Origin of the sequence: Paraburkholderia sp. USG1 (assembly GCF_031570135.1) — a bacterium.
GTDB classification, from domain to species: Bacteria; Pseudomonadota; Gammaproteobacteria; order Burkholderiales; family Burkholderiaceae; genus Paraburkholderia; species Paraburkholderia dioscoreae.
The window spans coordinates 1-55177 of record NZ_JAMWXW010000014.1 but is presented as its reverse complement, the minus strand read 5'-3'; the positions used below and the strand labels follow the sequence as shown (position 1 = coordinate 55177).

At 64.0% G+C, this 55177-nt stretch carries 56 protein-coding genes and 2 pseudogenes (1 of these 58 cut by a window edge); 31 read left to right on the top strand and 27 right to left on the bottom strand.

The window, feature by feature from the left end; all coding sequences use genetic code 11:
• The 4 genes from NE850_RS19585 to NE850_RS19570 form a co-directional block, all read right to left on the bottom strand.
• Window positions 1-521 carry the 5' portion of a nitroreductase family protein gene (locus NE850_RS19585; protein WP_007181513.1) on the bottom strand. Its footprint begins 166 nt before the window's first position, so 521 of the gene's 687 nt are visible here — the first part of the coding sequence; the start codon lies at window positions 519-521; the stop codon falls past the left edge of the window.
• A 39-nt stretch (window positions 522-560) separates the two neighbouring features.
• Window positions 561-1592 carry an Acg family FMN-binding oxidoreductase gene (locus NE850_RS19580; protein WP_007181514.1) on the bottom strand — a complete coding sequence of 344 codons (1032 nt, stop codon included), beginning with the start codon at window positions 1590-1592 and terminating at the stop codon, window positions 561-563.
• 100 nt (window positions 1593-1692) lie between these two features.
• Window positions 1693-3156 carry an MBL fold metallo-hydrolase RNA specificity domain-containing protein gene (locus NE850_RS19575; RefSeq protein ID WP_165186201.1) on the bottom strand — a complete coding sequence of 488 codons (1464 nt, stop codon included), beginning with the start codon at window positions 3154-3156 and terminating at the stop codon, window positions 1693-1695.
• A 45-nt stretch (window positions 3157-3201) separates the two neighbouring features.
• Window positions 3202-3441, bottom strand: coding sequence for a hypothetical protein (locus NE850_RS19570; protein WP_007181516.1), 240 nt, complete (start codon window positions 3439-3441; stop codon window positions 3202-3204).
• Between the two features lie 377 nt (window positions 3442-3818).
• Between NE850_RS19570 and NE850_RS19565 the strand changes: the two genes are divergently transcribed.
• The gene (locus tag NE850_RS19565) at window positions 3819-4253 is read left to right on the top strand and encodes a hypothetical protein (protein WP_232064180.1); all 435 of its coding nucleotides are present in this window, start codon (window positions 3819-3821) and stop codon (window positions 4251-4253) included.
• Between the two features lie 13 nt (window positions 4254-4266).
• Window positions 4267-5109 (top strand): potassium channel family protein, encoded by an 843-nt coding sequence (locus tag NE850_RS19560; RefSeq protein WP_007181518.1) that lies wholly within the window; start codon window positions 4267-4269, stop codon window positions 5107-5109.
• Here NE850_RS19560 and NE850_RS19555 read toward each other — a convergent pair.
• A complete protein-coding gene (locus tag NE850_RS19555) occupies window positions 5072-6193 on the bottom strand; it encodes a PAS domain S-box protein (RefSeq protein ID WP_405044865.1) in 1122 nt (373 codons plus the stop codon). The two genes, NE850_RS19560 and NE850_RS19555, sit on opposite strands and share 38 nt — an antisense overlap.
• A 279-nt stretch (window positions 6194-6472) precedes the next feature.
• On the opposite strand from NE850_RS19555, the gene NE850_RS19550 reads away from it, so the two are divergent.
• The gene (locus tag NE850_RS19550; protein WP_310699286.1) at window positions 6473-7018 is read left to right on the top strand and encodes a hypothetical protein; all 546 of its coding nucleotides are present in this window, start codon (window positions 6473-6475) and stop codon (window positions 7016-7018) included.
• Between the two features lie 80 nt (window positions 7019-7098).
• Here NE850_RS19550 and NE850_RS19545 read toward each other — a convergent pair whose 3' ends face one another.
• Window positions 7099-8748 carry an AAA family ATPase gene (locus NE850_RS19545; protein ID WP_310699285.1) on the bottom strand — a complete coding sequence of 550 codons (1650 nt, stop codon included), beginning with the start codon at window positions 8746-8748 and terminating at the stop codon, window positions 7099-7101.
• A 308-nt stretch (window positions 8749-9056) separates the two neighbouring features.
• Between NE850_RS19545 and NE850_RS19540 the strand changes: the two genes are divergently transcribed.
• The 3 genes from NE850_RS19540 (at window position 9057) to NE850_RS19530 (ending at window position 10595) form a co-directional block, all read left to right on the top strand.
• Window positions 9057-9485, top strand: coding sequence for an Hsp20/alpha crystallin family protein (locus NE850_RS19540; protein ID WP_007181522.1), 429 nt, complete (start codon window positions 9057-9059; stop codon window positions 9483-9485).
• 76 nt (window positions 9486-9561) lie between these two features.
• On the top strand, window positions 9562-10212 hold the full coding sequence (locus NE850_RS19535) for a BON domain-containing protein (RefSeq protein WP_310699284.1): 651 nt from the start codon (window positions 9562-9564) through the stop codon (window positions 10210-10212).
• A gap of 137 nt (window positions 10213-10349) precedes the next feature.
• Window positions 10350-10595: a UDP-glucose 4-epimerase gene (locus NE850_RS19530; protein ID WP_165186193.1), complete on the top strand. Its 246-nt coding sequence runs from the start codon at window positions 10350-10352 to the stop codon at window positions 10593-10595.
• Between the two features lie 281 nt (window positions 10596-10876).
• Here NE850_RS19530 and adhP read toward each other — a convergent pair whose 3' ends face one another.
• From adhP to NE850_RS19515, 3 genes are all read right to left on the bottom strand, one after another.
• Window positions 10877-11902 (bottom strand): alcohol dehydrogenase AdhP, encoded by a 1026-nt coding sequence (gene adhP / locus NE850_RS19525; protein WP_165186191.1) that lies wholly within the window; start codon window positions 11900-11902, stop codon window positions 10877-10879.
• Window positions 11903-12070: 168 nt separating this feature from the next.
• On the bottom strand, window positions 12071-12661 hold the full coding sequence (locus NE850_RS19520; protein ID WP_007181526.1) for a rhomboid family intramembrane serine protease: 591 nt from the start codon (window positions 12659-12661) through the stop codon (window positions 12071-12073).
• Window positions 12658-15537 (bottom strand): AMP-binding protein, encoded by a 2880-nt coding sequence (locus NE850_RS19515; RefSeq protein ID WP_310699283.1) that lies wholly within the window; start codon window positions 15535-15537, stop codon window positions 12658-12660. Before NE850_RS19515 ends, NE850_RS19520 begins: the two co-directional genes overlap by 4 nt.
• A 265-nt stretch (window positions 15538-15802) precedes the next feature.
• Here NE850_RS19515 and NE850_RS19510 point away from each other — a divergent pair, with 265 nt between their 5' ends.
• On the top strand, window positions 15803-16492 hold the full coding sequence (locus tag NE850_RS19510) for a CBS domain-containing protein (RefSeq protein WP_007181528.1): 690 nt from the start codon (window positions 15803-15805) through the stop codon (window positions 16490-16492).
• Window positions 16493-16537: 45 nt separating this feature from the next.
• Entirely contained in the window at window positions 16538-17029 is a 492-nt protein-coding gene (gene phaP / locus NE850_RS19505) for a TIGR01841 family phasin (protein ID WP_165186188.1), read from the top strand.
• 123 nt (window positions 17030-17152) lie between these two features.
• On the opposite strand, the gene arcC is transcribed toward phaP, so the two are convergent.
• The 4 genes from arcC to arcD are packed head-to-tail and all read right to left on the bottom strand — an operon-like array spanning window position 17153 to window position 21834.
• Window positions 17153-18064, bottom strand: coding sequence for a carbamate kinase (arcC, locus tag NE850_RS19500; RefSeq protein WP_007181530.1), 912 nt, complete (start codon window positions 18062-18064; stop codon window positions 17153-17155).
• A gap of 10 nt (window positions 18065-18074) precedes the next feature.
• Window positions 18075-19073, bottom strand: a complete 999-nt coding sequence (gene argF, locus NE850_RS19495; RefSeq protein WP_007181531.1) for an ornithine carbamoyltransferase — start codon at window positions 19071-19073, stop codon at window positions 18075-18077.
• A gap of 36 nt (window positions 19074-19109) precedes the next feature.
• Window positions 19110-20327: an arginine deiminase gene (locus NE850_RS19490; RefSeq protein WP_007181532.1), complete on the bottom strand. Its 1218-nt coding sequence runs from the start codon at window positions 20325-20327 to the stop codon at window positions 19110-19112.
• A 25-nt stretch (window positions 20328-20352) separates the two neighbouring features.
• Window positions 20353-21834 (bottom strand): arginine-ornithine antiporter, encoded by a 1482-nt coding sequence (gene arcD, locus NE850_RS19485; RefSeq protein ID WP_007181533.1) that lies wholly within the window; start codon window positions 21832-21834, stop codon window positions 20353-20355.
• Between the two features lie 246 nt (window positions 21835-22080).
• Here arcD and atpD point away from each other — a divergent pair, with 246 nt between their 5' ends.
• The 9 genes from atpD to NE850_RS19440 are packed head-to-tail and all read left to right on the top strand — an operon-like array spanning window position 22081 to window position 28707.
• On the top strand, window positions 22081-23571 hold the full coding sequence (atpD, locus tag NE850_RS19480) for a F0F1 ATP synthase subunit beta (protein ID WP_007181534.1): 1491 nt from the start codon (window positions 22081-22083) through the stop codon (window positions 23569-23571).
• Entirely contained in the window at window positions 23568-24023 is a 456-nt protein-coding gene (locus NE850_RS19475; protein WP_165186182.1) for a F0F1 ATP synthase subunit epsilon, read from the top strand. The genes atpD and NE850_RS19475 overlap by 4 nt, the downstream gene beginning before the upstream one ends.
• Window positions 24023-24340 carry an AtpZ/AtpI family protein gene (locus NE850_RS19470; protein WP_007181536.1) on the top strand — a complete coding sequence of 106 codons (318 nt, stop codon included), beginning with the start codon at window positions 24023-24025 and terminating at the stop codon, window positions 24338-24340. Before NE850_RS19475 ends, NE850_RS19470 begins: the two co-directional genes overlap by 1 nt.
• The gene (locus NE850_RS19465) at window positions 24333-24626 is read left to right on the top strand and encodes an ATP synthase subunit I (RefSeq protein ID WP_007181537.1); all 294 of its coding nucleotides are present in this window, start codon (window positions 24333-24335) and stop codon (window positions 24624-24626) included. The genes NE850_RS19470 and NE850_RS19465 overlap by 8 nt, the downstream gene beginning before the upstream one ends.
• Complete coding sequence (locus tag NE850_RS19460) at window positions 24623-25318, top strand: F0F1 ATP synthase subunit A (protein ID WP_007181538.1); 696 nt, start codon at window positions 24623-24625, stop codon at window positions 25316-25318. The genes NE850_RS19465 and NE850_RS19460 overlap by 4 nt, the downstream gene beginning before the upstream one ends.
• A complete protein-coding gene (locus tag NE850_RS19455) occupies window positions 25315-25563 on the top strand; it encodes a F0F1 ATP synthase subunit C (protein ID WP_007181539.1) in 249 nt (82 codons plus the stop codon). Before NE850_RS19460 ends, NE850_RS19455 begins: the two co-directional genes overlap by 4 nt.
• Window positions 25564-25572: 9 nt before the next feature.
• On the top strand, window positions 25573-26322 hold the full coding sequence (locus NE850_RS19450; protein ID WP_007181540.1) for an ATP synthase F0 subunit B: 750 nt from the start codon (window positions 25573-25575) through the stop codon (window positions 26320-26322).
• Window positions 26300-27856 (top strand): F0F1 ATP synthase subunit alpha, encoded by a 1557-nt coding sequence (locus NE850_RS19445; protein WP_007181541.1) that lies wholly within the window; start codon window positions 26300-26302, stop codon window positions 27854-27856. The genes NE850_RS19450 and NE850_RS19445 overlap by 23 nt, the downstream gene beginning before the upstream one ends.
• Window positions 27853-28707 carry a F0F1 ATP synthase subunit gamma gene (locus NE850_RS19440; protein ID WP_007181542.1) on the top strand — a complete coding sequence of 285 codons (855 nt, stop codon included), beginning with the start codon at window positions 27853-27855 and terminating at the stop codon, window positions 28705-28707. Before NE850_RS19445 ends, NE850_RS19440 begins: the two co-directional genes overlap by 4 nt.
• 36 nt (window positions 28708-28743) lie before the next feature.
• On the opposite strand, the gene NE850_RS19435 is transcribed toward NE850_RS19440, so the two are convergent.
• Window positions 28744-31629 carry an ATP-dependent Clp protease ATP-binding subunit gene (locus NE850_RS19435; protein WP_165186180.1) on the bottom strand — a complete coding sequence of 962 codons (2886 nt, stop codon included), beginning with the start codon at window positions 31627-31629 and terminating at the stop codon, window positions 28744-28746.
• Between the two features lie 367 nt (window positions 31630-31996).
• Here NE850_RS19435 and NE850_RS19430 point away from each other — a divergent pair, with 367 nt between their 5' ends.
• Window positions 31997-32473, top strand: a complete 477-nt coding sequence (locus tag NE850_RS19430; RefSeq protein ID WP_007181544.1) for a universal stress protein — start codon at window positions 31997-31999, stop codon at window positions 32471-32473.
• 37 nt (window positions 32474-32510) lie between these two features.
• Here NE850_RS19430 and NE850_RS19425 read toward each other — a convergent pair whose 3' ends face one another.
• The 4 genes from NE850_RS19425 to NE850_RS19410 form a co-directional block, all read right to left on the bottom strand.
• Window positions 32511-33158 (bottom strand): nitroreductase family protein, encoded by a 648-nt coding sequence (locus NE850_RS19425; RefSeq protein ID WP_007181545.1) that lies wholly within the window; start codon window positions 33156-33158, stop codon window positions 32511-32513.
• A gap of 161 nt (window positions 33159-33319) precedes the next feature.
• Window positions 33320-35695, bottom strand: a complete 2376-nt coding sequence (locus NE850_RS19420) for an exo-beta-N-acetylmuramidase NamZ domain-containing protein (protein ID WP_310699282.1) — start codon at window positions 35693-35695, stop codon at window positions 33320-33322.
• A complete protein-coding gene (locus tag NE850_RS19415; RefSeq protein ID WP_007181547.1) occupies window positions 35692-36948 on the bottom strand; it encodes a putative glycoside hydrolase in 1257 nt (418 codons plus the stop codon). Before NE850_RS19415 ends, NE850_RS19420 begins: the two co-directional genes overlap by 4 nt.
• Before the next feature lie 34 nt (window positions 36949-36982).
• A complete protein-coding gene (locus NE850_RS19410) occupies window positions 36983-37735 on the bottom strand; it encodes a polysaccharide deacetylase family protein (protein ID WP_310699281.1) in 753 nt (250 codons plus the stop codon).
• Between the two features lie 387 nt (window positions 37736-38122).
• Here NE850_RS19410 and NE850_RS19405 point away from each other — a divergent pair, with 387 nt between their 5' ends.
• The 3 genes from NE850_RS19405 (at window position 38123) to NE850_RS19395 (ending at window position 40536) form a co-directional block, all read left to right on the top strand.
• On the top strand, window positions 38123-39076 hold the full coding sequence (locus NE850_RS19405) for a universal stress protein (protein ID WP_310699280.1): 954 nt from the start codon (window positions 38123-38125) through the stop codon (window positions 39074-39076).
• A gap of 133 nt (window positions 39077-39209) precedes the next feature.
• Window positions 39210-39698: a carboxypeptidase-like regulatory domain-containing protein gene (locus NE850_RS19400; protein WP_007181550.1), complete on the top strand. Its 489-nt coding sequence runs from the start codon at window positions 39210-39212 to the stop codon at window positions 39696-39698.
• A 187-nt stretch (window positions 39699-39885) separates the two neighbouring features.
• Window positions 39886-40536, top strand: a complete 651-nt coding sequence (locus tag NE850_RS19395; protein ID WP_165186172.1) for a BON domain-containing protein — start codon at window positions 39886-39888, stop codon at window positions 40534-40536.
• A 145-nt stretch (window positions 40537-40681) separates the two neighbouring features.
• Here NE850_RS19395 and NE850_RS19390 read toward each other — a convergent pair whose 3' ends face one another.
• Both NE850_RS19390 and NE850_RS19385 read right to left on the bottom strand, forming a co-directional pair.
• The gene (locus tag NE850_RS19390; protein WP_007181552.1) at window positions 40682-41701 is read right to left on the bottom strand and encodes an LOG family protein; all 1020 of its coding nucleotides are present in this window, start codon (window positions 41699-41701) and stop codon (window positions 40682-40684) included.
• 35 nt (window positions 41702-41736) lie between these two features.
• Window positions 41737-42318 carry a lipocalin family protein gene (locus NE850_RS19385; RefSeq protein ID WP_007181553.1) on the bottom strand — a complete coding sequence of 194 codons (582 nt, stop codon included), beginning with the start codon at window positions 42316-42318 and terminating at the stop codon, window positions 41737-41739.
• A 686-nt stretch (window positions 42319-43004) separates the two neighbouring features.
• Here NE850_RS19385 and NE850_RS19380 point away from each other — a divergent pair.
• Together NE850_RS19380 and NE850_RS19375 are read left to right on the top strand one after the other, a co-directional pair.
• Entirely contained in the window at window positions 43005-44015 is a 1011-nt protein-coding gene (locus NE850_RS19380; protein ID WP_007181555.1) for a hypothetical protein, read from the top strand.
• Window positions 44016-44084: 69 nt separating this feature from the next.
• A complete protein-coding gene (locus NE850_RS19375; RefSeq protein ID WP_007181556.1) occupies window positions 44085-44294 on the top strand; it encodes a ChaB family protein in 210 nt (69 codons plus the stop codon).
• 97 nt (window positions 44295-44391) lie between these two features.
• On the opposite strand, the gene NE850_RS19370 is transcribed toward NE850_RS19375, so the two are convergent.
• Window positions 44392-45087, bottom strand: coding sequence for a phosphoribosyltransferase (locus NE850_RS19370; protein ID WP_310699279.1), 696 nt, complete (start codon window positions 45085-45087; stop codon window positions 44392-44394).
• 75 nt (window positions 45088-45162) lie between these two features.
• Window positions 45163-46095, bottom strand: a complete 933-nt coding sequence (locus tag NE850_RS19365) for a 1-phosphofructokinase family hexose kinase (RefSeq protein ID WP_007181558.1) — start codon at window positions 46093-46095, stop codon at window positions 45163-45165.
• A gap of 404 nt (window positions 46096-46499) precedes the next feature.
• Here NE850_RS19365 and NE850_RS19360 point away from each other — a divergent pair, with 404 nt between their 5' ends.
• The 4 genes from NE850_RS19360 to NE850_RS19345 all read left to right on the top strand — a co-directional run bounded on the left by NE850_RS19360 (window position 46500) and on the right by NE850_RS19345 (window position 50038).
• A complete protein-coding gene (locus tag NE850_RS19360) occupies window positions 46500-47150 on the top strand; it encodes a BON domain-containing protein (RefSeq protein WP_007181559.1) in 651 nt (216 codons plus the stop codon).
• A gap of 66 nt (window positions 47151-47216) precedes the next feature.
• A complete protein-coding gene (locus NE850_RS19355; protein WP_007181560.1) occupies window positions 47217-47729 on the top strand; it encodes a BCAM0308 family protein in 513 nt (170 codons plus the stop codon).
• A 60-nt stretch (window positions 47730-47789) separates the two neighbouring features.
• Window positions 47790-49757 carry an ATP-dependent zinc metalloprotease FtsH gene (gene ftsH / locus NE850_RS19350; protein ID WP_165186169.1) on the top strand — a complete coding sequence of 656 codons (1968 nt, stop codon included), beginning with the start codon at window positions 47790-47792 and terminating at the stop codon, window positions 49755-49757.
• A gap of 5 nt (window positions 49758-49762) precedes the next feature.
• Window positions 49763-50038 carry a hypothetical protein gene (locus NE850_RS19345; protein ID WP_310699278.1) on the top strand — a complete coding sequence of 92 codons (276 nt, stop codon included), beginning with the start codon at window positions 49763-49765 and terminating at the stop codon, window positions 50036-50038.
• Between the two features lie 56 nt (window positions 50039-50094).
• Here the strand turns inward: NE850_RS19345 and NE850_RS19340 are convergent.
• Both NE850_RS19340 and NE850_RS19335 read right to left on the bottom strand, forming a co-directional pair.
• A pseudogene (locus tag NE850_RS19340) lies at window positions 50095-50421 on the bottom strand (polyhydroxyalkanoate depolymerase); the annotation flags it as partial.
• Window positions 50415-50717 (bottom strand): hypothetical protein, encoded by a 303-nt coding sequence (locus NE850_RS19335; protein WP_035518065.1) that lies wholly within the window; start codon window positions 50715-50717, stop codon window positions 50415-50417. The pseudogene NE850_RS19340 and the gene NE850_RS19335, both read right to left, overlap by 7 nt.
• 210 nt (window positions 50718-50927) lie before the next feature.
• Here NE850_RS19335 and NE850_RS19330 point away from each other — a divergent pair, with 210 nt between their 5' ends.
• The 4 genes from NE850_RS19330 (at window position 50928) to NE850_RS19315 (ending at window position 53614) form a co-directional block, all read left to right on the top strand.
• Window positions 50928-51548, top strand: coding sequence for a LemA family protein (locus NE850_RS19330; RefSeq protein WP_007181563.1), 621 nt, complete (start codon window positions 50928-50930; stop codon window positions 51546-51548).
• The gene (locus tag NE850_RS19325; protein ID WP_310699277.1) at window positions 51545-52402 is read left to right on the top strand and encodes a YgcG family protein; all 858 of its coding nucleotides are present in this window, start codon (window positions 51545-51547) and stop codon (window positions 52400-52402) included. The genes NE850_RS19330 and NE850_RS19325 overlap by 4 nt, the downstream gene beginning before the upstream one ends.
• A 2-nt stretch (window positions 52403-52404) precedes the next feature.
• Window positions 52405-52902 carry a TPM domain-containing protein gene (locus NE850_RS19320; protein WP_007181565.1) on the top strand — a complete coding sequence of 166 codons (498 nt, stop codon included), beginning with the start codon at window positions 52405-52407 and terminating at the stop codon, window positions 52900-52902.
• 130 nt (window positions 52903-53032) lie between these two features.
• Window positions 53033-53614 carry a hypothetical protein gene (locus NE850_RS19315; RefSeq protein WP_007181566.1) on the top strand — a complete coding sequence of 194 codons (582 nt, stop codon included), beginning with the start codon at window positions 53033-53035 and terminating at the stop codon, window positions 53612-53614.
• A 165-nt stretch (window positions 53615-53779) separates the two neighbouring features.
• On the opposite strand, the gene NE850_RS19310 is transcribed toward NE850_RS19315, so the two are convergent.
• The 3 genes and pseudogenes from NE850_RS19310 to NE850_RS19300 form a co-directional block, all read right to left on the bottom strand.
• Complete coding sequence (locus NE850_RS19310) at window positions 53780-54802, bottom strand: transporter (protein WP_007181567.1); 1023 nt, start codon at window positions 54800-54802, stop codon at window positions 53780-53782.
• A 45-nt stretch (window positions 54803-54847) separates the two neighbouring features.
• The gene (cydX, locus tag NE850_RS19305; RefSeq protein ID WP_007181568.1) at window positions 54848-54973 is read right to left on the bottom strand and encodes a cytochrome bd-I oxidase subunit CydX; all 126 of its coding nucleotides are present in this window, start codon (window positions 54971-54973) and stop codon (window positions 54848-54850) included.
• Window positions 54974-55028: 55 nt separating this feature from the next.
• A pseudogene (locus tag NE850_RS19300) lies at window positions 55029-55177 on the bottom strand (cytochrome d ubiquinol oxidase subunit 2); the annotation flags it as partial.

The following is a 55177-nucleotide window of genomic DNA, read 5'->3' as shown; positions in this document are numbered from 1 at the left end:
TACACGTTCTGCACGATCGCGCCGGCGCTGGCATACGCAAACGGCTCGCGTTGCGACTCGGCAATGTCATGCATGCGTGCAAGGTCGGCCACGTAAACCAGCTCGACCGGCGCCTCGCCGACGAAGTCCTGGTAGCCCGTCAGTCCGCGCAGATCAGCAGCGCTCACCAGTTCGAGGCAATGTTGCAACGGGTCGTAGCGGTACATGCCGCAGGCGAGCGCCGCATAAACGTCGATTTCGTGCAAGGCGAGCACCGACGGCGCCGTGCGTCCGCCGCTATCGTCGGACCCGCTGCGGTTGACGCCGTTGGCGGCCCAGAGCAACTGGCCGAGGGTTGCTTCGTCGAGATCGGTCGCGGCGAAGCGGCGTGTGGTTCGCCGCTTCGAGAGGGCGTCCAGGAGGGGCAGGCCGCCGCTCGACAGGGGCGCGGGCAGCCTGATATGCGATACCGACTCGCCGGTGGCCGGGCGCGCGCGGGCCTGATCGCGCGTCGCAGTACCGAGTCTGAAAAAGTGTTTCATCGCGGCCTCGTCGAACAGGCGTTGAGCAGGCGTCGCGCCTCAGGAAACAACCTCGGCAAGCGGCCGGCGCGGCGAATGAGGCGCCGGCTTGCCACGGCCGACGCGTAACAGTAGTTGCGGCGTCGCGTCTATCGCCAGCACGCTGCCTAGCCGCTCACGCAGCCCGCTCAACTCGATCGGCTGATTCAGATAGGACGCCGTGATCCCGGCATTCGCGGCGACCAGCAGCAGCCGCTCCAGTGCCTGGCCGGTTGCCAGCCATGCGGCGGCGTCGTCCGTCGGCGTCGCGAGGCAAATGAGCAGCGGCGAGCCCGCAGCCAGTGCATGATGCGCCGCGGCCAGTCCACCGCCCAGGTCGAAGGTTCGAATGACGGAGGTGAGTAACGGCGCGGCCAGATCGAGCAGCACGCTCATTCCTGCGGACAGCGCGGGCATACCGTCTGCATGGCGTCGCGGATGAATCCAGCTGGCCAGTTCACGGCGAAAACGCGGATCCTTGAACTGCACGCGATCGGCCTCCGCGACCAGTTCGGCAAGACTCTCGCGCATCGGCGCGCTCGAAATGCAGACCACATCCGCACCTTCCGCTTCGGCGGCCTCTTCGAGTTGTTGCTGGATGAGCGAAGGCAACGGCTCGTCCACGAAGATTTCGCGGGTGGTGACGCGGTGTGGAATCGCCGCGAAGAGCGGTGTGAGACTGGTGTCGCAATGACCGTCGTGGACGATTCGCACATGCGCCAGCACGTCGGGATCGGCGGAGGAGGGAAAGGGCGTGATCGCGTAGGCAAGCCCGAAGTGGCTCAGCGCCACGCGCAGATTGAGCAGCGCCGCACCGCAACTCATGATCAGCTCGCGATCGAATGGATCGACCACAGGCAGCGCGCGCAACCGGTCGGCGCATAACGTCACGCTGTCGCCATCCAGAATGAAATGCCAAGGCTGCGTATTATGGTTCGACGGTGCGAGCACGGCGTAACGCAGCGCGAATTTCAGTTTCTCTTCAACGCCGGCGGTGCGGTCAAGCTGATATTCGTCGACGGCCCAGGCGGCCGTCTGCGGCAGTGCGCTCATGTGATGGTCCCCTGCACGATTTCATATCGGCACTGTGTCAGGCATGCGCTGTACGCGGATTGATCTGGATCATTCCGGATTGAACGGAGCGCAGCGACTTTTATCCGGTGGCCCGGTCGCTTGCAACCACGCGCGCCAGCACGCTGCGTGAGGTCGTTGCATTCGCGACGGCGACACACGGATCCACGCCTACATTGCCCACCGACCCCGGCAATTCGACGGTCTCGAGATAGAGCGGCACTTCGCAGCGCCAGTGATACGTTTCCTCGATGTGACGGCGCATCGCATCGGCGGCGGCCGGCTCGCCGTGCGTGACGAACGTGCGCTGCGGCGGTTGCGGAATGGAGCGCAGCCACGACAGTATCTCGGCGTAATCCGCATGAGCCGACAAGGACGACAGGCTCACCACCGAAGCGCGCACGCGCACATAGTCGCCGTGAATCTTGATCGTCGGTGCGCCGGCGGCGAGCGCGGCGCCGCGCGTGCCGGCCGCCTGGTAGCCGACCAGTGCGATCGTGTTGCGAGGATCCGGAGCGAAGGCCTTCAGGTGATGCAAGACCCGGCCGCCGGTAGCCATGCCGCTGCCCGCGATGATCACCCTCGGGCCGTTCAGGCTCAGAATCGCCTTGGATTCGTCGACGGTGTGCACCATCTGCGCGGCGTTGCTGATCGCGTTGGCTTCGGTCGAGCTCAGCCGGTGTTCGCTGACGTGATGCCGGTAGAGTTGCGTGACGCTCGTCGCCATCGGGCTGTCGAGAAAGACCGGCACGTTCGCCATCCGGCCGGTGGCTTTCAGTTGGGCAATGTAATGAAGAATCGATTGCGCGCGCCCCACCGCGAAACAGGGAATCACGACTACGCCGCCGCGCCGGAAAGTGGTCGCGAAGAGTTCAGCCAGTTCGGCGGCGGGATCGGTTTTGTCGTGCAACCGGTCGCCGTAGGTGGATTCGACGATCAGGTAGTCGGCATGGGCGAGCGGCATGGGCGCGCGCATGATCGGGTCGTCCGGCCGCCCGAGGTCGCCCGAAAAGGCGATGACCTTGCCTTCCACGCACAGCACCACGCCCGCGGCGCCGAGAATGTGCCCGGCCGGCAGCAGGCGGAAACACGCATGGTCGTTCAATTGTTTCGGCACGTCGAAATCGCGCGGTTCGAGCAGTTCAAGGGCTTTTTCCGCATCTTCCAGGGTGTAGAGCGGCAGCGCCGGATGATGTTTCGACAAGCCGTGGCGGTTCGCGTACGCGGCTTCTTCTTCCTGCAGTCTGGCGCTATCGCGCAGCATGACCTGGCACAGGTCACGGGTGCCGCGAGTGCAATAGACAGGTCCGCGATAGCCCATGCGTACGAGTACCGGCAGGTAGCCACTGTGATCCAGATGTGCGTGGGTCAGGATCACGGCATCCAGCGTGCCGACGTCGATGGGCAACGGATTCCAGTTACGCAGGCGCTGGTTCTTGGTGCCCTGAAACAGACCACAGTCGATCAGAATCCTCAGCCCCGCGCCGTCCAGTAGATACCGCGAGCCGGTGACGGTTTCGGCCGCGCCGAGAAAGGTCAGCTTCATTTCGCACCTTCTGTCAGAAGTGGCCGCCTGGGGCCGGGAGTTTCCTCAACGCGCCGAGGTTTGCATGGCGCCGTTGCAGAGCGCTTGAGCGAAGCGCCGGAAAGCGGCGAGTGAACCAGCAACGCTCTGGTACTTTTCGCGGCCGATCTGGCCGTCCAGCGTAACCAGCATGCCTGCCTCGCGGGCCAGCGTGAGAATCCGGTTGATCTCGTCGGCGGCCTCGGGTGCGTCGCGCAACTGGCTGTCAGCCGGCATCGTGTGAGCGTGGAAAGCGGCGTTTGACATGATGGTCTCCTGATGACACGGGCAGGTATGAGTCGGGTGCTTGTCGTCCCCTGCGAATGTTTCGATTTCTATTTCGGATGAATTCAGTATTGGTCATCAAACAGATGGGACAAATCAGGTGTCGCTGAGACTGGGGTAGGTATTCCTGCGTCAATGTCAGCGTTTCCCTACACGATGGCGCACGATGGATGTTAGGGAAAACTCGGCGTGCCGGCATGCGGCTTACACGTTAGACGATGATCCAGGTCAAATGCCCGGAAGCGTCCTGCCCATACTTTTATAAACAGGCGGGTTTCTAAAAAACAGGCCAATGGTTTGCAACGGTGCATCGTGCCGTTGAACGGGAAAATGGGCAGACTGACATGAACAACGGGCGGATGGCAGTCTTTGCGCTGCTGATGATCATCCTTGCTGGCTGCAGTACAGAAGAATCGCGCACCGCGGCACGCCGCGACACCGAAGTCGCGCTCGAAACAGCGCGCGAACAGGCTCACGTGGACTGTTCCTCTGCCGCCGATTGCGAACGGCTATGGACCCGCACCAGACTGTACGTGGCGCAACGCTCCGCGACCCCGATCAGGCGAGCGGACGACACGGCGATCGAAACGGCCGAGCCGCACACGTTCGGCACCGTCTATGTGTGGGCGACGCGGACAAGCAGCGCCAGTGGCGTATCGACCATCCAGGTCAAAGGTATGTGCCGGGGTATGTATCGCGCGGACGGCAATCCCGGCTGGCTGTACGGCACGTGCGCCAGGCAGATTCGCTCGGTCGAAGCGGAATTCCGCTCGTTTATCGGCGCGGCGTCATGACGGCGGTGCTGACATGAAAGGGAGTTGGCGCGTTGCGGGTCTCGCCGGCGTCGACGTTCGCGACGACGCGCGGGCTGTGCAGGCGTGGCGCTGGATGCAGTGGGTGCTGTTCGCTCTCAGCCTGCTTGCAATTCCCGCGTTCTATTTCGAACTGGCTGCTGCATCCCGGTTTCATCTGGCTGGCCGTGCGCTCTATGCGTCCATGTCCGCCGGATTCCTGGTGATTCTTGGCCGGCTCGCGTTTCTTAGTCGCAAGCCCGAACGGTTCCTCGCGCGCAATGCTTACGATTTCATGATCGCGGCAGGCGCGGCGATCAGTGTGGCTTGGGGTGCGTTGCCGTGGTCGCCGGCCGAATGGGTGTTGCGCATTTTTTTCGTGGGGCTCGTGGCGGCGCGCATCGTAGTGTCGTTACGAGGCTTTTTCTCCCCGAGCCGCCTGGGGCTGCTGCTGGTGATAGCCGTGTTGCTGCTCGCCTCTGCCGGGGCGGGGTTTTACTGGCTCGAACCGGGCGTGCATACGTACGCCGAGGGCGTTTGGCTCGCATTCGAAAGCAGCGCGACAGTCGGCTATGGGGACATGGCGCCGACCACGCCTGCGTCACGCGTCTTCGCTGCCTTCGTGGTGTTGCTTGGCTACGGATTGTTGTCGCTGGTCTTCGCCAGCATCGCTGCGACGTTCGTCGAACAGGAAGAGCGGATCTTGCGGCGGGAAATGCATCGCGACATCAAGGCACTACGCGACGAGATTGCCGCGCTGCGGCAAGACGTGCAGACGGCTGGCGGCGAAGCACGCGCTGTTGCCGCTTCAGTCGGGCCGGTCAACCCGGCGGCGTCTCATCCGGGCGAATCGCACTGAGCGGAATCCGGACGGTGATTCTGAAGCCGCTGCCTGGGGCGCTGTCGATAGTCAGAGTGCCGCGCAACTGACGTACCCGTTCGCGCATGCCGAGCAGGCCGAACGAGCCGCGCTTGCCGGCGTCTTCGAGCACGGTTCCGCGGCCATTGTCCTCGACATGGATCGCGCAGGTTGTCGCATCGCTCGAAATTCCGACCACCACTTCGCTTGCCCGCGCATGCCGCGCCACGTTCGTCAGCGCTTCCTGCACGATACGAAAGAGTGCGGAGGACGCAAAAGGCGTGAAGCCCGCGTCGTCGGTATCGATGCGCAGCCTGGCGGCCACGTTAAAGCGCTGCGTGAAGTCGTCCGTCAACCACTCGAGTGCCGCGGCGAGGCCGAGATCATCCAGCAATGGCGGACGCAGGTCGGCGGCGATGCGGCGCAGAGAAGCCATCATGCTGTCGATCTGGCGTTGCAGTCCGCTCGCGGCAGCGGATCCATCAGGATCGCTAACGTTCTCGCCAACACGCCGTTGCAATGCGACGACGCCCATCTTGAGCGCCGTAAGCTGCTGACCCAGATCGTCATGCAATTCGCGGGCAATCCGTCTTTGCTCGTCTTCACGCGTGCGCTGGATTTGTGCGGCCAGTTCGCTCGCATGTTCGAGTTCGGCAAGACGCACACGTTCGGTCATGTCACGGGTGACCTTGGCAAAGCCGAGCAACGTGCCGGCCGGATCATAAACCGCTGTGATCGTCACGTCTGCCCAGAATCGCGAACCGTCGCGCCGCACGCGCCAGCCCTGATCCGCCACCCGGCCTTGCGCGATCGCGAGCGCCAACTCGTGGCCCGGCTTGCCGGAGGCAATGTCTTCGGGGGTATAGAAGACCGAAAAATGACGGCCGATGATTTCATCGGGCGTGTAGCCCTTGATCTTGTGCGCGCCGTTGTTCCAGCTCGCTACGCGGCCCTGCTGATCGAGCATGAAAATCGCATAATCCTGCACCGCGTCGATCAGCAATTGATAGCGATCCTCCAGTGGTACGTCGGAATCGTTCGCTGTAGCGGATCTGTGCTTTTGATCGTTCCATTTGAGAACCACCGGCATCTCCGAAAGGTTGATGAATTGCGAACGACCGCTCCACTGCAAGAATAGACAAGTCCAGACAGATTACGCCGAATAATTCCTTTCCGCCGACGATAGCCGGCACGTTTGCGTCCGCCATTCGCGCTTGCCGTAAGCCATTCCGTGATTGATGCAGGTCAACCGGCTCCCGGTGGCCAAGCCTACATTGAACTCACCGTCGCCGTGCGCGTGTTTTTTTGTTCGTGCGTTCCGTCGTGCTCGGGCGGACCGCTTCATCACGTCAGGAGATTCATTATGACCGGCAAATCCGTCACGCCCTTCGAACTGTATCGCGCCAATCTGTCGTTCTCGCTACAGGTATGGAGTTTCAGCCACGAGGCCCGGCAGCAGGCCTGCGAGTTCGAGATGCAGCGCATCCGGCGCGATCTGGCGGCGACACATGCCATTGGCCGGGCGGCCTCGACGGCGCGGGACTGGAGCGTCCTTGCGGTGTCCTGCCAGACAGTGTTGCGCGATTACGTGGCGACCACCACCAATCTCTGGCAGCAGGGGCTCGGCTCGGCCACAAGGCTGCAAACCGGATTCTTCGAAGGGCTGCGCGAGGCGTTTGCGACGTGGCAGGCCGCATCGACTGATCAATGGTCCACGCATCCCGCGGTGAATCCTGTCATGTTGCCGTGGCAGGAGTGGCTGCAGCGCATGGGAGGCGCGGCAACCATGCCTGGCGGGCGTGCAGTCCGCAGCTTTCCCGTCAATGAACACAACCCTACAGACTCCGCCACGGCGCCGGCTTCCAGTGGCCCTGCGGATGCGGAGGACGGGGAGCATCACGCCGGCTAACGTGTCGCCTTTTTTCCGGCGGTCACCAGCGGGAGCGGCATTTAACTCGCGTTGCAGCCGGCCGGACAGACACCCGCGCGCTAGCCGTGCGCGACCTCCGGCGGCGCGGTCGCTTCGGGTTCGCAAAGCCGCCGCAACAGTTTTCCCCAGTAGTCCAAACGGCCGAACTCGGCGAGCGGCACTTCCGTATCGAAGCTCACGGTTCGCTGCATTTCCTCTGCGGAAAGCGGCTCCTCGTTGGCCAGTTGCCGGATCAGCACGAGCGGGTCGGCGTCCGATTCCGTATGAGAAGCGGCGGCGCGCGCCTGCACGCGCTGTTCGAGTTGACGTGCCCGCGCATGGAAATCAAGCAGGAAGACGGGCACGCCGTATGAGTGTGCGAGCGCGGCGAAGCGGGCGCGATGCGCGCTCTTGAGAAAAGTCGCGTCGACCAGCGCAGGGTAGCCGGCCAGCAGTATCTGTTGCGTCAATCGCAGCAGCAGATCGTAATGCTGATCGATTGAATCGTGCGTGTAGGCCCCGGCCGGCAGTGGACGGGAATCGATAGGCGCGAAGGGCCGGCCGCGTTTGCGCTCGATATCGCTCGACAGACGCACGGCGCCGACCAGACTCACTAGCGCTTCGCTCGCCACTGATTTGCCCGATCCGGAGTAGCCGTGGCATAGCAGCAAATACGGCCGTTGCGGCGCGATCATGCGCTCGACCAGATTCAGATACGGCGTGGCGCGCGCGAGGCCGTCATCGTGCGGGTGATCGCGTGTTTTCAACAACGCCACGAGGGCACGCACCAGCGCGCGATAGACCATGTAGTAGCGCAGCCCCGGCAACGCGGCGAAATCGCCCGTCCGTTGCAGCCAGCCGTTCAACAGGCGTGCCGCGAGATCCTGTCGGCCGCACGCCCGCAGATCCATCAACGGAAAGCTCAGGTCGCTGGCGACGTCGATCCAGCGCAAGGCGTCGTCGAATTCGATGCAGTCGAACATGAGCACGCGCTTGCCTCGCCGCACGATGTTATCGAGGTGCAGATCGCCGTGGCACTCGCGCACAAAGCCGCCTGCATGACGCGCGTCGAAGTGCGCGGCAAGGCGTTTGCCTTCGCTCTCGCACCAGGCGGAGATTCGGGTGGGCAGAAGTGCTCCGGTTTCACGGCGGAGCGCTTCCACCACGGTCTGCATCTGTTCCTGAACGAACGGTGCGGAGCCGAAGACCACGCGAGGCGGCGTGCGTGAGGAGCGCCGGTGGAACGCCGCAAGTTGCCCGGCCAGGGCGTCTATTTCCGCAAAATCGAGTTCTCCCCGCGCATGCAACGCCTTGAAAATTTCCTGCTCGTCGAAGCGTCGCATCAGGACGGCGTGCTCGGCGACCTCGCCTGTTCCCGCGACGCGGTACGAGCGCCCCCGGCGCGTAATCGGTACGACGCCCCGATATATCTCACGGGCGAGCCGGCGGTTCAGTCTGAATTCGTCGGCGCACGCGCGTTCGCGTGCGCGTGCCTGCGTGAAGTCCACGAAACCCGGATTGACGCGCTTCTTCAGTTTGTACGCATACCGGCCGGCCAGATACACGACCGAAATGTGCGTTTCGATGCGGCGAATGCGGCCCGCCGGGTGGCGATATGTCGACGGCCTCTGCATGGCGCGGTCGAGCGCGCGCCAGTCCCGCCGCGCCACGAGTTCGCGTTGCCGTATATGAGTTGGAAGCTGATGTGCCGGTGAAAAGCGAGCAGGCATGGAACTCTCCGTCGGGCAATCATGGTTCTTTCAGAATAGGTGCGGCCCATCGCGGCGACTTGACCGACATCATGCTTGCGAACGTCTCGGGCTGCGATGTGCGCCACTTGATACACGTCAATTGATGCTTTGGAGGCGAGCCTAAAGTTACCGGTACAGCATGTTCGTTGCGGCAGCGGAAGTCCGTGTGTGTGAACAAGCTGGGGTGCACCGCTCCCGGTCGCTGGTTCAGCGTGAAACGGGCCGGTATGAGGCGGGCGACGCGATCTGGTATCCACGATGTCATTGAATGAATCAGGAGCAGGACGATGAGCAACTTGACCCGATTTGATCCCTTTCCCCTCGAACCCATGTCGGAACTTTTTCAGGGCCTGTTCCGGCCGCTGCGCGGCGCGGGCGGCGAAGCGCCGCTTGCCGACATCAAGGTCGACGTGACGGAGAGCGATAGCGCGTACACGGTGAAGGCCGAACTGCCGGGCGTCGACAAGAAGGATATCGACGTAAAAATCGACGGCAACCTTGTTTCGATCAGCGCGAAAGTCGAACGGAATCAGGAAATGAAGGAAGGCGAGCGGGTGATTCGCCGCGAGCGTTATGCAGGTGCCGTGAGCCGTGCGTTTTCATTGGCGAGCGAAGTCGACGAGAGCGCGGCGGCGGCGGAGTACAAGGACGGCGTACTCTCGCTCACGTTGCCAAAAAAGGCGGCCTCTGAACGCAAGCGCCTGCAGATCAACTGATCCGGGGCGGCGCGGAGCACGAGCGGCTTCGTGGGCCGCGCGCCGTTGCCAGCCGTATGCCAACAAGGAGTACGCAATGAAGTCGGACATGGAATTGAAGCAGCAGGTCGAAGACGAACTGGCTTGGGATCCGGCGGTCAGCGCTACGGACATCGGCGTCGAAGTGCATAACCGTGTCGTTACGTTATCGGGTCATCCAGTCAGCTACGCGGAGAAGCTTGCGGCGGAAAAAGCCGCGCAGCGTGTGGCAGGAGTGAAGGCCGTCGTGGTGGAACTGGACGTACGCCTGCTGCATTCGGATGTGCGAACCGACGAAGAAATCGCCAATGCCGTGCGCTCCATCATGCGCTGGACGGTCGGCTTGAGCGAAGACGCGGTCAAGGTGCAGGTCGAGAAAGGCTGGGTGACGTTGAGCGGCGAAGTCGACTGGGCTTATCAGAGCCATGTCGCCACACGCACGATTTCACACATGCTCGGTGTGACCGGGGTTTCGAACCTCATCCGGATCGGCGGCAACGTGGCCGCGCTGGATATCGGCGAAGAGATCGGCAAGGCGCTGCGACGTCACGCCGAACGCGAAGCGAAGCACATCAGCGTGAAGGTGCACGAAGGCACGGTCACGCTGACGGGCACGGTCGACTCGATGGCGGAGCGCTCGGCCGCGCGTGGCGCGGCATGGTCGACGCCGGGTGTTCATGCGGTGATCGACAATCTGACGGTGGGATAGACACGCTCGCCTGGAACTACCGGATGGGCACCGCGCATGTGGCGCCCGCCGTGCCCGGCACATCGGCGACGCGGGAACGGCGCAGACGCACCGAAGACGTCTCATGGACGGACGGCACATCAACAAAGGAGCGACTCATGACGATCTCGGGTAGCGTGGGCGACGGCGACTGGTCGGTCGCCGCAACCACACATCGCGCAACGGGCGGCTACGACTGCTCGATCAAGCTCAGCCACCACACGCCAGACGGAATTTTCAAACACGAGTTCAGGCACAGCAGCGTGTTTCCGACGGAGCGCGAAGCCGTGTTGGCCGGTTTGCGCGAGGGTATGGAATGGCTGCGCCTCAAGATGTCCAATACGCTGTCGGTTCAGCCACGGTAATGTGCTGCCGGGCCTGAGTGATTTCTGTCGGGCACGCGCTTTCTCTTTCTTTCTCCGCAGTTTCTTTTTCAGTCCCCTCGCAATCCTCGCCTCGCAATCGCTCGCACTTCGCGGCCTGTCCATCGTTTCTTCACGCCCGCCCTGGACAAAGTCCACAAGCGCAGGCATTCACCAAAACGTCATGCGAAGAGGCGTCAAATGAAAAACGAGGAAAAAGGGCGAGCCGGTAAGGCGCTCGCGCCGCTTCCTCTTTCATCAACTCTGCTGCCCGTTCGGCTTGCTCAGTCGAGTTTCAGGACGATGCGTCCATCCACTTTCCCGCTCTTCAATTCGCCGAGAACATGATTGATATTGTCCAGCCGATCGAGATGGATTCGCGCACGGACACGACCTTGTGCGGCGAATTCGAGTGATTCCTGCAAGTCCTGGCGCGTGCCGACAATGGAGCCGCGCACGGTAATGCCGTTGAGCACGGTCGAGAAGATCGGCAGCGGAAAGTCTCCCGGCGGCAGTCCGTTCAGCGCAACGGTGCCGCCGCGGCGCACCATGCCCAGCGCCTGAGCGAAAGCGCTGCGCGATACGGCGGTGACGAGTACGCCGTGCGTTCCGCCGATTTCCTTCTGGATCGCCGCCGCAGGGTCGCACTCCGAAGCGTTGAACGTGAGCGTTGCGCCGAGTTCGCGGGCGAGAGCCAGCTTGTCCTCGGAGATGTCGACGGCCACCACGCGCAGGCCCATCGCAATGGCATATTGGACCGCGACGTGGCCGAGGCCGCCGATCCCTGAAATCGTGATCCATTGACCCGGCCGCGCGTCCGTCATGCGGATGCCTTTGTACACCGTCACGCCCGCGCACAGAATCGGCGCGATATCTTCGAACGAGACGGCCGCCGGCAGATGACCGACGAAGTTCGGATCGGCCACCACGTACTCGGCGTAAGCGCCGTTGACCGAGTAGCCCGTATTCTGCTGTTCCTGGCACAGCGTTTCCCAACCGCCAAGGCAATGCTCGCAGTGACCGCAGGCGGTATAAAGCCACGGCACGCCGACGCGATCGCCTTCCTTGACATGCTTGACACCTTCGCCGACGGCCGCGACATAGCCGACGCCTTCATGACCGGGAATGAAGGGCAGGGTGGGCTTGACCGGCCAGTCGCCGTCAGCCGCGTGCAGATCCGTGTGACAGACGCCGGACGCCTTGATGTTGACCAGAATCTGGCCGCGCCCCACCTGCGGGACGGGCACCTCTTCGATACGCAGCGGAGCGCCGAATTCGTGAACGACAGCAGCTTTCATAAGTTGGGCCATAACTTTTCTCCGGACGATGATTACGTGGCGACCAGTATCTCCTTCACCGATGCGGGGCGATTGACTTGGGTCATCCAACACCCATGCGCCTTTTATGCAGACCAGGCTGGCGAAGGCCGTTGCCCGCGTGACGAAAACCGTGCCATGCTCTTCCGCCCCTGGACTGTCTCAGCCGAGCCGCCGCTCGCGTGGCGTATGCATCCAATGCAGTAACAGCGTCACGGCGCCGAGCATGCCGCCGACATGCGCGAAGTGGGCGACGCCGCTTTGCGCGCCTGCAATGCCGAGCAGGAGTTCGAGCACGCCGTAGCCGGTGGCGAACAGCCACGCGGGCATCGGCACGGGCGGAAAAAGAAGGATCACGCGGCGGCGCGGGAACAGCAGCGCGTAGCCGACCAGCAGGCCGAACACGCCGGCCGAAGCGCCGATAGCCGGTACACGCACGGTCGTATCGGCAAGGCCCACCAGCAGTTGCAGCAGCGCGCCGCTGATTACGCTCGTGCCGTACAGCACGACGAGATGCGCGCGGCCGATGGTGGCTTCCACATCGCGGCCGAACATATACAGCGCGAACATGTTGACCGCGAGGTGCATGAAATTCGCGTGCAGAAGGCTGTAGGTCAACAACTGCCACACGTGAAATGCCGGGTTGCCGTTGCCGCCCACCGGCCAGAGCGCGAAGAGTGCGATCAGACGGTCGGGATCGAGTTGCTCGACCAGAAACGCCGCGGCATTGAGGATTATCAGCAGGACGATCATGACGGGGTGCTCGCGAAATTCTGCTCGTTCTCAGGCGCCTGCTCCGGGCCGCGAACGGCATGCGTGAAGAGCGGGGGCTCGCCGCAGTGAGCGAGGATCGCATTCTGTACGGCGTCGCGCAGCCGGGCCATCGCGCCAAGGTCGGAGCCGTCGGGCACGATCGGCGGTAACACGGCGACCTTGATCGCCCCCGGCCGCGGCAACCAGCTGCCGTCCGGCAACACCGCGCGCACGCCGGCGAGCGCCACCGGCACGACGGGGCGGCCACTGGTGCACGCCACCCGGAACGCGCCCAGATGAAATGGCCGCAAGCCGGCGCCACGGCCGAATGTGCCCTCCGGAAAAAACAGCAGAGGCGTGTCGCCTCCGGCCTGCCCGACGAGGCGTCGTTCGTCCTCGACACTGCCCCGGTATTCCCTTCGTTCGACCAAAGCAGTGCCGATTCCGCGCAGAAGCCGGCCGACCGGCCACTGGCGATCCAGGCTGCGTTTGGCGACGAACCGGACAGGCCGGGGCAGTACGGCAAGGAGGATCAAGCCGTCCAGATAGCTGCTATGGTTGGCCACCATGACCACGTTGGGTAGTGCCGCTGAAGTGGCGTCGATCTGAACGTCCACATGCAGCCTAGTCAGTTTCAGGAACAGACGACCGAGGCCGGCGGCCCGGCGCCAGTTGCGCGACGTGTCGGTCGACAGCAGGAGCGGCCAGACCAGCGGCGCCAATGCGCCCAGAACCGCCCAGCAATAGAGCCCGTACGCCGTATGCGAAACCCGGCGCGCGATCCGTCGCGAGAACGGCACGATTGCGCCTGCGACTACACCTGCAAACTGCCGCCATGCGGGACGCGCAGGCGACGCTCGGCCGCCGCGTTCGAACTGTTCGAGCGTCGCGGCGTGTCTGATCTTGCCGCTGGGTGTCTTGAGGATGGTCTCCGGGGCGACAAGACACACCTGCTCGGCGGGCGCGCCCAGCAGTTCGACCGTTCTGGCATGGATGCGCGCCAGTAGCTGTTCGCGCGCGGCGGCTTGCGTCAATGCTGTTTCGACGAGGATCACGATGCGCTCGGTGCCGCTCGCCCGGTCGATGCTTCCGCAGACGGCGACCCCACCGGGAGGGACTTCCGGCAGGCGGCCGATCGCCTCCTCGAGTTCGTAGGGAAAGATGTGGCGGCCGCCGCGAATGATCAGATCTTTGGCGCGGCCCGTGATGAAAAGTTCGCGATCGGCGAGATAGCCGAGATCGCCGGTGTCGAGCCAGCCGTTATGGATCAGGCGCTCCGTTTGCGCCGGGTTGTGAAAATAGCCGGCGCTCGCCGATGGGCCGCGAAACTCGATGTGGCCCACCCGGCGCTCGGGTTGCTCCTGAGCATTGTCATCCACGATCCGCACGTCCACGCTGTCCAATGCTTCGCCGCATCCGACCACTTCGACTGCGTCTTCGCTGGACGGAGCAGGCAACGCCTGTCCCGTGGCGCCGAGCGCGACGCGCTCGACACGGTCCACGTGCAGTCCGCGCCCGGGTGGCGGAAAGCTCAGGCCCAAGGTGTTTTCCGCCAGTCCGTAGACGGGCGTCACCGCGCGCGCGTCGAACCCGTACTGGCTGAAACGCGCCGAAAACGAGCGCAGGGTCGCCGCGCTGACCGGCTCCGCGCCGCAAAAGGCAAAGCGCAGCGACGACAGATCGAGACCCGCGAGGCTGGCCTCATCTAGGTGCTGCGTGCAATGCGCGTAGGCGAAGTTCGGCGCGGCGGTAAGCGTGCCGCGATATCGCTGGATCGACTGCAACCACAGTTCCGGGCAGGCCAGAAAAACGGTCGGCGGCATTATCACGAGCGGCATGCCGAAATACAGGGGTCCGAACCATGCGCCGATCAGCCCCATGTCGTGATAAAGCGGCAGCCAGCTGACGAGCACGTCGCCGGCGGTGATCTGCATGCGTGAACCCATTGCGCGAATATTGGCGAGCAGGTTCGCGTGCGTGAGCATGACACCTTTCGGGTCGCCCGTGCTGCCCGAGGTGTACTGCAGGAGCGCCATGTCGGCGGCGGCGCCGGGCACCGGTGTCTCATTGCGGTCGACACCGATCTGTGCGGCCGTCAGCACATGCTGCAAGGCGGGCACGTACAGCTTCAGAAGGCGGCCCACGCCGGCCACTTCAGGTGAGGCAATCAGCGCCTTGGCGCCCGCATTCGAGAGCACGGCTGCGTGGCGCCGAACGTGCTCTTCGATCTGCGAGACGCGCGCAGGCGGATAGATCGGCACAGGTGTCGCGCCGCTCATCAGTATCGCGATGAACGAGACGAAGTAATCCCAGCCGGTCGCCAGCATCAGCGCGACCGTGTCGCCCGGACCGATGCCGCGGCTGCGCAAACCGGACGCCGCGGCGGCAGCGCGCCGATACAACTCGCCATAGGACAACCCGGCAGGCGTTGCGCCATCTTCGAGAAAAATGATGTGGGTGCGCTGCGGATGCCTGTCGACATGCCATTGCAGCACTTCGATCAGTGTCGTCGCCTCGTGCGGCGTGTCGGTGAAAGGCGCGGCCGGCGCGGCAATGCGCTGCGGAACTGGCGGGTGTTCGGCGCCGCCTGCGGCCACGGGCGCCGTTTCGCGCTTGATGGCCTGCGCAAGATCGGCAGGCGTCAGGGCGGTCGAAAATGCGTCGAGCGGCACGCGTACGCCAAGCTTTTTCTCTATACGGCTGAAGAGCTCCGCGCGCGCGAGGCTATCGAAACCCAGATCCCGCTCGAACTGCGAGTCGGGACTCACCGCGCTCGCGTGGCTCGCGTTCGCGTGGGTCTCGGCGTAAACCGTCGTCACCATGCTGAGAACCTCTGCGGCGAGATGCGACTCGTCGAATGATTGATCGATTTCCATCGCGCTCGGGAAAACAATGGGTATGCCGACTATTCGACAGCAGACGGCCTGTGCCGGGTTGATATGCGTCAAGCGCCAGGGTTCTGTCGCCGCGAACGAATCGGCAGATGCACGCAACGGCCTTCGGGATGATCCACGTCAAACGGCAGAGCGTCGCGCCGGCCTAATCTGAAATCACCGGGGAGCTTGCCGGCGTTTCGATAATGACGGACGGAACGTGACGGTCCCGCGAATTCAATCGTCCTAACTGTCCAGGAGGCTTACCATGCGCGCATCCGATGTCATGATCACCAACGTTATATCGGTCACACCCGACATGACCGTGAGAGAGGTCGCCAGAATCTTTGTCGACAACGGCATCAGCGGCGCACCGGTTCTGGATCCGCAGGGCCATCTCGCCGGCATGATCAGCGAAGGCGATCTGCTTCGCCGCACCGAAATCGGCACCGACGAGCGCAAGCCGAGTTCATGGCTCGACGTCTGGTCCGCGAGCCATGAAGCAAGGGATTACATCAAGACTCATGCGGTGAAAGTGCGCGACGTGATGACCCCCGACGTGGTGACAGTTCAGCCCGACACGCCGCTCGGTGAAGTGGCCAGCATTCTCGAGACGCGGCGCATCAAGCGTGTGCCGGTGACGCAGGCGGGGCGGGTGGTGGGTATCGTGAGCCGCGCCAATCTCGTGCAGGCGCTGGCCAGCGTGCCGGACGAACCGGCGTCGGCTGTGACGCTCTCGGACGCCGAAATCCGCGCGATGCTGATGGGCGAACTGGCGGGCCGTAAATGGAGCTTTGCCGGCCGCAATATCGTCGTCACCGACGGAGTCGTGCATCTGTGGGGCGTATTCCATGCAATGGAAGCCGTCGACGCGGTTCGGGTGGCGGCGCAAAACATCCCCGGCGTCAAACGTGTGGAGGATCACACCGAGCCGTATCCGGTGATGCCGGGCATCTAGCAGACAGGCGGCCGGCGCGGTCCGGCAATCAACTTTGGAGGCGTGATGGCTCAGATCATTCCCGGGCAGTGGTTCAACGTGGAAAGTGCCGGCTTCGACCAACTGTGCGGCATCACCACCCGGAGCCTGCAGGCTTTCGAGCGGCTGGCCGCTTTGAACCTGCAGGCATTCCGGTTTGGACTTGCCGAGACTCAGGAGGCGGTTGCCCGGACATGCGCGGCGGACAGTCTGCCGGAAATGTTATGTCTACCCACGTTGCTTGCGCCTGTGGGGGCAGCCCAGGCACTCTCGTACAGCCGGCAGTTCTTCGAGATTCTGTCGGCTCTCCAGCCGGATTTCGTGGCGCCGCCGGCTGGTGCGGTCCGGCAACGGCATGCTGCGGACAGCGTGGCAGCCTGGTCGCTCGTGCCTATAGGTATGCCGAGCGAGCCGGCGCCATCCACGGTGCCCGCCGTCGCCAAATCGGCAACCGCGTCAACTGAACGCGGGAACAAGTCGGCGGACAGGAAGGCGATACAGCCGATGCACACGGAGTAGCGGCTTTCGCTCCGGCCTGAGTCGACCTTGTAGAAGTTCGACTGAGCCGTTCGCGGAGGTTCATCCGCGAAGACCCATTGGCGCATTGGCGAAGACGCGCTGTCTCACGGTGTTCACGGTGTGTTAAGGCCTGATCTGCGTGCCCGCCGTGCCGGCCGCCATTGCCTCGATATTCTCAAGCGAGCCGATCACCGCGCGTTTGCCGGTGCGTGTGACGAAGTCGCACGCCGCTTCGACCTTGGGCCCCATCGAGCCGGCGGGAAACGCGATCGACCTCAATTGCGCCGCCGATATCTCCCTCAGCGCACGCTGGTTCGGCGAGTGCCAGTCCGCGTATACCGCGTCCACGTCGGTCGCGATGAGCAGCAGATCGGCGCCGACATCGGCGGCGAGCAGCGCGCTGCACAGATCCTTGTCGATCACGGCCTCGATACCCGTGCGGGTTTGACCGTCCGCCGCAAGCGTGACCGGAATGCCTCCGCCGCCGGCCGCGATCACAATCACGTCGTGCTCCACGAGCCATTCAACCGGCTTCAGCGCCGCGATGCGCTGTGGCTTCGGCGATGCTACGACGCGCCTGAAGTCCGTTCCGTCCGGTGCAATGCTCCAGCCATTGCGCTGCGCCAATTCTTCGGCTTGCGCCTTCGTATAAACGGGGCCGATCGGTTTGGTCGGGTGCGCGAAGGCGGGATCGTGAGGGTCCACCTCGACGCGCGTGAGCAAGGTCGCGACATGCCGGGTGGCGGGCAATGCGTTGGCCAGTTCCTGTTCGAGCAGATAGCCGATCATGCCTTCCGACTCGGCGTCGAGCACGTCGAGCGGCGCGGTGTTTTCCGCGCCGCCGGCGGCGGCGGCCTGCAAGGCGAGCAGCCCGACCTGGGGACCGTTGCCGTGCGCGACCACCAGCTGGTTGCCATCGGCCAGCAGCGCGATCTGCTTCGCGGCACGGCGGATATTGTCGAGTTGGCGCGCCATCGTCATCGGTTCGCCGCGGCGCAGTAGCGCGTTGCCGCCCAGCGCTATCAGAATGCGCATGGTGGGCGCCTTAAGCGAGGGTCGCCACAAGCACGGCCTTGATCGTGTGCATGCGGTTCTCAGCCTGGGAAAAGACGATCGACGCATCCGATTCGAATACCTCGTCGCTGACTTCGAGTTCGGACATGCCGAAATGCTCGTGGACCATCCGGCCGGTGTCGGTGTCGAGATTGTGATAGGCGGGCAGGCAGTGCATGAAGCGCGTGCGCGGGTTGCCGGTCGCTTTCATCAGTGCGGCGTTGACCTGATAGGGGCGCAGGAGATCGATTCGCGGACCCCACGCTTCGACAGGCTCGCCCATCGACACCCAGACATCCGTGTAGACGAAGTCGACGCCGCTTACGGCCTCATGCGGATCCTCGACGATCGTCACGCTGGCGCCGGTGCGCTCGGCGAGAAGCCGCATTTGCGCCACCAGTTCGTCGTGCGGCCACAATTCGCGCGGCGCCGCGATGCGCACGTCCATGCCCATCTGCACGCCGCCGATCAGCAGCGAATTGCCCATGTTGAAGCGGGCGTCGCCGAGGTAGCAGAACGACAGTTCATGCAACGGTTTCTCGCCGAACTCCTGCATGGTGAGCAGGTCGGCGAGCACCTGGGTGGGGTGGAATTCGTCGGTGAGGCCGTTCCAGACCGGAACATGCGAATAGGTCGCGAGATCCTCGACCACGCTCTGATGAAAGCCACGGTATTCGATACCGTCATAGAGCCGTCCGAGTACCCGTGCGGTGTCCTTGAGGGACTCCTTGCGGCCGAGCTGCGAACTCGCGGAGTCAATGTAGGTGACGTGGCCACCCTGGTCATGCACGGCGACCTCGAATGCGCAACGCGTGCGTGTCGAGGTCTTTTCGAAAATCAATGCGATGTTCTTGCCATTGAGCCGCGGGACTTCGTTGCCGGCGTACTTGGCGCGCTTCAGCTCGGACGCGAGGTCGAGCAGAAAGCGGATGTCGCGCGGCGCGAAGTCCTGCATGTTGAGCAGACTGCGATTGCGTAGATTGAATGCCATGAGCGGGTTCTCCAAAGGTGCGACGCGCGCTTCGCGTCAGAGGGGGGCGCGTTCGATCGGGCAGGTCATGCAATGGCCGCCGCCGCGTCCGCGGCCGAGTTCGCCGCTCGGGATCGTAATGACTTCCACACCTGCCTTGCGCAGAAGCGTGTTGGTGTACACATTGCGGTTGTAGGCGACCACGATGCCCGGTGCGAGCGCGATCACATTGTTACCGTCGTCCCATTGCTCGCGCTCGGACTCCCACGTATCGCCGCCGGTGGCGACGGTGCGCAGCGTGCCGATACCCAGCGCCTGCGCGACCACGTCCAGGAACGGCGCGCTCTCGGCCCGCACGTCGAGCTGACCCGGCTGCTTGCCGGGGCGCAAACTCGTGCAACGGATCGCATCGACCACTTCGGGAAAGATCGTGACCAGGTCGCGATCGCAGAAGGTGAATACCGTGTCGAGATGCATCGCGCCGCGCGAGCGCGGCAGCTGCGCAGCAATCACCTGCTTGACCGATTCGCCGGCGAACAGCGCCCGCGCGAGTTGCGCGACGCCTTGCGGCGAACTCCGCTCGCCCATGCCGATCAGCACGACGTCGCGCGACAACGGCATGACATCGCCGCCTTCGAGCGTCGCGCCGCCGTGGTCCGTCTCCGGGCCGCCCCACCAGACGCGTGTCCCGCTGCTGAACAGCGGATGGAAGCGGTAGATGGCGGTGGCGAGCAGCGTCTCCTGTCGCCGCGCCGGCCAGTACATCGATCCGAGCACGACGCCGTCGTTGATCCAGCAACTGCTGTCGCGCGTGAAGAGCGTGTTGGGCAGCGGCGGCAGAATGAATCCCGAGGGCGGCGTGCATTGCGCGAGCAGGCCGTCGGCCTCGAATGGCAATTCGGCGCGAACGATCCCGCCGATCAGGCGTGTGGCGAGTTCGCCCGGCTCCATCTCCTGGAGCCAGGGTCTGAGCTGCGCCGCCAGTTCCGCATCCACGGTGCCGGGCGCAAGCTTGTGTTCCAGCACCCAGTCGCGCGCCTCGCGGCCTTGCAGGATGTCGGCCAGCAGATCGTGCATCTCCAGCACATCGACGCCGTGCTCCTGCATCGTGCTGACGAATGCGTAATGATCGTTCTTTGCCTGCGATACCCACAGCACGTCGTCGAACAGCAGGTCGCGGCAATTGGCCGGTGTCAGGCGCGCCTGGGCAAGTCCCGGGCGGCAGACCATCACCTTGCGCAGCGTGCCTATTTCGGAATAGACGCCGAATGTCATTGAGTTTCTCCTGAAGATCGGCGGCTTACAAACCGAGCGCGCCGGTGGACAGCAGCCATGCCGCCACGGCGGCGAGGATGAGCAGAGCCGCGAGGATCACCGCCTCGAACGGCTTGAACAGACGTGCGCCGCGTTCGCGTTTTGCCCAGCCGTACAGCAGCACGCCGGGCGCGTAGAGTAGAGCGGAGAGCAGCAGATACTTGGGACCGGCGGCATACAGCAGCCAGCAGCAATAAACGGTTGCGGCCGCGCCGATCAGCATGTCGCGGGTGCGTGCGCCTTCCGCCGGCGCGTAACCTTCTCCGCGCATGGCGATGCGAGTCGCGTAGACGGCGGAGAACAGATACGGGATCAGGATCATCGAAGTCGCAAGCGAAATCAGCGCCTGATAGGTCGCGTTGGAGACGAGCGTGATGATCAGGAACAGTTGCACCAGTCCGTTGGTCACCCAGAGTGCATTGGCCGGTACGCCGTGACTGTTTTCGCGCGCCAGAAACTTCGGCATGACGCCGCCGTTCGCCGGCGTGAAGAGTGTTTCCGCCGCCAGCAGGGTCCACGCCAGCAACGCACCGCCCACCGACACCAGCAGGCCGATGCTGATGAGCACCGCGCCCCAGGCACCGACGGCCTTGTCGAGCACGCCGGCCATCGAGGGGTTCTTCATCGCGGCGAGATCGCCTTGCGGCACGATACCGAGCGACAGCAGGGAGACTGCCATCAGCAGAAGCAGGACCACAACGAAGCCGAGCAGGGTGGCGCGCCCGATATCCTCGCGCCGCTGCGCGCGGGCCGAGAACACGCTGGCGCCTTCGATACCGATGAACACCCACACGGTGATCAGCATGGTGCTTTTGACTTGCGTGAAGACGCTGCCGAGCTTCGCATTGCCCCAGAAGTCCTGAGCGATCACATGGCTTCTGAAGGCGATGGCCGCGAGCACGATGAACAGCAGCAGCGGGATCACTTTGGCGACCGTGGTGATCGCGTTGAGCACCGCCGCGCTGCGCACGCCGCGCAGGATCACGGCATGCATGATCCATAGTGCGATGGATGCGCCCAGCACGGCCGCAGGCGTATTGCCGTCGCCGAATATGGGGAAGAAGTAGCCGAGCGTGCCGAACACGATGACGAGATAGCCGACATTGCCGATCCACGCGCTGACCCAGTAGCCCCAGGCCGAATTGAAGCCGACGAAGTCGCCGGCACTGGCGCGCGCATAAGCGTAGATGCCGTTGTCGAGTTCAGGCTTGCGGGTTGTCAGCGTCTGATAGACAAACGCCAGCATCAACATGCCGACGCCGGTGATCAACCAGCCGATCAGCACGGCAGCGGCGCCCGCGCCGGATGCCATGTTTTGCGGCAGGGAGAAGACGCCGCTGCCGATCATCGAACCGATCACCAGCGCGGTGAGCAGGCCGAGCCGCAATGGCTTTGCTACTGCGCTGCCAGTCTGGCCGGCCGGAGTTGGAACGGATGGTGCCGAAAATGAATCTGCCAGGTTCTTCATGACGGACCTCACTGTTTTTTAGATAGCTGGATTAGGTCACTTCATGAAGGCCCGTCAGTTGATCTGGATCAGTCCGTGCAAGGTCGCATGCCCGCGCACCGGCAGGTCCGGCGCAAGGGCGGAGAGTTTCTTCGCGGCCCACGCTTTTCTCGTCCCTATTTCTTAGACACTTGATGAAAGTCAGTTTTGCGCTTCATTCCAGGAATATCTTCTGGCTGTTCACACATTGCCGCGGAAGCCCCAACCATGCCGAGTCATCCAGCAGCAGCGTCTTCAGCAACCCCGTCGACGGCGCGGGATGGCTACGTTGTTGCCGTGCGCGGCGCGATCGTCGACGTCAGGTTCGAGAGCGACGCGCTTCCCGCTGTCGGCGATGCGCTCGTCGTCACGCCGGACGATCTTGCGCCGGTGCTCGCCGAGATCCAGGCGCATCTGAGCGAAACGATGGTGCGCGCACTGGCCTTGCAGACCACGGCCGGGTTGCGGCGCGGCACACGCGTGCAAGTTCCCGGCGGCCCGATTGAAACACCGGTCGGTGAAGCGGTGCTCGGCCGTCTACTCGATGTAACCGGCGCGACGCGCGACGACGGTCCGGCGCTTCCCGCGCAGATCGAGCGTCGTCCGATTCATCGCGCGGCGCCGCCGCTGGCGTCGCTCAAGGGCACCAGCACACTGTTCTCGACCGGCATCAAGGTGCTCGATCTGCTCGCGCCGCTCGCTCAGGGCGGCAAGGCGGCCATGTTCGGCGGCGCCGGAGTCGGCAAGACCGTGCTGGTGATGGAACTGATTCATGCAATGGTCGAGCGCTACGAAGGTATCTCCGTGTTCGCCGGCGTCGGCGAACGCTCGCGCGAAGGTCACGAGATGCTGCTCGACATGCGGACCTCCGGCGTGTTGCCGCGCACCGTACTGGTTTACGGACAGATGAACGAGCCGCCGGGCGCACGTTGGCGCGTGCCGTTCACGGCGTTGACGATCGCCGAATACTTTCGCGACGAACGTCGGCAAAACGTACTGTTGCTGATGGATAACGTGTTTCGCTTCGTGCAGGCGGGCGCCGAAGTGTCGGGTCTGCTCGGGCGCATGCCGTCGCGAGTCGGTTACCAGCCCACGCTGGCGACCGAAGTCGCGGGCTTGCAGGAACGCATCGTGTCCGTGGGCGGCGTGTCGGTGACGGCGATCGAGGCGGTGTACGTGCCCGCCGACGATTTCACCGACCCCGCCGTGACCGCGATTGCCGCGCACCTGGACAGCATGGTCGTGCTGTCCCGCTCGATGGCGGCCGAAGGCATGTATCCCGCCGTCGATCCGATCGCGTCGTCGTCGATCCTGCTCGATCCGCTGGTGGTGGGCGAAGAACATGCGGCAGTCGCAACAGAAGTGCGCCGCATCATCGAGCATTACCGTGAGTTGCAGGATGTGATCTCGTTGCTGGGTGTGGAAGAACTGGGCGCCGAAGACCGCGCACTGGTCGGCCGCGCGCGGCGCCTGCAACGCTTTCTGACCCAGCCGTTCGCAGTGACCGAGGCGTTCACGGGCGAGCCCGGCCGCTCGGTCGCGCTCGCCGATACGATTGCCGGCTGCAAGGCGATTCTCGCGGGCGAATGCGATACGTGGCAGGAGAGTTCGTTGTACATGATCGGCACACTCGATGAAGGGCGCCAAAGGGAAGCGGCCGCCGCGCAACAGACCGCCGCGCAACAGGCTGCTCCTGCTGGAAAGGAGTCGACGGCATGAGCAAGGATGCTTTGAGGCTCACCATCGCGACGCCGTCGCGAGTCTGGTTCGACGGCGTCGAAATCGTCTCGTTGCGGGCGGAAGACGCAAGCGGTTCGTTCGGCATCCGTATTGGGCATGCCGATTTCGTCACCCAGTTGACGTCGTCGGTGGTCCGCTGGACGGGCACGGACAAGGAGTTGCGCTACTGCGCGGTGAACGGCGGCGTGCTGCTGGTGTCGGGCGGCGCGACGGTGTCCATCGCTTGCCGCGAAGCGATTCCGGGCGATTCGCTGGAAGGCCTCGAGGCGATCGTGCGCAGCCGTCACGCCGACGAAGACGAAGCGGTGCGGCGTGCCCGCGTCGACCAGATGCGGCTGCATGCGCGCGCGGTGCGTCAGATGCTGCGCTACCTGCGGCCGCGGGCCGGGGGCGACGGCGCAAATCCGGACGGCACGGGAGCGACGCTGTAATGAGCACACCGCGGCGCGACGAGCGCACTCCTCGTGAGGACAAGCTGGCCGGCGCGGCCCAGCAGGCCGCAGAACGCGCGGCGCGCGGGCGTGCGGAGCCGGAGCCGTCGCTCGGCACCCGGCTCGGCCAGATCGGCATTCTTGGCTGGGCCATCGTCGTGCCGACACTGCTTGGGCTTGCGTTGGGACACTGGCTCGACCGCACTTTCGGTACGCGGGTATTTTTCTCGGCGCCGCTTCTGATGCTGGGAGCAGCGCTCGGTTTCTGGTCCGCATGGAAATGGATGCATCGTCAACAAGGAGCACACCGTGAATAGTGCGCTGGCATGGCCGCTACCGCCGCTCGCCGCCCAGCTCGTGATCGGACTCGCGGTCGGCGTGGTCGCGGGCGCGTGGCATTTCCTTTCGCTGCGCTGGAACTGGCCGTTGTTCACGGCTGGCCGAACGTTAGCGGCGCTGGCACTGCAAATCGCGCGCATCGCGCTGACCTGTGCGTTGCTGTTCGTGCTCGTACGCGTCGGCGCGCTGGCGCTGCTTGCGGGGATGGCGGGCGTGCTGCTCACACGCAGGATCGCGCTGCGGCGTTACGGAGGCCTGTCATGACCGAATCACCGCTCACCATCTCGCCGCTTCTGCAGCTTGGCCCGGTCCCGATCACCGGGCCCGTGCTGATCACCTGGGGCATCATGGCCATTGTCACCGCCGGGGCCGTCGTGCTGAGCCGAAGACTCTCGCTTGCGCCAGGGAAGACGCAAACCGCGCTCGAACTGCTCGTCGAAACGATCGACCAGCAGATTCGCGACACCATGCAAACCGAGGCGGCAACGTATCGCGCGCTGATCGGCACGCTGTTCATCTTCGTACTGGTCGCCAACTGGTGCGCGCTGGTGCCGGGCGTCACGCCGCCTACCGCGCACCTCGAAACCGACGCCGCGCTCGCGCTGATCGTGCTCGGCGCCACGGTCTTTTACGGCATTCGCAGCCGCGGCGCGACGGGCTATCTCGCGTCGTTCGCGGAGCCGAGCTGGGTGATGATTCCGCTGAACGTCGTCGAGCAGATCACGCGCACGTTCTCACTCGTGGTTCGCCTGTTCGGCAACGTCATGAGCGGCGTGTTCGTGATCGGCATTCTGCTGTCGCTCGCCGGCCTGCTGGTGCCGATTCCGCTCATGGCGCTGGATCTGCTCACGGGCGCGGTCCAGGCCTACATCTTTGCTGTTCTCTCGATGGTCTTCATCGGCGCCGCGATCGGCGATCCGCACCATGTCAGTGTCAAAAAGGGCGAAGTCTCATGAATAACCTTATCGAAGTCGTCAGTATCGCCGCGGCAGCGTTTGCCGTCTCGTTCGGCGCGATCGGGCCGGCGCTTGCCGAAGGCCGGGCGGTCGCCGCGGCAATGGACGCGATCGCACGGCAGCCGGATTCGGCAGGCACCGTGTCGCGCACGCTGTTCGTCGGGCTGGCCATGATCGAGACGATGGCGATCTATTGCCTCGTGATCGCCTTGCTGCTGCTGTTTGCCAACCCGTTTGCGAAATAGGCGGACACCATGCGAATCGACTGGTGGACGCTCGCGCTTCAGACCATCAATGCACTGGTGCTGATATGGCTGCTTGCGCGTTTCCTGTTCCGCCCGGTCGCAGGCATCATCGCTGAACGTCAGAAGACGGCGCAGGCCCTGATCGCCGATGCCGAGGCGGCGAAGCTCGTAGCAGTGCAGGAACGCGACAAGGCAACCCAGGAAACGCAGCAGCTCGCGGCGGCGCACGGCGAAGCCATGAAAGCCGTCGCGGCGGAAGCCGCGGCGCAGAAGCAGGCGCTTCTGAACGCCGCTCAGGCCGACGCGGACGCATTGCGAGCAGCGGCGAAAGGCGAAGCCGCGGGAGCGCGCGCCGAGCAGGACAAACTCGCGTCCGAACGCGCCAGCCGGCTTGCCGTGGATATCGCCGCCAAGCTGCTCGACAGGTTGCCAGAGAGCATGCGCGTGAGCGGTTTTGTCGACGGCCTCGCCGAGGGAATCGCACGACTTCCGGAAAGCGCGCGTGGCGGATTCTGGGAGGATGGCGCGGTGCCGATACTCGCCGCGCCGCGAGCGTTGAGCCCGCAGGAACAGGACCAGTGCCGCGCGATGCTGGCAACGTGCCTGAAGCGCGATGTGCCGGTCAACTTCGAAGTGGATCCGCAACTGATAGCCGGCCTCGAACTGCGCTCGCCGCATGCCGTGGTGCGCAATAGCTTCGGCGCGGAACTCGTTCGCATCAAGGAGGCGCTGCTCGATGACAGTCATGCTGCCCGCTGAAATGAGCGACGACGCCTGGCTCGCGGCGCAGCGCAAGGCGCTGGCTCGCACGGCGGCCGCGCCTTATGCCGACACGCTCGGCCGCGTGGAGCGGATCGGCGACGGTATCGCGTTCGTTTCGGGGCTGGCCGATGCGGCGCTCGACGAACTGCTGCGCTTCGAAAGCGGCGCGAGCGGCTTCGTGCATACGCTGGAAGCCGATCTGATGAGCGTCGTGCTGCTGGACGACGGCGCCACGGTCGAAGCCGGCGCGCGCGTGACTCGCACCGGCGCGGTGATCGAGGTGCCGGTCGGCGAAGGCCTGCTCGGGCGCGTGATCGACCCGCTAGGCCGGCCGCTCGATCGCGACGAGCCGGTGTCCGCGGCGAAGCGCATGCCGATCGAGCGGCCCGCACCGGCGATCATCGATCGCGACCTGGTCAGCGAGCCTGTCGAAACCGGCGTGCTGATCGTCGACGCGCTCTTCGCCGTGGGTCGCGGACAGCGGGAACTGATCATCGGCGATCGTGCAACCGGCAAGACCGCCCTGGCCCTCGACGCGATCGTCAACCAGAAGCACTCGGACATGATCTGCATCTATGTGGCGATCGGCCAGCGCTCGACGGCCGTGCAGCAGGTGATCGAATCCGTGCGCCGCTACGGCGCGCCCGAGCGCTGCGTGTTCGTGGTGGCGCCGGCGGCTTCGGCGGCCGGATTGCAATGGATCGCGCCGTTCGCGGGCGTCACGATCGCCGAGTACTTTCGCGACCGCGGGCAGCACGCGCTGGTCGTCATCGACGATCTCACCAAGCATGCCGCGACCCATCGGGAGTTGGCACTGCTCACACGCGAGCCGCCGGGACGCGAAGCCTATCCCGGCGACATCTTCTACGTTCACGCGCGGTTGCTCGAACGCGCGGCGAAGCTGTCGGCCAAGCTCGGCGGCGGCTCATTGACGGCATTGCCGATCGCGGAAACCGACGCGGGCAATCTGTCCGCCTATATCCCGACCAATCTGATTTCGATCACGGACGGCCAGATCGTGCTGGATGCCGCGCTATTTGCAGCCAACCAGCGTCCTGCCGTGGACGTCGGGCTGAGCGTGAGCCGGGTGGGCGGCAAGGCGCAGCATCCAGCCTTGCGCGAGGTGTCGGGCCGTTTGCGGCTCGACTACGCGCAGTTCCTGGAGCTCGAGATGTTCAGCCGCTTCGGCGGTCTGACGGATGCCCACGTCGCCGGTAAGATCGCGCGCGGCGAACGCATCCGGGCACTGATCGCGCAACCGCGATTCAGGCCGCTGCGCACGGTGGATGAAATCGCGCTGCTTGCCGCACTGGCGGAGGGTGTGTTCGATGCCGCGCCGCCGGCGATTGCCACTGAAGCGCGGGCTCAACTCGCGCAACAACTGCCGGGCGCAAGCATGGAAGCCGGCTGGGTGGATGCGCCGTTGGATCCCGCCACGCAGGCCGCGCTCGTCACGACGGTTCGCGAGATCGTGCAGCGCCTGACGCAGGAAGCGGCGAATGTCCCCGCCCGGACCGGGAGTGGCAAATGAGCGGCAGACTCGCGGAAATCGAAGCGCGTACCGCCACCGCGCGCCAACTGGACGCCGTGATCGGCGCGATGCGCGGCATTGCCGCAGCTCGCTCACGCGAAGCGCAGCGGCGGCTGCCCGGTATCCGCTCGTCGGCTGCGACCGTGGGGGCCGCGATCGGCGCCGTGCTGGCCTACGGCAGAGGGGCGCAGGCACCTCTGGACGAGCCGGATCATGGCGCGCGGATCGTGATCGCGCTGTGCTCGGAGCAGGGCTTCGTCGGCTCATTCAACGAGCAGGTGCTGGACTATGTACGGACTCGCGTCGATAGCGCACGGTGCGAGCTGCTGCTCGTCGGCACGCGCGGCGAGATGGCGGCCAGCGAGCGCCGCCTTGCGGTCGCATGGAGTTCGCCCGCGGTGTCCCACGCCGACGAAGTGCCGTCTCTGGCCAACCGCATTACCGATGCGCTCTACGCGCGTCTCGGCGTTCGCGCGGTGGATCACGTCTCGATCATCCATGCGCTGCCGGGCGGCGGCACCGCCGCCGGCAAGATGGTCGAGCACCGGTTGATACCGTTTGATTATTCGCGCTTTCAGGTGGCGAGGCGCGCTGTGCCGCCGCTGCTCACATTGCCGGTCGAACGTCTGCTTCCGGGTCTGGTCGAGGAATATGTGTTTGTCGAGATCTGCGAGGCACTGATGCTCTCGTTCGCCGCGGAAAACGAGGCGAGGGTGAACGCGATGCTGGCCGCCCGCACCAATGTGCGGGATACGCTCGAGGAACTGACGCAGAGCTATCGCCGGGTCCGTCAGGACGAAATCACCGACGATATCGCGGAACTCGCGGCAGCCACCACGCAGCCGGTCTAGCGGAGCGCCGGGCTGTCATGCCCGGCGCCGCTCGCTTTATCCCGCGGCGTGGTCGCCGCCGTCCGTGTTGCCGCGCTTGCGCGCCGGGCTGGCACGCTTGCGCGCGGGTTTGGCGGCCGGCCCGGTGTCGGCCGCACCATTGCCGGCGTCCGGGTCTTTCTGTTTGTCCTGCTGCGTTGTGCCGGCGAGCTCCTGCTGCGGTGCTTCGCTCAGTTCGAACACCGTATCGTCCTGGAGCGGATCGAACCGGCACACCACCCGGTTGCCCTCGCGGACCGCGCCGTCGAGCATCTGCTTTGCGAGCGGATTTTCGATGACCTGGCGAATGCGCCGCCGCAGTTCACGCGCGCCGTATTCGGGCCGGTAAGCCTCCTTCGCCAGTTGATCGACGATACTGTCGTCGAACACGATGTCGATGTCCTGACTCTTCGCGATGTGCGCCACCTTGTCGAGTTGCAGGCGCACGATCGAACGGATCTGGTCGGCGTTGAGCGACTCGAAAATGATGATCTCGTCGATACGGTTCAGGAACTCGGGGCGGAAATGTGACCGCAGCACTGTCATCACACCTTCGCGCACGCCGTCGGGCTGCCGGTCCTTACGGGGGCTCTTGCCGGCAACGATGTCGTTGTCCGCCGCGATGAAGCCGGGACGCTTGCGCGGCGTGCCCGTGATGACGTCGGAGGCGAGGTTGCTGGTCGCGATGATCAGCGTATTGGCGAAGTCGATGACGCGGCCCTTGCCGTCGGTCAGGCGGCCGTCGTCGAATACCTGCAGCAGCACGTTGTAGACGTCCGGATGCGCTTTTTCGATTTCGTCGAGCAGAATCACGCTATGCGGACGCCGCCGCACGCGCTCGGTCAACTGGCCGCCTTCGTCGTAGCCGACATAGCCGGGCGGCGCACCGATCAGTCGCGCCACCGCGTGCCGCTCCATGTACTCGCTCATGTCGATACGCACAATGGCGTCCTCGTCGCCGAATACGACTTCGGCGAGCGCCTTCGCCAGTTCGGTCTTGCCGACGCCGGTCGGGCCGAGGAACAGAAACACGGCAAGCGGCTGATGGCGGGCCTGCAAACCCGCGCGGCTTCGCCGCACCGCATCGCTTACCGCGCTGATCGCTTCTTCCTGGCCGATCACGCGCCGGTGCAGGCGGTCCTCCATTTGCAGCAGTTTGGTTTTCTCCTCCTGCGTCAGGTCGGCAACCGGAATGCCCGTCATTTTCGCGACGATCTCGGCGACCAGCGTACGGGTCACCTCCGCGGTGCTCGTGCTCACACGCCGCTTCCATGCCTCGGTCGAGTCGTCGAGCTGGGTTTGCTTGCCTGACAGTTGTTCTCCGAGCGCCTTCGCCCGTTCGAACTGTTTGTGCGACGTCGCGTATTCCTGCTCGCGCCGGATCTGGGCGATTTCCGATTCGAGTTCCAGCACCTCCGCCGGGCGGGATGTGGATGACAGATGCTCGCGCGCGGCCGCCTGGTCGATCAGGTCGACGGCCTTGTCCGGCAGGAAGCGGCCCGTAATGTAGCGGTCGGACAGTTCGGCGGCGGCCACGCACGCTTCATCCAGAATCGTGACCTTGTGGTGCGCTTCCAGACGGTCGCGCAGCCCCCGCAGAATGCCGATAGTCTGCTCCACGCTCGGCTCGCCGACCAGCACCGGCTGGAAGCGCCGTTCCAGCGCGGCGTCTTTCTCGATGTACTTCTGGTATTCGGCGAGCGTGGTCGCGCCGATCAGATTGAGCTCGCCGCGCGCCATCGGCGGCTTGAACACATTGGCGATATCCAGGCCGCCTTCGCCGCCGCCCTGGCCCGCACCGACGATGGTGTGCACTTCGTCGACGAAGAGAACCAGCCGATCCTTGTGCGCGGCGATTTCGTCCATCACCTGCTTGACGCGTTCCTCGAATTCGCCACGGTATTTCGAGCCCGCGACCAGCGAGTTGACATTGAGTTCGATCAGGCGCTTTTCGCGCAATGTTTCCGGCACGTCGCCGCTGATCATGCGCAGCGCGAGTCCTTCCACAATCGCCGTCTTGCCGACGCCGGGCTCGCCGATCAGCACGGGGTTGTTCTTTTTGCGCCGGGCGAGCACCTCGACGAGCGTCTCTGTTTCCTTCGATCGTCCAATGACCGGATCGAGCTTGCCTTCACGGGCGAGCCGCGTGATGTCGCGGCTATATTTGTCGAGCTGCGGCGTGTCGCTGGGAGCTTGCGCGGCTTCTTCCTGGCCGGCCTGCTTCAGCGTCTGCTGACGCAACAGGTGAGGCGACAGGCCGTACTTCATCAACAGATCGCCGGCAAAACTGTCGGTGACCTCGGCGAGGCCGGTAAGAATGTGTTCGGGGCCGACGTAGTTCTGTCCGAATTCGCGCGACGCGATGACGGCGCGTTCGAGCGCACTTTTCAGGCGTGGCGAAACGGAGATCTCGCCTTGCGGCGCTTTGGACGTGACGTGCCCCTTTGGCGCGTTTGCTTCGATATGCTTTTGAAGATCGCTGGCGGAGATCTTCAGCGCCGACAGAATGCGCTGTACTGCTTCACTTTCGACGAGTTCATAAAGCACGTGTTCGGTGTCCACCTCATGGCGGCCGAATTGCACGGCGCGTTCGGCGGCACGTTGCAGTATTTCCTTCGCCTGCTCGCTGAAATGCTGTTGCAGGTCGACGCCTTTGTTCACCGGGCCGTCGTGACGCGTGGCGGCTGGTTCAGCGCCGAAGCCGTCTGTGCCCGAGTCCAGTAATCCGTCGAACAGGCCGCCCCGAAACAGCGATTCGAGCGGCGACACCTGTCGTTGATGCCGCGTGAGCTGCGCGTAGTGATAGTCGCAAACATCGAGTTGCCTTCTGCGTCCGCCCTGAATGACCGCGACCCGGATGGTCGCAGGCCTGACGCCGCAAAGTTCGCACAGATGTTCCGCCATGTCGTATCTCCCGAATGTACCGATGTTGGAAAAGCAGGCCAGCGGGAAGGTGACTGTCGTGTTGCCCGCCGCTTGTCGATCGGGTCATTGTGGGCGGAGGGCCGCACGAGTCGTTGAGCTTGATCAAGCGTTGGCCTGGTGTGCACGCAGGGCTTTATCGCCGGCTCGCGACGCGCACGGCGCATAGCGTGATGGGCGCAGGCGGCCGATGTTTTCGCGCGAAGCCTCGCTTTCCCGGCTCGTCATGCGATTGCTTGACGCAAGTCAGGCGCGTGGAGCCGTTCGCGCCGATGATCCAGCTATTCTGCCGCGATGAGCGGTATCAGGACGTCGGGCGGGTGTCTGCAACGTCTGCGAGGAGCGGATCATGTATCAGAAGATCGTCGTGGCGCTGGACGGCAGCGAGTCGTCCAGATGGGCGCTGTATGAAGCGCTGCAATTTGCGCAGCTCACGCAAGCGCGGCTGCATGCGGTGTATGTCGTCCATCCGTGGTGTGCGTCCCGTTACGCGGGCTATTTCAATCCCGACCAGCTTCGTGACGTGCTGCGTGAAGACGGCCGGCTCGCCCTCGATGAGGCGCGCCGGGCCATGGCCGAGCGTGGTGTGCCCGGCGATACCGAGATCGAGGAGACGGAGAGCGCGGCGGACGATATCCCGCACTGTCTCGCCCGTTGTGTGCAACGCCAGGGCGCCGGCCTCGTGGTGATGGGCACGCAAGGCCGGCATGGCATAGGTCGGCTGCTCCAGGGCAGCGTCGCGGAAACGTTCTTGCGGGGCGCCCACGTTCCGGTGCTGTTGGTCAGGTGCCCACGCGATCAGGACGAGATACCGGCGGGCCTGTAAGTGCCCGTCAGTAGCTGTCGCTGCGATGTCCGTGCAGTCACGTCGGACTGAAGCCGACCGTCTGCGTGAGAATCGGCAGTTCGTCTTCGTTGAGAGACAGCGCATTCGCGAGCAGTCGCGGGTTGATCCAGCCCCGGATCACGCTGGCCAGCCCCGCCGACGCGCAATACAGCGAGACGTTCTGCGCAATCGCTCCGGCCGTCACAGCCGAAAAGCGCTCGCGCTGTTGCGCGGGCATCTCCAATATGCGCGACGTGCGGACCACGTAGACGAGATCGAGCGGCGCCTCACCGACGAAGTCCTGATAGCCGGTCTGTCCGCGCGCGTCGATTGCGTGCTTGAGGACGAGCTGGTGGTTCGGCGGGTCGTAGCGATACACGCCATTGGGCAGCGCGGCGTAGATATCGATTTCATTGAACGAATGCGGTGACGGCGCGGTGCGCCCGCCGGTCGCGGGCCGATTGATCCCGTCGGCGGCCCAGAGCAACTCGCCGAGCAAGGTGGGCGGCAACGCCGTCGGCGCGAACGCGCGACAACTGGCGCGCTGTGCGAAGGCGGTCATCAGCGGCACGCCGGTGTTCAGATCGGGTTTGGGCAACGCGATCACGGCAGGCGTTTCGCCGCTGGCGAGTGGGGGCCGCAACACGGGTGCGGGCTCGTACGCAAGGAGTGGCATGTCGGTCATATCGGACTCCGTTGAAGTGTGCCTGGGGGTGGCCGCGGCAGCGCCACGCTGCCCACGACGGGTGCCATTCCAGGTTAGCCCGAAATCCCTGTCGCCCATTGACGCAGATCAGGCGAAGCAACCCCGTGCGTGCAAGGACGGTCGCGCTTGACAATGCAGACTCAGTAACGCAAATACCTGTCACGCAAGGGCGCGAAACGGTTGCTTTCCTGCGTCGCGATCGCGTCGATCTGATCGAGTCCTACTCCATCGCGCAACGCCTGCCATACCGCGCCGGATCCGATCGCGTCGCGTGTCGCGGCGACGTCGAAGCGCGTAGGGTAGAGCGCATGCAGCGTTACGGCAAGGGCGAGGCCCAGACGGCCGACGTGCGCCGCCGCGGCGTCCGGATCGCGTGCGATCTGTACGCCGTGACACAACTGGCCGCGCCAGGCCGATTCGGTCGGCACGAAGTCGGTGGCCGTAAAGCGGGCGCCGGTATCGAGCGCGTTCAGCGTGGCGGCGAGACTCGCACCGTCGATCCACGGCGCGCCGACGAGCTCGAACGGCGTGGGCGTGCCGCGGCCCACGCTCACATTGGCGCCTTCGATCGTCGCGACTTCCGGATACAGCGCCAGCTGCGTGAGTGTTCGCAGATTCGGCGAGAGCGGCACCCAGCCGAGGCCGGTGTCCGCGAAGCGCATCGTGCGCTGGTAGCCGCTCATGGGGATCACGCGCAGATCGGCGCCGATGTGGCGCTCGCGATTGAAGAGGGCCGCAAGCTCGCCGACCGTCAGTCCCGGCTCGAGCGGCAGCGCGAAGTAGCCGGTGAACGATTCGTGTCCCTCGTCGAGCACGGGGCCGCCGAAGCGGTCCGCGCCCAGCGGATCAGGACGATCGAGCACGAAGAGTGGAATGCCGCGCGACGCCGCGGCTTCGAGCGCATAGCCGAGGGTCGTCTCATAGGTGAAAAAGCGCACGCCCGCGTCCTGGATGTCGAATACGAGCGCGTCGATGCCGTCGAGCGAGCCGGCGGGGAAATGCCGTGTGCCGCCATACAGGCTGTGCACGGTCAGGCCGGTGGCCGGATCGCGAGAATCGCCGACGCGTTCGTCGACGTCGGTATTCAGACCGTGCTCCGGCGAGAACAGCGCGGCAAGCGTGACGCCGGGCGCGTGCGCGAGAACGTCGACGGTGCGGGTGCCTGCGGCGTCGAATCCGGTGCGGTTGGTCACGAGACCGATACGCCGGCCGGTCAGCGGCGCGAACTGCTGCTCTTCGAGCACGTCGAGGCCGCTCCTGACCGGGCCTGCGGCGCCCGGCAGGCGGCTCGCCCAAGTCAGGGCAGGCGCCGCGGCGGGCACTGCGGTGCGGATGTCGGCAGAGGTGCGCGGCGGCGCAGCGCTCGCGATCGCGGCGACGATCTGCGCGCGCAGCGGCCGTGCGTCGCCCTGATCGTTCGGGTGCACGCGGTTGGTCAGGATCACGACGAAGCGGCGCGTGACGAAATCCACCCAGATGCCGGTGCCGGTGTAACCGGTGTGGTCGATCGCGCCGATCGGCGGCAAGCGGTCGCGGTTTGCCACCAGCGGGCTCGCGAGCTCCCAGCCGAGGCCGCGCCAGGGCTGGACGGGCAACGGCGAAACGGCCGCCGCCAGAGCCTCGATGCTGGATGCCAGGAGCACGCGCGTTGCCGGTCTTGCGCGCGTTGTCGCGCTGAGGCCGCCGTTGAGCAGCATCTGCGCGAAACGGGCGAGGTCGTCGGCGGTGGAAAAAAGGCCGGCGTTTCCCGCAATGCCTTGCATCCAGCTGGCGAGCGGATCATGGACGCGGCCGCGGCGCATGCCGAGGCGGTCCGCTGTCGTCGCGGCGCTGCGCGCAGCGTGCCGCGCGTCGGGAAGAAAGCCGGTGTCCCGCATGCCGAGCGGCGCAAAAATATGCGTGTGGCAATACACATCGAAAGGTTGACTGGTCACGCGCTCGACGAGCACGCCCAGCGTGGCGAAATTCAGATCGCTGTAGATCACGCGTTCGCCCGACCTCGCGCGCAGTCGTTGCCGCGCGATATCGTTCAGGACGCTTGCACGTGTGCCGCCTGCCGGCCGCGAGTTCAGATCCGCCTGCAGCCCGGACGTATGCGCGAGCAACTCGCGCACCGTGACCGCTTCCTTGCCATTCGCGCCGAACTCGGGCCAATAGCGCATCACGGGAGCATCGAGGTCGATGCGTCCCGCTTCGACCTGCTGCATGACCGCCGTCGTGGTCGCAATCACTTTGGTCAGCGAGGCCAGATCGAAGACGGTGCCGACAGTCATCGCTTCCCGGTAAGGCTCGGTCATGCGTTGGCCGAACGCCTCGCGATACTGCACCTCGCTCGCGGTTCCCGCCACCACCACGGCGCCGGGCAGCCGGCCGGCTTCGATCTGGCCGGCGACAATGCGGCCGAGCTCCGCACGCATGCCGGCGTCGAGCGGCGCGGCGCGCGCGAACGGCGGCGCGTGCAGCAGCGCAATCGCCAGTGCCGCTGCCGGCACGGCTCGGGCCAGCCGGCGTCTCATCGCGGCATGTCCGCGGCATCGTAACGATTGCGCGGGTTCCATAGCATCCAGCCGTCGCTGCCGGCGGCATCCGCGGCATGGGTCTGGGCGCGGATCTGGGCTGCGTCGAAATCGCGGTGGTCGAACGCATAGTCGCGAAACGCCTGCAGCCAGGGGCGAAACCGCACGCTCGGCAAATGCGTCCGCTGCACCGCCTCGTCGAGCGAGCGCCGGACGATCTGCCCCGGATCGGCAACCGGATTCGTGCAACCCGGCAAACCCCATGTGAAGCCGGAGGGATACAGCATCGGCGAGATGTAGTCGAGCGGGGCGCCGAGCAGTTCGATCTGCTGGCCGATGGCGGTGTCATCCAGATTCCAGCAGACGTAGCCGAAGATATCCGCCGCGACGAATACGTTGTAGGGCGCGAGGCGCGTACGCGCGGCCTGCAGGAAACCCACGATCGCAGCCGTGCGGTTGGCCCGTGTATTGGCTTGCGAAAAGTGCAGGCCGCCCGCGTCGGGAAAGCGGACATAGTCGAACTGGATTTCGTCGAAGCCCATTCTGGCCGCCTCTTCGGCGACATCGAGATTGTGCCGCCACACCTCGCGCGAGAATGGGTCCAGCCACTGCAAATGTTCGCGGTCGCGCCACGGATTGCCGTTTGCATCGCGCACCGTCCATGCCGGATGGGCATCGGCGAGCGGGTCGTCCTTGAACACGACGATGCGGGCGATCAGGTAAAGATGCCGGGCATGCAGTTCGGCGAGCAGTGCCGGGAAATCGCGGGCAATCGGTCCATTGCCCTTCAGTTGGGCCGATGCGCCGACCGCGTCGCGTGCCGCGCTGTGATAAGGCGTGAGACCGCGATCGCCTTTGACGTCGATCACCAGTGCATTGATGGCCGTGGTCTGCGTGAGTGCGAGTGCTTCGTCGCGCAGCGTGGTGCTCGTCACGCCATATACCGAGAGATACACCGCTTTGGGGCGAAAGGGCGTGAGCTTGAGCGTCAGCGGCGCCTCGCCGTTCGTGTCGACCTCTGTGCGCAGATAGCCGGGTGCCCGCGCAGCGATGCGGGTGATGGACGACTCGAACTCGAAGCGGCCGTCTGCGTCCGCTTGCTGTACGCCGGACGGGCTTGTGACAAACGCGTGTGGTATCGGTTTCGCCGTAACTTCGTCGATGACGACGCCCGTTGCCGCGCTGCACGGCAAGCTCGTCACGAGAACCGCAAGCGCTAGCGCGGTGCCGCGCAGGAATGAAAGTGTGGCCATTTTATTTGTCTCTTCATTTGTCACTTCATTTGTTTCAATCGCCGCTGGAGTTCGGGGCGGCCCGAGGCGCCGGCTCGCCGAGCAGCGCGGCCAGACCCGCGACCCCATATGAATCGACCATCAGGAAGCGCGGCAGGGCGAGCATGCGCGAATGCCTATCCACGCTGCGTCCCTCCAGCGAAAATGCCGCGATATAACCTTCCCCGGAGGCCAGCGCCATCAACTCATCGTCGCAAATGCCGAATGGCCACGCCAGCAGATTGATCTCGCCCCCGACTTCGGCCTCGATGCGCTGCCGCGACATGTCGAGCTGGGTCCGCACGAAATGCTGAAAATCCGCGGGCGTCCGGCGGCGCCGTTCGACCTTGAAGTTGGGATGCCAGTACGTATGCGACTGAACGTCGAACAGGCCGGTCTGTTTGAGCGTGCGCAATTGCTCCCACGTCAGCGCGTAGGAAGCATTCGAAATGGCCGAAGGATAGACGAAGAGTGTGACCGGCAGACGCTCGCGCTCCACGATTGGCCGCAGTTCGTCGAAGACCGACCGATGGCCGTCGTCGACGGTCAGGACGATCGGCCGTGGCGGTAGCTTCACGGAAGGATCGCGCAGCCAGTTCACGACGTCTCGCAGCGGCACCACCTGATAGCCGCGTTCTTTCAGGAATCGCAATTGTGCCTCGAAGGTCGCGACACGGACCGTCATGGAATCGTTCACGGTCGCGGCAAAGCGGTGGTAGACCAGGATCGGCACATACGTGGGCGGCGTCTGCGCGTGTGCGCCGAACATGAACGCGAGTCCGCATAAGCCAATGGACAGTGCGCGCCAGCATCGATTGTGCAATTGGAAAAGACCGCGGGCGAGCAGATGCGGCATGGACGTCCTTTTTAGTGGCGTTGTTCGCTGGAGGCGATTTGCGGCGATGCACGGCGCAATCGCTCTGCCTCGGCCAGCATATGGGCCCGCCCGGATGGGCGATTGATCCCCGTCAAATGCACGCGACGAGGGCCGCTCCATCACACAACGGCGGTGCGCTCCTTCGCGCGTCAGCGATAAATGCCGTGCGGGCGGCGGTGGAAGCGACTTGACGTGCATCAATGAGTCGAAGAGCAGAGCGCAGAGAATCAGACCTCGATGTCAGCAGGGCGAATGTCACGCCCTCATGGAGACCTGATCATGAGCACAACGTCCTCCGGCGGTAACGCCACTCGCGCAATCCAACGGATACTCCTGGCCGTCGACACGTCGCCGGAGTCGGCGCGCGCAGTGGCATACGTGCGCCACATGACGCTACCCGGTGCCCGGATCCGCATTGTGAGTGTGGCGGAAAATCCTCGTGTGCTCTTGCCGCTCGGATCGATGACGGATGCCGAACTGCAACTCGCGCGCACCGAACTCGCCCACGATGCGGACGAAGCCGTGGCGCGCGCCAGAAAGATATTCGCGGATGCCGGTATCGACGTGGAGTCGGGCATCACGGAAATTTCAAGGGAAGGCGGCTACACCGCAAACGCATTGATTGATGCCGCAGCCGAATGGAAGGCGGATCTGCTGGTCATGGGCGCTCGCCAGCATCACGGCATGTTGCGCTGGGTCGAAGGAACGGTGTCGGAATTCGTCACGACCGAGGCACCGTGTTCGATTCTCGTTGTGCCTGCCGGCTATGAAGCGGAGATCCGGACATCGCCGCGCCGGCTCCTGTTCGCGCTGGACGGAAGCGCCGCTTCGCTCGACGCGTTGCACTTCGGGCTGCAACTCGCCACACCCGAGTCCCGTCTTCGTGCGATCTACGTGATAGATCGTGCTGTCCGCCTGACCGATATCGTGCCGATCAGCGTCCTCGAGCAAGCGTTCGTCGAAGAAGGAAAGGTGATTCTGGAGACGGCAGCGACGGTTCTTGCCGAATTGCCGAATCACGCTGAGACTGAGGCAGTCGAGACGGCGCCGTCGCGTGACGACGTAGCGCATGCAATTGTCCGCGACGCGGAACAGTGGCAGGCGGATCTGATCGTCGTGGGCACCCACGGGCGGCGTGGCGTCGCACGCTGGCTTCTCGGCAGCGTGGCCGCGCGCACCGCGCGTCTCGCCCGCACGCCGTTGCTGCTGGCGCGGCCTTGCCCCGAGGAATGAAACGGGCGGCGGGCATCGGCTGAACATCGGCTGAACACACTTTGCGCGTATTGCGCCATGTGAACGCGGGGAGCGGCCGAAACGCCGGCGCGGAACGCCTCCAGACGTTCACGAACCTGGAGATCTACTCGTTATGCCATTGTTCAATCCACGCTTGCTGCGCATCGGTGTCGCATTCGTGTTTCTCGCCATGAGCGCGGCGCTCGCCGCGCAAACACTGCCCGAGCCGGTCAGCCGCGACGGCGTGCTGTACATGACGGGCGGCATCGGTGAGGACGACGCGAAAGCGTTTCGCGCGCTTGCACCTCGCTACAGCCTGCGCATGACGTTTACCGCCGCCGCGGGCAACTACCTCTCCGATGTGGATGTGACGATCGCAAGCGCGTCGGGCCATGCCGTTCTGGACACCCGCACCGAAGGCCCGTTCCTGTTCGTGATGCTTCCGGCCGGACGTTATCGTATCGTCGCGCATGCCGGGCGCACGGAGTTCGCGAAGACGGTAGACGTTCCGCGTCGCGGTGGGCTGGATCTGCACATCGTCTTGCAGGAGCGCTCCACCGGCGACGCGCGGATGAACTGCCCGCATTGCCGCGCGTCGATGCATAGTCAGAGCGCACCGTGATCAATTACGGCGCACGGCGTCGCGTGGCCCTTGACCTCGATCAATCGCATCGGGCCGGGCAGCAATAGTCTGGATACGTGGCGCATTGGCGGCGGAACACGGCTCGCCCGCCGGAATAGTCGCCGCGCTCAATCAGTTCGCAGCCATGCCCCATCGCGTTGCAAGGTCAAGTCGGAGGAGAAATTCCATGAAGTCGGACAGTCAACTGAAGCAGGAAGTCGAGGACGAACTGAGGCACAGTCCGGCCGTCGACGCAAACGGAATAGGCGTTGCCGTGGTCGACGGCATCGTGACGATCAGCGGACACGTCCCGGACTACGCGACGAAAGTCGCGGCTGAAAAATGTGCGATGAGAATCGCCGGTGTGGTGGCCGTGGTCGTCGCCATCGACGTGAAGCTGCGGGAGTCCGAGCGGCGTACCGACGAGGACATCGCCTTGAATGTGCGCGTCGCCCTCGACTGGATCGCGGGTCTCGAAGACCATGCGATCAAGATCCAGGTGGAGAAGGGTTGGGTGACATTGAGCGGCGAAGTCGAGGACGGTTATCGCAGCCATATCGCCGAGAAAAACGTCGTTCATATGCGCGGCGTGACGGGCGTGACAAACGAAATCAAAATCCGTGGCTCGGCTTCCCCGCTCGACATCGAGTACAGCATCCGCAAAGCCATTCAGCGCCATACCGATCGCGAGTTGAAGCATGTGGGTGTCGAAGTCGAAGACGGGAAGGTAACCCTGTCGGGACGTCTCAGTTCGGTCACCGAGCGTTCCATCGTGACCGGGGCCGCGCGCTCGACGCCCGGTGTGAAGGCCGTGGTCGATCGTCTGTTGGTTGGTTGACGGCGTAGCCTCGCCGTCGCGAGGCTCATTGTCGTCGTTGACGGTTGTCTTACGGCGTCGTTCAGGTTGCTGGCAGGTTGCTGGCAACGCACGCCCGGCCCGGCAACCTTCAGCCGACGGCACGGCTGCCGATCCGGCCGGCCTTTCAGAGGTGGCCGGCGGCAGGCCCCTGAGCAGATGATCGCGCATCATGTGCCGCATGCCAACGAACGATGCTGGACCAGATGTCCGCCGCTGTTTCGCAAAAACGGAATAGCGCGGCGTCCTGTGGCGCGATCATCCCTTCGCTGATCAGAAAATCAAAATTGATAGCGCGGCGCCAGAACGATTCACCGACCAGCACTACGGGTAGGCGCCGGATCTTGTTCGTTTGCAGCAGGGTCAACACCTCGAACAACTCGTCACAGGTTCCAAAGCCGCCGGGAAAGAACACGGCGGCTTGTGCGCGTTCCAGCAGATGCAGTTTGCGAATGGCGAAATAGTGAAACCTGAAACAGAGTTCAGGCGTGACATACGGGTTGGGTTCCTGCTCGCGGGGCAACGAGATATTCAAGCCGATGCTCGGCGCCTGAAGCTCGTACGCACCCCGATTCGCCGCTTCCATGATGCCGGGGCCGCCGCCCGTGACGATGGCCAGCGACGACAGCGCTCCCGTGCCCTGCGCGCTGCCGACAATGCGGCCGAATTCGCGCGCGATGCCGTAGTAGTGGCTACGCTTGAGCAGTTGTTTTGCGACTTGTAGCGCGCTCTGGCTCTCAGGCTCGCCGGGCCGGTTTTCCAGCGCCCGCCGCGCCTCTTCGACCCGTCGACGCGCGGCTGCCGGCGCGACGATCCGTGTGCTGCCGTACACCACGATCGTGTGATGTATTGCATGTCGCTGCAGCGTCTCTTCGGTCTTCCAGTAGTCGAGTTGCAGACGGATGCCGCACATTTCCGGGCGTCGCAGAAAGGCGAGGTCTTCGTCCGCCTCCAGATACGTTGGGCTTTCGATCATGCGGCGCACGCGCGCCGAACGTTCGGACGGCGCATCTGAGTGGACCCGTGGCGCTCTGCGCGCGGATTCGGGCAATCCAGGTGCGTCCTGATACGGCGCAGACGTAGGGTCCGCACGATTATCCGGTGGCGTGCCGGCATTCGTTGCCGCGTGCCTGGGGAAGGTTGTCATGCGCGTTCCCGCCTGGTTCCGTTGCCGCGCAACGCTCATTGAAAATCGGGTTGGCCGACTTGCCCCGCCGTTTGCGGAACCCTGCGTAGCCGGTCAGTGTTGAAGCCCATAGCGGCGAGCCGGGCCAGCATGCCGGCGTAGGTGGCGTCGTCCATCACCGGGGCGCGCGCGAGTACCCACAGCATATTGCCGTCGGCCATGCAGCGAATCGTGTAACGATAGTCGGGGTCCACATAGGCGGTGACGACCACCACTTCGAACGGCCAGATCAGTCCCACTCGCCATTTCGTGTTGCCGGTTCCGGACATCACCTTCGCTACGAACTGGCTTCCCGTGGCCGGCTGATCGAAGCCGTGACGCCGGCCGAGATATTTGTCGTCGATGCTTCCGTCGCTGCGCAACGTCCACTCGTCGTAGCTGCCGACATAATCGGATTCGCTCAGGAACGGTGTGTCCGCGATGACGTACCAGCGTCCCATGTACCGTTCGAGATCGATTGGCGGCCCTGCCACGCATGCCGACTGGGGTGCCTGGGCTTGCGGCGGGACCGTTTGATCATGCGCGCACCCCGCAATGAAGATGGCGAGCGAGGCGATGCACGCAATTGACTTGTGCATAAGGATTATCCGATTGGGCCGGCGTGACGGACTACGTTCGCAACACACGTGATTATTCTGATTATTCAACCGCGATTGTCGACGATGCCATTGACGTGAGTCAATCGTATGCCAAAGCCGCGCAGGCCGATGCCCGGCGGCGTTGCAACGAGGCAATCGTTTGATCCGGCAATTTCGCGAAACCTGTCGTCAGCGTTGAAGCAACCATGCCCGCATTCCGGCATAGGAGCGACCCGCCCGCGTCAATGGACGGGACAGACCGCTGAACTGGACGATTTCCTTGCGAAGGCGCGGATGAATGCAGGCGAGGCCGAGAACGAGAAACGCGCCTGGCAGCATTAACAGGCCAACGAGCACTGTACTTCTCAACATATCGCCTCCGGAACCTGATTAACTTCGCTATGGATCGAGCATAGGGCTCGTTCGCCATAACGGCTTGACGTGTGTCAACGCGATCGGCTCGGCCGGCGGATCGAATGCGATGATGCTTCGTCATGTTTGCGCTTCTGCCTGGTGAACCGCGGGATTGAGCCATGTCAATATCGAGGATAAGTCGGCGAATAGAGTGAATCGGAGCGCTGTCAGTGGCTAGAAACCTGCTGGTGCACAATGCTGACATCGGGGCTGTATTCACTGAAATCGTGGATCTGTTTTTTTGGCGACGCTATCCGGTACGGTGACAGGGCATGAAACATTTCGATGTGTTCAATGGCGATGCCGACGGAATCTGCGCACTGCATCAGTTGCGCCTGTCGAAGCCATTGCGGTCTGTATTGATCACCGGCGTCAAGCGCGACGTGGAACTGCTCGGCCGCGTTCCGCTCGGGGCGGGCCTCTCCGTGACCGTGCTGGACATCTCTCTGGATTCCAATCGGACAGCCTTGCTTGCATTGCTTCGACACGGAGCCGAAGTGGAGTACTTCGATCACCACTTCGCAGGAGCCATTCCCGAAGCGTCCAACCTGAAGCTCTACATCGACACGACGCCCGACATTTGTACGAGCCTGCTCGTGGATCGTCATGTGGGAGGACAGCACCGCCTTTGGGCGCTCGTCGGCGCCTATGGCGACAACCTCTTGCACGCGGCCCGCACCCTCGCCGCGACATGCGCACTCGAACCGGAGCAAGCCGAACAGTTGCGCGAACTGGGAGAGGCGATCAATTACAACGCCTATGGGGAGAGCGAGGCAGATCTGCTGATCCCGCCTGCCAGCCTTTACAGAACTGTGCGCCCTTACTCCAGCCCATTCGACTTCGCGGCGAACGAGCCGATTGCGCGCGCGCTGTGCGACGCACTACGCCGGGACATGGAACTGGCCTTGAGCTTGCCGCCGGAGAGTGTTATGGCGGGCGGAAAAATCTATCTGCTGCCCGATGAACCGTGGGCGCGACGGGTGCGCGGCGCTTTCGGCAATTTTCTGGCGACGAGTTTTCCTGACCTTGCTCACGCCGTGCTGAGTCAAAGCGTTCAGGGCGAATACATGGTGAGCGTGCGGGCTCCACTCGCTCACCCTTATGGAGCCGCCGACCTGTGCAGGCAATTCGCAGGCGGCGGAGGGCGGGAGGCTGCGGCGGGCATCGGTCGGCTTGCGCAGAATAGGCTGGGGGAATTCGCGCGAGCATTTGAAAGTGCTTTCGTTGACGGCTCGCAGGCTCAGGTTCCTTCTACTCAGGCTACGCGATCTTCCACGCGGTAAAAACTTGTGAACGGTAGGGGGCTGGTTCCGTAGCTTCCAGGACGGTTTTCAGATCTTTAGAGAGAGGCTATGCCCTACTATTCCAACGCGGATCTACCTTCGCCAGTGCGAGGCCACTTGCCGGAGCATGCGCAGGACATCTATCGGGCCGCTTTCAACCACGCCTATGCGGCCCACTCGGAGGATGCGCGCTGCGAGGAGATTGCCCATCGCATTGCCTGGGCCGCGGTGAAGCGATCCTATGTCAAGTATGGCGATAGCTGGGTTCCGCAGGAATGAGGCTGCGCGATTTCCAGCGATGCATAACAGTCGCTGTTGTTGTCATCGAGCCATTGGGCGAAACTCGCGCACGGCGAGAAATGGCGGGGCGGGTGTATTACGGTATGTCCTGATGGGCGCGAGCGAGAAGCGCGCATACTTCAGCGTCGCTTGTCTGCCCGAAGTCCTGATAGAACTGGCCGACGCCGTCGAAGTGTCGCGCAGGGAGGGTGCAGACAAACTCGTCGGCGAGCCCGGCCAGCCGTTTTGCCGTGCTTTCCGGCGCGACCGGTACGGCCACCACGATTCGAGCGGGCTTGCCGGTGCGCAAAGCCTCGATGGCGACACGTACCGATGAGCCGGTGGCGATGCCGTCGTCGACGACGATGGCTGTGCGGCCTTCCAGATTCAGCGGCGGCCGCTGTCCGCGATATAGCGCTTCTCGCCGTGCCAGTTCGCGGCGTTCGTCGTCGAGTACGGCGACGACTTCCGGCTGGGTGACGCCTGCCATGCGGATGGTCTGCTCATCGAGATAGAGTGCGCCGCCGGAGGCGATCGCGCCCATAGCCAGTTCCGGGTAATGCGGTACGCCCAGCTTGCGCACGATCAGCACGTCGAGTTCGACGCCCAGCACCCGCGCGACCTCATAGCCGACCGGCACACCGCCGCGCGGCAACGCCAGCACGATCGCATCGCGACGTCCCGCGTATTCGCTCAACTGCCGTGCAAGCATGCGTCCTGCTTCGGCGCGGTCGCTGAACGGCGGCGCGGTCGCCATCCGGTCCGGGTTCATGGCATCACCGCTTCGGCCCATGAAGCGCCTGTCCTGCGAAGAGATCCTGCCATTTCCCGCCTCCCTCCGGATGCGCGGCACAGCCATACCTGTCGCTTACCTGATCGATATCTCGCGATAGAGCCGCTCGATTTCCCCGCGCTCACAAAGCGCTGTGCCGGCACCCAGCAAAGTCGCCGACGCTGCGGCCATGCCATAGCGAAATGCTTCGTCGATACCTGCACCTCGGTTCAGAGCCCAGATTAGCGCACCGACAAAGCTGTCGCCGGCACCGATCGAACTGGACACTTTCACCGGCAATCCCGCCGCCCGCAAGCAGCGGTCCGCCGTAACCAGCAGCGCGCCTTGCTCGCCGAGCGTCAGCGCGACGATCCGGGCATGGCCGGATCGCACGATGTCCTGCGCAGCGGCAATCCATTCGGCTTCTTCGACCAGCGGCCGGCCCGTGAGATCGCGCAACTCGTTCAGGCTGGGCTTGACGAGCCAGACCCCTGCTGCGAGCGCCGCGTCGAGCGCCGGGCCCGATGTGTCGAGCACGACCCGCGTTTCCTGAGCGCAGGCAAGGCGGGCGAGCTGCGCGTAAATGTCGGCCGGCGCACCGGGAGGCAGGCTGCCGCTCATCACCAGATAGCGCGGTGGTGCTTTCAGTGCGGTGACCTCGTTGATGCAGCGTTGCCATTCGAACGCGGCGAGCGTCGGACCCGGCAGCACGAAGCGGTATTCCAGACCGGTGGACTGCTCGTGGACCGAGAAATTCTCGCGCGTTTCCCCGGCGATCTCAATACAGACGCCTGTGAACGCTTCGGCGTCCAGCAGCCGTCTCAGCATCTGGCCGGTTGCGCCGCCCGCGAGATAGAAGGCTGAACAGTCGCCGCCAAGACGCTGTATGACGCGCGCGACGTTGATCCCGCCGCCGCCCGGATCACGCCGCGCGGCGCTGCATCTCAACTTGCGAGTATCAACCACCCGTTCGATCGATGTCGCGACATCGACGGCGGGGTTGAGCGTGATCGTCACGATTTCCGGCATGGTCGGCAGCCTCTTTGGTTTCGTCGCGGCGCCTGCCCGCACAGACCGATATGCACGCCGGCCTTGTGCGCTTCGCCAACGACACTCCGATCATCCGTCGAACCGGATCGTCCGCATCGCCTTGCCGTGACTGTTTCAGTCATAGGCGCTGGGGTTTTGCTCAGCATAGGCGCGGGGTCTTGCGGCCGGTTGACGTGCATCAATCCCGGCGTGGCTGCGGCGAGCGAACGGCGCAACGCAGCGCATGCCGGTGATGTGGTCCGATCGCGCTTGACCTGAGTCAACCGGAAGTCGCTGGCGCGGGACTATGGTTCACGCATCCGTTCCCGGATCCTTTCGCATTCACGGCGCGCATCGCGCACGACGAAGGGCGCATAGCGGGCGTACAGCGGCAGGAGATACCGATGAAATCAGATCTGGAACTCAAGCATGACGTGGATCAGGAGTTGCTTTGGGATCCTGCGCTCGATGCCAGAAACGTCACCGCCACGGTGCTCAACCGTATCGTCACCCTTGAAGGTTCCGTGAACAGTTGCGCCCAGAAACTCGCTTTGCAGAAAGCGGTGCAGCGGGTAGCCGGCAGTCGTGCGGTCGTGCTCGACCTGGTGGTCCGTGCGCCGTCCCCGTTGAGGCATACAGACGAAGATCTGGCCGCCGCGATCGTCTCGGCGCTGCAATGGCAGGAAGGACTTCCCGAAGACGCTATACGCGTAGTGGTGGAACACGGTTGCGTCACGCTCACCGGCGCGGTGGATTACGGCTTCCAGCGCCAGATGGCCGAAGTACTCGTGACTCGAATGCGAGGGGTCGTCGGCGTGGCCAATCAGATCGAGGTACGAATCGATCCGGTTGCGGCCGATGTCAGCAAACAGATCGCCGAAGCCTTGCAGCGGCGCTCGCGGCGCGAGTCAGGCGGCATTTCGGTCGACGTCCACGACGGCGTGGTCCGGTTGACCGGCGTGGCCGAGTCGCTCCTCGACAAGCGTGTGGCGTGCGGTGTCGCCTGGGGCACCAAGGGAGTGCGGTGGGTAGTCGACCAGTTAGTCGTTGCATGAGTCGTGCTGCAGGCCTTCCCATCCTGTTCGAATCAACTGTGACTTTTACCCCCGAGGGGCTTCGAAATGACCGCGATACAGACACGATTGAAGCGCAACCAGATGCGCCGCGACAAGCAGCCCCAGTCGCATATCTACGACAGTTACAGGTCGCGCGGACGAAGCGCGGGCGCGTCGCGCTGTCCTGACTGCGGCGCGATTTATGACGACGGCCGCTGGACGTGGCGTATCTCGGCCGGGCAGATGCATCAGTTGCAATGCCCGGCGTGCAAGCGGATTCACGAGCAGGCACCGGCCGGAGAAATCACTTTCGACGGCGACTATCTGCTGAACCGCGCAGACGAAGTTCTGGCGTTGCTGCATCATCAGGCGGACGGCGAGAAGCAGGAGCATCCGCTCGAACGGATCATGGATATACAGCAACAGCCGGAGCATATCGTCGTGCAGACCACGGGGCCGCATCTGGTTCGCCGCCTCGGTGCGGCGATGCTGCATGCGCATCAGGGCGAATTGGAGATCAGCTATCGCGACAACGAAGGGCTTCTGCGCGCCCATTGGGTCCGCTCTTCGGCCAGGTGACAAGCGAGACAGGCAAGGCCGGTTTTCCTCCCAGCTGTCTGACGATCGACGCAAACGGCGATGAATGAAAAATCAAATTACACGGGTGTACTGATACCGATCGGCGTCGTGCTGCTGCTTCTCGCGCAGATCTTCCTGTACCGGCAGCCGACCGAAGCGATCGCGTACAGTGACTTTCACCGGTTGCTGGTCGCCCGGCAGCTCGATAACCTGGAGATCGGCTCGGACCAGATCACCGGAAGCGTGCGGATGCCCGGGGCTGCTCCTTTGCTGCCGGCATCCGCTGCGAGCGGACTCGCCGCCAATGGCGAGCCGTGGCGCTTTTCGACCGTGCGGGTGAGCGACGATCACCTGATCGAAGATCTGGCCAACTCGGGCGTTCGTTATACCGGTGTAGCCGACAGGATAGGGTTGGGCGCGGTGCTCGGCTGGATCGTCCCCATCCTGATGCTCGCGGCGATCTGGAGCGTATTCATGCGGCGCGGTGGCGGCGGCTTGCGTGATTTCAGCGGGATCGGCAAAAGCAAGCCTAGGGTCTACGTGGCGCAGGACACCGATGTCACATTCGACGACATCGCGGGCATTGACGAAGCAAAAGCCGAACTGAAACAGATTGTCGAATTTTTGCGTAACGCCGAGCGCTATCGGCGCCTGGGAGGCAAGATCCCCAAGGGCGTTCTGATCGTCGGCGCGCCGGGGACCGGCAAGACTTTGCTTGCCAAGGCCGTGGCGGGGGAAGCGGGCGTGCCGTTCTTTTCGATCAGCGGGTCGGCGTTCGTCGAGATGTTCGTGGGAGTGGGGGCGGCGCGGGTGCGCGACCTGTTCGAACAGGCGCAGAAGAAGGCGCCGTGCATCGTCTTTATCGACGAACTGGATGCCCTCGGTAAAGTGCGTGGCGCCGGAGTCACGTCCGGCAACGACGAACGCGAGCAAACCCTGAATCAACTGCTGGTGGAGATGGACGGATTTCAGCCGAATTCCGGCGTGATCATTCTGGCGGCGACCAATCGCCCCGAGATTCTCGATCCGGCATTGCTGCGTCCGGGGCGCTTTGACCGGCACATTGCCATCGACCGCCCGGACCTCAACGGACGTCGCCAGATTCTGCAGGTCCATGTGAAGAAAGTTACTCTCGCAGCGGACGTCGATCTGGCCGAAATTGCGTCACGCACGCCCGGTTTTGCCGGAGCCGATCTCGCCAACGTGGTCAACGAAGCCGCCCTGCATGCGGCCGAACTCGACAAATCCGCGGTCGGCATGGTGGATTTCGACGAAGCGATCGACCGGGCGATGACCGGCATGGAACGCAGAAGCCGCGTCATGAACGAACAGGAAAAGATCACCATTGCCTACCACGAAGCGGGGCACGCACTGGTCGCGCTGAGCCGGCCGCATTGCGACCCCGTCAAGAAGGTGTCGATCATTCCGCGCGGCGTCGCCGCGCTTGGCTATACGCAGCAGGTGCCGACCGAAGACCGCTACGTGCTGCGCAAGAGCGAACTGCTGGACCGGCTCGACGCGTATCTCGGCGGACGCGTGGCGGAGGAGATCGTCTTCGGCGACGTATCGACCGGCGCCGAGAACGATCTGGACCGGGCAACCGCGCTAGTGCGGCATATGGTTACACGCTATGGAATGAGTGAACAGTTGGGACTTTTCACGTTCGACAGCAGCGATCCCGGCATGGGCTATCCGTCGGCGGCTGGGCGAGGCGAGCGTTTCAGCGAAAGCACCGCGAAGCTGGTCGACGACGAAGTTCGGCGCGAACTGGCCGAGGCCCATGAACGCGTGACGCGCACGCTCGCCGGCAGCCGCGCGCAGCTGGATCGCATTGCCCGGCGCTTGCTGGAGTGCGAAGTGCTCGACCAGGCCACGCTGCTGCAACTGATGGCCGGCGACGCGGCGCCGGCAAGCGCACCGCAACAGAACGCCACGGAGGTAGCCAGTGCGGGGACCGGCGCTTCTGGGCATGCGGCGCCCGAGGCGCACATCGCGGGCAGTCCGTCTCCACTCGCCCAACACGGGTGAGTGGCATGACGGCGCGAAAAATCGACTATCTGCTACTTGGCGGCGGTGTAGCCAGTGCAACGGCGGCGCGAGTGCTGCGCACCGAGGACCAGTCCGCCAGCATTGCGATCCTGTGCGACGAGACGCTCGCGCCATATCAGCGTCCGCAACTGACGAAAGGATTTCTCGACGGCAGTCTCGACACGACGCAAATGGCGATTCATGAGGCCGGGTTTTACACCGACCTGCGCATTGAACTGCTACTCGGCGCGCGCGCCGCGTTGGCGCGCACCCGTCATTGATCGCGCGGTGCACCATGCACGGCGACTACACCGTTCGATAAAAACCGGCCGCCGCCCTAACGGATCGAGCGCCAGAAAGCAGACAGGGCGGGGTGGATGACGTCGCGCCACTTCGGCCCGGTGAACAGGTCGTAGTGGTCGCAGTCCTTAACGGTCAACATCTGGCGCATGTCCGGCGCAATGCCGCTGCACAGCGCCTGGGCGGCGTGTGTCTGGCCCGCGCCGGTGATGTCGTCGCGAGCGCCCTCGACCGTGCAGAGTGCCGTCGAAACGATATCCTGCGGCCGTACGTGACGCGTGCCGATCTTCCAGTTTCCGAGGGCAAGCGAGTATTCCTGGAAAGACACACGAATCGTGTCGAGAAAGTAGTCTTCAGTCATATTTCCGGCAGTAACACCCCGGCGTCCGGTGCGCGGCTGAACTTGCGCAGCGTGCAAAAAGGGGTGCGCTCGATCACCTGCTCGACGACCGGCACCTCATGTTCGCCGATTCGTATTGTCGCGATGCCGAAAGGCGGCGCCTCCGGCGGCGGTTGAATCAGGCGGAAGATCCAGTCGTAACCCATTGCGGCGACGCGCGGCTCGTCTGCCCCCTGCGGGTTTCCGTCGCTAGCCGGCAGCCGCCACGTGCCACGCAGCCGCATCAGGTTGCGCTGTGCCTCCAGCCATGCGTACCACATGCTGCCTCCTCGAGGTTGCCCTGGGCCCGTCAATGACGGGGATAACGTTGCCCCCGCCAGTTCTCATGCGCTTGACCGGGATCAACGAACCCAGGTTCACAGCGAATACTGTTCGTTGCAGGGATAGAGCCGCTCGCGCCGCATGGCGTGTGTCGATGCTTCCGTTCACCGGCCCAGTCCATGCGGCTATTAAAACAGGGAGAAAATTCAATGCGCACGCTATATCTTGGTTTGCTGACCGCCATCGTCACGATGCTCTCCGGATGCGGCTACAACGTCATCCAGAGCCAGGACGAGCAGGTGAAGGCAAGCTGGTCGGAGGTCGTCAACCAGTATCAGCGCCGCGCCGATCTGGTTCCGAACCTCGTGAATACGGTGAAGGGCTTTGCAGGCCAGGAGCGCGCCGTCCTTCTCGGCGTTACCGAGGCTCGCGCGCGGGTCGGGTCCGTGCAGGCTACGCCCGAGTTGCTGAACGACCCGCAGGCGTTCTCGCGTTTCGAGTCCGCCCAGGCGCAACTGTCGAGTTCGCTGGCAAGACTGCTGGTCGTTTCCGAGGCTTATCCGCAGTTAAAGTCGGACGCCAACTTCCGCGACCTGCAGGCGCAACTCGAAGGCACCGAAAACCGTATAGCGGTGGCCCGAAACCGCTATATCAAGGCCGTGCAGGACTACAACACGACTGTTCGTTCGTTCCCGTCCAACCTCACGGCCAGTGTGTTCGGCTACAAGGAGAAACCTAACTTTTCGGTCACGAACGAAGCGGAGATCGCACGCCCGCCGCAGGTCGATTTCAACACGGCGCCCACGCCGGCCAGCGGAGCGGCAAATTGAACATCCTGAAGCTGGCCAGCGCGCTGCTGCTTGCCCTCTGCGCATTCCTGCCGCCCGGCGCCAGCGCGGAGGTGCCGGTTCCGGCCCTGAGCGCGCATGTCACCGACGAAACCGCCACCCTCTCGAACGACCAACGCGCTTCGCTCGAGCAGACCTTGCAGGCGTTCGAGACGAAAAAGGGAAGCCAGATTTCCGTGCTCATGGTGCCTACCACCGCGCCGGAAACCATCGAGCAATATTCGCTTCGCGTCGTCGAACAATGGAAGCTGGGCCGCAAAAACGTCGACGACGGCGTGCTGCTGATCATCGCGAAAGACGACCGGACGCTTCGCATCGAAGTGGGCTACGGCCTCGAAGGCGCGCTCACCGACGCAACCAGCAGTCGCATCATCAACGAGACGATCGTTCCGCGGTTCAGACAGGGTGATTACTATGGCGGCGTCGCCGCAGGCGTCGACAGCATCATGCGAGTGGTCGATGGCGAGCCTTTACCCGCGCCGGACCAGCGTGTAAGCGGCTCAACGCAGATCGGGCGCTATCTGCCGGTTCTTTTCGTGCTGACTCTTGTCGCGGGCGGCGTATTGCGTGTGTTGCTGGGGCGGTTGCCCGGCGCCATCGTGACCGGGGGAGCCGTCGCGGTGGTTGCCTGGATGTTGTCGGGCGCGCTGTTCATCGCCGTGTTCGCCGGAGTGATCGCTCTCGCGTTCACGCTGCTCGGCAGCGGTCTCGGCGCCAGCGCCGGCGCGCGCGTGATCGGCGGGCCGTCCGGAAGATTCGGCAGCGGTTCCGGCCGCGACATCTTCAGGGGCGGCGGTGGCGGATTCGGCGGCGGCGGCGCGTCGGGCAGGTGGTAGTCATGAACCTTGAACGCATCGTCAGACATTTGTTGCTGACCCGCTGGCATGTGAACCAGGCCTTTCCGGTCCCGGTGCTGCGGGCCATCGACAAAGCCGTGCGCGACAGCCATGCCGCGCACATGGGGCAGATCCGGTTCGCCGTCGAAGGCACACTTCACATCGCGGCGCTCTGGGAAGGGATCTCGGCCCGGGAACGTGCGATCGACGTTTTTTCCCAGTTGCGCGTCTGGGATACCGAGCACAACAATGGGATACTGATCTATCTGCTGCTTGCCGATCATGACGTGGAGATCGTCGCCGACCGGGGCGTGCATGCCCGGGTCGGGCCGGGCGAATGGGAAGCCATCTGCCAGCGAATGGAGGCGGAATTCAAGCGTGGTAACTATGAGGCCGGCGTGCTAAGTGGCGTCGAGCAGGTGACGGAGTTGCTCAGGAAGCACTTCCCGGCCGAGACCGGGATATGCGAGGAATTGCCGAGTAAGCCGGCTATCCTGTGATCGTGCGTCCGCTTGCAGAGAGCGGATAACGTGTCCTCGAGTCAGCGGCCGTTAGCGGTGCCCGTTTCGTTTGCACTATCGGCCGTTACACGCGGGGTCTGGGTAGGTGTCGTGTGAGGGAGTCGAAAACGTGAAAGATGCGTACGAGCGGCGTGCGTTGCTGCTTCATCTGGGCGACGTGCTGGAGGCGGTCAATCGTCTCATGATTTGCAGCGGCGACAAACAGGGCAAACAGACCGTGCACGAAGCAGTGGCCGCGCATGATTCGCTCAAGGGCGTGCCGCTGCTGATGCATGTATCGCCCTCGATGGCCACGCGGGATTTCGTCGAGCATGCCACTGCAGCCTTTCTTTCCTGGCCCAGGGAATTGCTTGAATTGGAGCTTGATCGCGAGCAGCTGGCGCGTACGGTTCAGCAGGCGCTTTTTGCGGACAACGCGCAAGGCTGGCAGGACTATGTCGTGAGGTTGCGCGAGGCGGTTGCGTGGTTCGGCGCGGACCTGAAACCCATTGAGACGAGCCAGCGGCCAGGCGAGGTCGTCACGCGCGCCGATACGGAACAGCCGGATCCTCTCGCCCGCGACGCGGATACAGGGCGGCCGGATTCCGGCGATATCGAACGCGATAATGGCGACCAGTCACAGGCTTCGCGTGAGAGCGTGGAAAACGGCGGACGCTTATACCCGTCGTGGCCCTGGAAATCGGGCGTCTGACTGGTCTGATCAATGGTTGACGTAAGGCCGCCTTGATTCAGCACAAGGGAGCTCGAGCGGGACCGGGGTAAGGTTTGCATTGGGGGTGGGGACCCCCAGGGAGTAGCGTGTTAAGCCCGGTTCGTCCGGGCTTTTTTTCCGCCAGTCCGCTCGCCCGCGTCGAGATCAATCGCGCCTCGGGCGGAAGATCAGCCAGGCTGCGAGGCTCGTGAAAAGCACGGCGATCGTGGCGATGATCCAGAATCCGCGAGTATCGTATCTGAAAGGCAGGCCGCCCACGTTCATTCCGAGCAAACCGGAGATCAGGTTGATCGGCAAGGCGATCACGGTGACAGCAGTGAGGATCAGCACACTCCTGTTCGTATGTTCGGCCACGCGATTGGCGATTTCCGCTTCCAGCAGCTTGATGCGCTCCTCGAGGCCGCTCATATCGCGCAGTCTCAGGGAAAACTCTTCGGCGGATTGGCGGAGCGACTGGATGTCTTCGTCACCCGCCCATTTGGGCGGCCGGTTGACGAGGCGAAAGAGTGCGGCAGGCTCCGGTGCCAGCAGGCGTCGCAGGCTTACCAGGTCGCGGCGAATGATGCCGAGGCTCGAACGTTTCGGCAATTTTCCGGTGAGCAGCGTTGCATCCACTTTATTGGCTGTTTTAGCGGCCGTCCGCACAATTCCGGTCAGGACATCTGCCTGCTCTTCCAGCAGGTTGATCAGGAGTGCCATAGGGCTGAGAAAGGGTTGACCGGCTTCGACAGCCAGCGTCAACTGATTGACCGAGCGCAGCGGACGGGCATGCGCGCTTAGCAGGCAACGATCGCTGACATTGAGCCACAGCGTCGCCACCTGGAGGGGCGTTTGCCTTCTGAAGTCGTATTCGACGTCATTGAGTACAGCAATGACGTCTTCGTGCACGTGAGTCATCCGGGTTGAACGGGAACCTTCCCTGAGCGCTTCAGCGAAGGTTGCCGACATGCTCACCATGCGCTGCAACGGCAAACTGTCCAGCACTGCGGGAATATCGTGGAAATGTAGCCAGATGAATTCCCCGCTGCTGTCGTTCCGATGCTCCAACCAACTGGCCGCGGAGTCCGCGTCTATCTCGCGGCCTATTCCGCTGGCTGAAAACAGATAGCCGCGGTCCAGAGGGAAGGTTTCGGTGGTTTTCTGCGCCAACGGCGTGGCGGTGTTCATTGAATGCTCCTTCCTGCCCGGCGACCCGAACACCCTCCGGTCGACTCAGACCCGTTTCTGATCAGGGCGCCTGGTTCCCTCAACCGGTTGGGCTGACTCAAGCCAAAGCGCGTTGATGATGCCGAACGCAAGCGCTACTCCAATACCAAGAATCCAGCTGAAATACCACATTGTGTGCTCCCGGTAATCGCGTTTCAGTAATTTGCGAGAATGTGCGGAATGCCGCTCAGTACATCGTGTGCCTGTTCTCTTCGAGCGCCGCGGCCGTCACCTTGCCGCGCATCACGCGATACACCCAGCTCGTGTAGATCAGGATGAGCGGCAGGAACACGATCACGGCGATCAGCATGATCTGCAGCGTCATGCGGCTCGAGG

Excerpts from the sequence above, each read along its gene's own strand:
- NE850_RS19445 (WP_007181541.1), top strand. The coding sequence starts at position 26,300 with ATGACAGTCATGCTGCCCGCTGAAATGAGCGACGACGCCTGGCTCGCG.
- NE850_RS19360 (WP_007181559.1), top strand. The coding sequence starts at position 46,500 with ATGAAATCAGATCTGGAACTCAAGCATGACGTGGATCAGGAGTTGCTT.
- NE850_RS19385 (WP_007181553.1), bottom strand. The coding sequence starts at position 42,318 with ATGCACAAGTCAATTGCGTGCATCGCCTCGCTCGCCATCTTCATTGCG.
- NE850_RS19520 (WP_007181526.1), bottom strand. The coding sequence starts at position 12,661 with ATGATCGTCCTGCTGATAATCCTCAATGCCGCGGCGTTTCTGGTCGAG.
- NE850_RS19510 (WP_007181528.1), top strand. The coding sequence starts at position 15,803 with ATGCGCGCATCCGATGTCATGATCACCAACGTTATATCGGTCACACCC.
- NE850_RS19490 (WP_007181532.1), bottom strand. The coding sequence starts at position 20,327 with ATGACATTCGGCGTCTATTCCGAAATAGGCACGCTGCGCAAGGTGATG.
- phaP (WP_165186188.1), top strand. The coding sequence starts at position 16,538 with ATGGCTCAGATCATTCCCGGGCAGTGGTTCAACGTGGAAAGTGCCGGC.
- NE850_RS19535 (WP_310699284.1), top strand. The coding sequence starts at position 9,562 with ATGAAGTCGGACATGGAATTGAAGCAGCAGGTCGAAGACGAACTGGCT.
- NE850_RS19475 (WP_165186182.1), top strand. The coding sequence starts at position 23,568 with ATGAGCAAGGATGCTTTGAGGCTCACCATCGCGACGCCGTCGCGAGTC.
- argF (WP_007181531.1), bottom strand. The coding sequence starts at position 19,073 with ATGGCATTCAATCTACGCAATCGCAGTCTGCTCAACATGCAGGACTTC.
- NE850_RS19470 (WP_007181536.1), top strand. The coding sequence starts at position 24,023 with ATGAGCACACCGCGGCGCGACGAGCGCACTCCTCGTGAGGACAAGCTG.
- NE850_RS19425 (WP_007181545.1), bottom strand. The coding sequence starts at position 33,158 with ATGACCGACATGCCACTCCTTGCGTACGAGCCCGCACCCGTGTTGCGG.
- NE850_RS19560 (WP_007181518.1), top strand. The coding sequence starts at position 4,267 with ATGAAAGGGAGTTGGCGCGTTGCGGGTCTCGCCGGCGTCGACGTTCGC.
- NE850_RS19405 (WP_310699280.1), top strand. The coding sequence starts at position 38,123 with ATGAGCACAACGTCCTCCGGCGGTAACGCCACTCGCGCAATCCAACGG.
- NE850_RS19420 (WP_310699282.1), bottom strand. The coding sequence starts at position 35,695 with ATGAGACGCCGGCTGGCCCGAGCCGTGCCGGCAGCGGCACTGGCGATT.
- ftsH (WP_165186169.1), top strand. The coding sequence starts at position 47,790 with ATGAATGAAAAATCAAATTACACGGGTGTACTGATACCGATCGGCGTC.
- NE850_RS19355 (WP_007181560.1), top strand. The coding sequence starts at position 47,217 with ATGACCGCGATACAGACACGATTGAAGCGCAACCAGATGCGCCGCGAC.
- NE850_RS19580 (WP_007181514.1), bottom strand. The coding sequence starts at position 1,592 with ATGAGCGCACTGCCGCAGACGGCCGCCTGGGCCGTCGACGAATATCAG.
- cydX (WP_007181568.1), bottom strand. The coding sequence starts at position 54,973 with ATGTGGTATTTCAGCTGGATTCTTGGTATTGGAGTAGCGCTTGCGTTC.
- NE850_RS19390 (WP_007181552.1), bottom strand. The coding sequence starts at position 41,701 with ATGACAACCTTCCCCAGGCACGCGGCAACGAATGCCGGCACGCCACCG.
- NE850_RS19435 (WP_165186180.1), bottom strand. The coding sequence starts at position 31,629 with ATGGCGGAACATCTGTGCGAACTTTGCGGCGTCAGGCCTGCGACCATC.
- NE850_RS19570 (WP_007181516.1), bottom strand. The coding sequence starts at position 3,441 with ATGTCAAACGCCGCTTTCCACGCTCACACGATGCCGGCTGACAGCCAG.
- NE850_RS19540 (WP_007181522.1), top strand. The coding sequence starts at position 9,057 with ATGAGCAACTTGACCCGATTTGATCCCTTTCCCCTCGAACCCATGTCG.
- NE850_RS19575 (WP_165186201.1), bottom strand. The coding sequence starts at position 3,156 with ATGAAGCTGACCTTTCTCGGCGCGGCCGAAACCGTCACCGGCTCGCGG.
- NE850_RS19565 (WP_232064180.1), top strand. The coding sequence starts at position 3,819 with ATGGCAGTCTTTGCGCTGCTGATGATCATCCTTGCTGGCTGCAGTACA.
- arcC (WP_007181530.1), bottom strand. The coding sequence starts at position 18,064 with ATGCGCATTCTGATAGCGCTGGGCGGCAACGCGCTACTGCGCCGCGGC.
- NE850_RS19530 (WP_165186193.1), top strand. The coding sequence starts at position 10,350 with ATGACGATCTCGGGTAGCGTGGGCGACGGCGACTGGTCGGTCGCCGCA.
- NE850_RS19320 (WP_007181565.1), top strand. The coding sequence starts at position 52,405 with ATGAACCTTGAACGCATCGTCAGACATTTGTTGCTGACCCGCTGGCAT.
- NE850_RS19335 (WP_035518065.1), bottom strand. The coding sequence starts at position 50,717 with ATGTGGTACGCATGGCTGGAGGCACAGCGCAACCTGATGCGGCTGCGT.
- NE850_RS19430 (WP_007181544.1), top strand. The coding sequence starts at position 31,997 with ATGTATCAGAAGATCGTCGTGGCGCTGGACGGCAGCGAGTCGTCCAGA.
- adhP (WP_165186191.1), bottom strand. The coding sequence starts at position 11,902 with ATGGCCCAACTTATGAAAGCTGCTGTCGTTCACGAATTCGGCGCTCCG.
- NE850_RS19515 (WP_310699283.1), bottom strand. The coding sequence starts at position 15,537 with ATGGAAATCGATCAATCATTCGACGAGTCGCATCTCGCCGCAGAGGTT.
- NE850_RS19410 (WP_310699281.1), bottom strand. The coding sequence starts at position 37,735 with ATGTTCGGCGCACACGCGCAGACGCCGCCCACGTATGTGCCGATCCTG.
- atpD (WP_007181534.1), top strand. The coding sequence starts at position 22,081 with ATGCCGAGTCATCCAGCAGCAGCGTCTTCAGCAACCCCGTCGACGGCG.
- NE850_RS19400 (WP_007181550.1), top strand. The coding sequence starts at position 39,210 with ATGCCATTGTTCAATCCACGCTTGCTGCGCATCGGTGTCGCATTCGTG.
- NE850_RS19415 (WP_007181547.1), bottom strand. The coding sequence starts at position 36,948 with ATGGCCACACTTTCATTCCTGCGCGGCACCGCGCTAGCGCTTGCGGTT.
- NE850_RS19330 (WP_007181563.1), top strand. The coding sequence starts at position 50,928 with ATGCGCACGCTATATCTTGGTTTGCTGACCGCCATCGTCACGATGCTC.
- NE850_RS19460 (WP_007181538.1), top strand. The coding sequence starts at position 24,623 with ATGACCGAATCACCGCTCACCATCTCGCCGCTTCTGCAGCTTGGCCCG.
- arcD (WP_007181533.1), bottom strand. The coding sequence starts at position 21,834 with ATGAAGAACCTGGCAGATTCATTTTCGGCACCATCCGTTCCAACTCCG.
- NE850_RS19450 (WP_007181540.1), top strand. The coding sequence starts at position 25,573 with ATGCGAATCGACTGGTGGACGCTCGCGCTTCAGACCATCAATGCACTG.
- NE850_RS19345 (WP_310699278.1), top strand. The coding sequence starts at position 49,763 with ATGACGGCGCGAAAAATCGACTATCTGCTACTTGGCGGCGGTGTAGCC.
- NE850_RS19370 (WP_310699279.1), bottom strand. The coding sequence starts at position 45,087 with ATGGGCCGAAGCGGTGATGCCATGAACCCGGACCGGATGGCGACCGCG.
- NE850_RS19550 (WP_310699286.1), top strand. The coding sequence starts at position 6,473 with ATGACCGGCAAATCCGTCACGCCCTTCGAACTGTATCGCGCCAATCTG.
- NE850_RS19380 (WP_007181555.1), top strand. The coding sequence starts at position 43,005 with ATGAAACATTTCGATGTGTTCAATGGCGATGCCGACGGAATCTGCGCA.
- NE850_RS19395 (WP_165186172.1), top strand. The coding sequence starts at position 39,886 with ATGAAGTCGGACAGTCAACTGAAGCAGGAAGTCGAGGACGAACTGAGG.
- NE850_RS19545 (WP_310699285.1), bottom strand. The coding sequence starts at position 8,748 with ATGCCTGCTCGCTTTTCACCGGCACATCAGCTTCCAACTCATATACGG.
- NE850_RS19375 (WP_007181556.1), top strand. The coding sequence starts at position 44,085 with ATGCCCTACTATTCCAACGCGGATCTACCTTCGCCAGTGCGAGGCCAC.
- NE850_RS19365 (WP_007181558.1), bottom strand. The coding sequence starts at position 46,095 with ATGCCGGAAATCGTGACGATCACGCTCAACCCCGCCGTCGATGTCGCG.
- NE850_RS19440 (WP_007181542.1), top strand. The coding sequence starts at position 27,853 with ATGAGCGGCAGACTCGCGGAAATCGAAGCGCGTACCGCCACCGCGCGC.
- NE850_RS19310 (WP_007181567.1), bottom strand. The coding sequence starts at position 54,802 with ATGAACACCGCCACGCCGTTGGCGCAGAAAACCACCGAAACCTTCCCT.
- NE850_RS19455 (WP_007181539.1), top strand. The coding sequence starts at position 25,315 with ATGAATAACCTTATCGAAGTCGTCAGTATCGCCGCGGCAGCGTTTGCC.